Here is a 56,211-nt window from a genome sequence, read left to right as displayed (position 1 = left end):
CTCCGCACGCTCTCGCTCCTGCGCCGCAACGAGGCGGCCATGGAGCGGACGGTCGAGTACCGGGGCGACGTCGCCGGGTTCACCACCGACATGCGCTTCACCATCTGCAACATGACCGCCGAGCTCGGCGGCCTGAACGGCATCTTCGAGCCGGACGGCCGGGTGGCGGCCTGGCTCGCCGGGCGCGAGGCGCCGCCGCGCGCCCCGCGCTACCTGCGCGCCGACGAGGGGGCGCGCTACCGCTCGCGCCACGAGGTCCGGCTCGACGCCCTCTCGCCGCAGGTGGCCCGGCCGTTCAGCCCGGACAACGTCTTCGGCGTCGAGGAGGTGCGGGGCGAGCGGCTCGACGGCGTCTTCATCGGCGCCTGCACCACCACCGAGGAGGAGCTGGCGCTGGCGGGGCTGGTGCTCGAGGCGGCGCTCCAGGCCGGGCGGGAGCCCGCGGCGGCGGCGCCGGGCCGGCGGGTGGTGGTGCCGGGGGACCTCGCCATCCAGGAGAACCTGCGCGAGGCCGGGCTCTGGGTCGCCTACGAGCGGGCCGGCTTCGCGGTGGACCCGCCCGGCTGCTCCATGTGCCTCGGCGTGGCGAGCCGGAAGGCGGGGCCGGGCGAGGTCTGGCTCTCGTCGCAGAACCGGAACTTTCGCAACCGCATGGGCGAGGGGTCGCTCGCGTGGCTCGCCTCGGCCGCCACGGTGGCGGCGAGCGCGCTCGCGCTGCGGCTCGAGGACCCGCGCCCGCTGCTCGCCCGCCTGGATCCGGCGCGGCTGGAGCGGATCCTGGGCCGGGAGCGGCGGACGCCGTGGCCGGAGGTGCGGATCGACGCGCCCCGGCTCGCGGTGGCGCAGGCGGCCCGCGGCGAGGCCGGCGCGGCCGCGCCCGCGGGCGGCGTGGTGCGCGGCCGCGTGCAGCGCTTCGGGGACGCGGTGGACACCGACGCCATCATCCCCGGCGAGTTCTGCCACCTCTCCACCCCCGCCGAGCTCGGGGCGCACTGCTTCGCCCACGTCCGCCCCGAGTTCGTGGACCGGGCGCGCGGCGGGGCGACGGTGGTGGTGGCCGGCGAGGGCTGGGGCTCCGGCAGCTCGCGCGAGCAGGCGGTCTGGGCGCTGCGGGGCGCCGGGGTGCGGGCGGTGCTGGCGCGCAGCTACGCCTTCATCCACAAGCGCAACCTGGTGAACGAGGCGCTCCCCTTCCTCGTGCTCCGCGACGACGACTTCGACGCCCTCGCGGCCGAGGGGCGGGAGCTCGAGGTGGACCTCGCGCTGGGGCTCGTGCGCGACGTGGCGACCGGGCGGGAGTTCCGGGCCGAGCGGCCGACGCCCATCGTGCGGGCGCTGCAGGCCGAGGGCGGCCTCGTGGCCGCGGTGCGGCGGCACGGGGCGCGAGTGTTCGATCGGATCACGGCCGCGGGGGCGTGAGCGCCTCCCGCGACCGAGGCGCGGCTACGCCGCGGCCGGCTTCTTCTTCCCGAGGATGCGCGCCAGGATGATGCCGACCTCGTAGAACACGATCATCGGCACCGCCATGAGGGCGAGGTTGAACGGGTCGCCGGTGGGGGTGATGATCGCGGCGAGGAGCACGTTCACCACGATGGCGTGGCGGCGGTACTTGGCGAGGAAGTCGGCGGAGACGAGCCCGATCATCGACAGGAAGGCGATGATGACCGGCACCTCGAAGACCACGCCGAACCCGAGCAGCATCGCGAGCACCAGCGACAGGGCCTCCTCCATCTTGATGATGGGGGTCATGTCCGGGCCGGCGATGTCGCGCAGCGCCGGGAAGGCGTACGGCATCACGAGGAAGTAGCAGAAGGCCGCGCCCGAGTAGAACAGCAGGGTGCCGAAGGCGAGGAAGGGGATGACCACCTTCTTCTCGCGCTTGTAGAGCCCCGGCGCGATGAACTGCCAGATCTGGAAGAGCACCCAGGGCGCCGCCACGAAGAGGCCGCCGTAGAGCGCGACCTTCAGGTACACCATGAACGGCTCGATGAAGTTGGTGTACTTGAGCGACGCGTCGCCCTTCGGCAGCGCGGCCAGCACCGGCCGCATCACGTAGCGGTAGATGTCCTCGGACCAGTAGCCGACGAGGCACATCCCCACCAGCACGCCCAGGAGCGACTGGATGAGCCGCTTGCGAAGCTCGGTGAGGTGCTCGAAGAAGGACGCCTTGACCTCGCCCTCGGGCTCGGGAGGAGTCTCGGGGGCGGGGAGCTTCGGAGCGGTCTCGGTCATGCGGACTTGGCGGTGTCGGCGGCGGGGGCGGCCGGCTGCGCCGCGGCCTCGGGGGCGGGGGCGGCGGCCGGCGCGGCCGCGGGAGCCGGGGCAGCGGGCGCGTCGGCCAGGGCGACGTCGAGACCGGGCACGTTCTCGGCGCTCGCGACCGGCACCGGGCCGGCGGGCACCGGCGGACGCATCGCCGGCGGCTGGTTGTCCACGAGCGTGGGCGTGGGCCGCGGCGCCGGGTGATCCTCGGCGTACATCTCCTTCTCGAACTGCTGCTTCAGGTCGTCGGTGGCCTTCTTGAACTCGCGCATGCCCTTGCCGAGCTGCTTGGCCGCCTCGGGGAGCTTCTGCGGTCCGAGGAGGACGAGGGCCAGCACGAGGACGATCAGGATTTCGCCGAAGCCGAGACCGAACATGATTGCCGTCTATAACACGGCCTGGGCCGGGAATCTTTCGCCAGCGTTGCCCGGACCGGGCCCGGCCCTTAGACCTGCCGCATGGCCCAATGGCTGCTCAAGACCGAGCCCGGCGCGTACAGCTTCGAGGATCTGACGGCCGAGCGGCGCACCGCCTGGACGGGCGTGGCCAACCCGCAGGCCCAGGCCAACCTCCGGCACATGAAGGCCGGCGACCAGGCGGTCGTCTACCACTCGGGCGAGAAGCGGGCCGTCGGGCTCGCGAAGGTGGTCCGCGAGGCCTACCCGGACCCGACGGCCGAGGGCGCCGGCCTGGTCTGCGTGGACGTGGAGGCCGGCGCGGCGCTGCCGGCGCCCGTCCCCCTGGAGGCGCTCAAGCAGGAGCCCGCCTTCGAGGGGTCCGCCCTGATCCGGCAGGGCCGGCTCTCGGTGGTGCCGCTCTCGCCGGCCGAGTGGCGCGCCCTCACGGAGCTCGCCGACGTGATCGCCAAGACCGGCGGGCTGCGCCGGAAGAACCGCTTCTAGGCCGGCGCTCCGCGCGACCCGCCCCCGGGGCGGCCGGTCCCGCTCGTCACGGTCCGGTCCGGCAGCGCCGCGCCAGGAGCCCCGTCGCCGCCTCGAGGTCCAGCTCCAGGACGAGGAGCCCGTCCTGGCCGTAGGGCTGCCAGGCCAGCACGTTCCCGTCCGGGCCAGCCACCGCCGACGTGGTCGGAGCACCGTCGCTGGCGCAGTTCACGGAGGCGAAGTAGCAGCCGTTCTCCGCCGCGCGGCAGCGCACCGCCTGCTCGTGGAAGCTGTTCCCGGGGTCTCCGAAGCGCGTCGGGCGGAAGCCGCCCGGCTCGGCCCAGCCGTAGTGCGGGTGGAACACGACCTGCGCGCCCCGCCGCGCCGCCCACCGCACCGTCTCCGGATACCGCCAGCCCTCGTGGCAGATCGCGATCCCGAACGTCAGCGGCCCGGTCGTGAACAGGCGCCGCTCCGCGCCGGGCGCGTACGCCGCGTCCTCGGACGGATCGAGCTGCACCTTGTCCTGCCACCCGAGGACCGCGCCGTCCCGGTCCACGACCAGCGCCGAGAGCCGCAGCTCCGCGCCCACGCGGCGCTCGGTCCCGAGGATCACCGCGACGCCCGCGCTCGCCGCGGCGGCGCGCACGGCCGCCCAGGCTGCCTCCATGAAGCCGGCGTCGTACGGCGGCACCGCCTTGCCGGGCGCGCGGTAGCCGGGGACGTACGCCTCCGGGAAGCAGACGAGCCCGGCCCCCTCCCGCCCGGCCTGCGCGATCGCGCGCTCCGCCCGCGCGACGGCCTCGGCCGGCGTGTCGGGGTAGGTGAGGTTCGCGAGCGCGACGCGGAACGCGGCCATGGCTTCGGTCCTCGCACGGTGCGTGGGCCAGCGATGGTATCGCCCGCGCCGCGGCGGCGCCACGCGCGCGGGGGCCGGGCCCCCTCGGATCAGTTCAGCCGGAAGCGCTGCACCTCGCCGCTCAGCACCTCGGCCTGGGAGGCGAGGTCCTGGATGGCCTGCTCGAGCTCCTGCACGCTCGCCGTCTGCGCCTCGGCGACGTGCTTGATCTCCTCGACCGCCACCATCACCTGCTCCGAGCCCTGCGTCTGCTCCTTCTGGGCGCGGTTGAGGTGGTTCACCATCTCGCTGATCGACTCGATCGACTTCGTGATCTGCTTCGACCCGCGCGCCTGCTCCTGGCTCGAGCGCTCGACGTGCTTGGTGATGATCTTCATCTTCTCGGCGCTCTTCATGATCTGCTCGGAGCCCCGGGCCTGCTCGGCGGTGGCGGTCGCGATCTGCTGCACCGTCTCGGCGATCCGGTTGATCGCCATGGTGACCTGCTTCGAGCCGCGGGCCTGCTCGATGGTGGCGCGGGCGATCGCCTTCACCATCTGCGTCGCCTTGCCGGTCGAGTCGCGGATCTTGTTGAGCGCGGTCTGCGTCTCCTGGCCGAGCTTCACGCCCTCCTCGACGTTCTTCACGCCGCGGTCCATGGCGCGCACCGCGTTCTTCGACTGGTCCTGCACCGAGCGGATGAGCTCGCTGATCTCCTTGGTGGAGGCGCCGGTGCGCTCGGCGAGGTCCTTGATCTCGTCGGCGACCACCGCGAAGCCCTTGCCGTGCTCGCCCGACTGGGCGGCCAGGATGGCGGCGTTGAGGGCGAGCAGGTTGGTCTGCTCGGCCACGTCGTCGATGACGTTGAGGATGTTGCCGACGGTGGCGATCTTCTGGCCCAGGGCCTCGATGACCGTGGCCGCCTCCTTCGACGACTCCTTGATCTTGTCGATGCCGCCGAGGGTGCGCGACAGCGCCTCGGCGCCCATCTCGGCGTCCTTCTGCGCCTGCTCCGAGAGGCGCGCCGTCTCGTTGGCGTTCGACTCGACCTGGCTGATGGAGACGTCCATCTCGTTCATCGAGGAGCTCGTCTCCTCGGCGGTGGCGGAGAGGTCCTCGACGTTCTTCGCCACCTCCTTGATCGAGTAGGTCATCTCCTCGATGGCGGCGGTGGTCTCCTCCACGCTGGCGGCGAGCGACTGGATGTTCTCGGCCACCTCGTCGTTGGTGGCGGCCATCTCGAGGATCGAGGAGGACGACTCCTCGGCGCTCTGCGCCAGCACCTCGACGTTGTCCGCGATCCCCTTGAGGCTCGCGATCATCTGGCTCATCGAGCTGCCGGTCTCGGCCACCCGCACCGTCACCGTCTCCGAGCCGTCGGCCACGGTGGCGCCGGTCTTGGCGATCTTCTCGATGACCGCGCCCACGCCGTCGGTGACGCCCTTCACCCGCGACAGGGTCACGGTGAGGTTCTCGCCGATGCGGTTGAGCGACTCGGCGAGCGTCCCGATCTCGTCGTCGGCGCCCTTGCCGGCGCGGCTCGTGAGGTCGCAGTCGGAGACGCGGCGGGCGACGGCGCTCATCTCCTCGATCCGGCGCAGCACCACCCGGTTCGTGAGCAGGTACATGAGCAGGCCCATGAGCAGGCCGCCCAGGCCGAGGAAGCCGAGCACCACCCAGCGCGTGTGGCTCACGCGCTGCTCGGTGTCGACCGGGTTGATGCCGAGGTAGACGTAGCCGAGGAGCCGCGCGCCGGGGGTGGTGGGGGTGGCGAGCCGCAGGTCGCCGCTCGCGTCGGTCACGGTCCGGATCGGCAGGGCGAAGGCGAAGCGATCCCCGACCCGCTGGAACGAGACGTCCTCGCGCCGCGCGGTGTCGGCGAGGAGCGCCGAGAGCTCCTCCGGCTGCGTCCCGTTCATCCGCTTCGCCAGCACCGACCGGTCGGGCCGCTGCACCACCGCGAAGGAGAGGTCGTCCTCCTGGAAGAGCTCGAGCGCCTTCTGCACCCGGTCGTCCTTCCCCTGGGCGAGAGGGGCGGCGATGGCCTCGGCGAGCTGGCGCGCGTCGCCGGCGACCCGCTGCGCGGCGGCGCGGTCGAACGACTCCCGCACCGACCGGTCGATGGCGACCGCCGTCAGGGACACCACCGCCACGTGCGCGATGGTGAAGGTGATGTAGAGCGTGCGCTTGAGGCCGAAGCTTTCGAGCGATGTCAGCATGGAGGGGGCCGGGCCCGGGACAGGAAAACCGCCTCTTGCCGCAGGCTTGGCCCGACCATGCTAAGCGGCGCCCCCTTGGGGGTCAAGGAAGCGGCCGGCCCACCCTTCCCCACCCGGGCGGCTCACTGGCTGAACAGGTCCTGCACCTCGACGCGCGGCGAGCCCCCCTGGTCGTCCTTCGGCTCGGTCCCCTCCTTGAACGGCTCGACCACGCCCCCGGGCGACGCCTTGCCGGTGAGGGGATCGATCGGGACCTCCACGATCCCCTCCGGCACCGGGAACTCGGGCTGGGGGCGGTCGGCGAGCGCCGCCTGCATGTAGGCGAGCCAGGTGGGGAGCGCGGCCCGGCCACCGGTCTCGTAACGGCCGAGCGGCTGCTCGTTCTGGTCGTAGCCGAACCAGACCGCGCCGACCACGTCGCGGGTGAACCCCATGAACCAGGTGTCGAAGGAGTCGTTGGTGGTGCCGGTCTTCCCGGCCGCCGGCTTGCCGAGGCGCGCCGCCTGCGCCCCGGTGCCCACCGTGGCCACCTCCTGCATGAGGTGGACGACGATGTAGGCGGTCCGCTCGTCCATCACCCGCTCCCTCGGGCGCTCCACCTCCGCCACCGCCGCCGCGAGCCGCTCGCCGAGCGGCACCCAGGGATCGCGCCAGTCGGCGTGGTCCTCGAGCACCCGCCCGTCGCGGTCGAGCACCCGCTTCACGAGCGTGCTCCGCCCCTTCTCGCCGTAGCGGTCGAGGAGCGCGTAGACGTTGGCGAGCTCGAAGGGCGTGACGCAGGAGCTGCCGAGGGCGCTCCCGAGCTCCGGCTTCACCGGGCTCTGCAGGCCGAGCGTCTTCGCCCAGGCGGCGAGCTGCTCCCCGCCGAGCGCGGCGGCGGTCTTCACCGCCGGGATGTTCATCGAGTGGACGAGCGCGTCGCGCAGCGTGACGTCGCCCTTGAAGGCCGAGCCGTAGTTCTCGGGCTTCCAGGCCTGGCCGGTGGTCTCGTCGCGCAGCACCATGGGCGCGTCGGTGAGGAGCGTGGCCGGGGTGTAGTCGAGCTTCTCCACCGCCGCGGTGTAGACCACCGGCTTGAAGGCCGACCCCGGCTGGCGGCAGGCCTGCATGGCGCGGTTGAACTCGGAGGCGTCGAAGTCGTAGCCGCCCACCATCGCGAGGACGTAGCCGCTCCAGGGGTCCACCGAGACGAGCGCGCCCTGGAGCTTCGGCTCCTGCTCGAGGGAGAGGAGGAGCGTCGCCTCCGGCACGGCGGCCCGCGCCTTGCCGGTCTCCTCGGCCTGCAGCTCCTTGCGGGTGCGGCGCCGGACCGCCACCACGTCGCCGGCGGCGAGCGCCTTCGACGGCTTCGTGAGGAGCGCGCCCGGGTAGCTCACGGTGGGGTTGGGCGAGCGGGCCCAGCGCATCCCGGCGATGGGCAGGATCCCCTCCCGGCCGCCCACGTCCACGCGGACCAGCCCCTCCGCGTCGTCCACCCGGTCCACGATGCCGACGAGGTAGTCGCCCGGCGCCGGGTCGGGGAAGGCCTGCGCGATCCGCTTCGAGAGCGCGGCGCGCTCCGCCCCGGACACCCGCGCCACCGGCCCGTACCAGCCCTGCCGGTGGTCCACCTCCATGAGCCCGTGCAGGAGGGCCGCGCGGGCGGCGCGCTGGTCCTCGAGGTCCATCGCCGCCTCGACGCGGAGCCCGTCCTTGAGGACCCGGTCGTCGCCCCAGCGCTGGGCCGCGAGCTGGCGGAGCTGCTCCGAGTAGAACGGCGCCTCCTCGCGGAAGAGGTCGCGCAGCGGGAACACCTTCACCGCCTCGGCCTCCGCCTCGGCCCGCTCGGCCTCGGTCGCGTACCCGTCCTCGACCATGCGCCGGAGCACGTAGCGGCGCCGGGCGGCCGCCGCCTCGGGGTGGGCGAACGGCGAGTAGCGGGTGGGCGCCTGCGGCAGGCCGGCGAGGAGCGAGGCCTCGGCGAGCGTGAGCTCCGACACGTCCTTGTGGAAGTAGTTCCGCGCCGCCGCCTGCACACCGTAGCTGTGGTGGCCGAGGAAGACGCCGTTCAGGTAGAGCCAGAGGATCTCGTCCTTGGTGAAGGCCGCCTCGAGCCGCTGCGCCAGGATGAACTCGCGCAGCTTGCGCCCCAGGGTCCGGCGCGAGCCCTCGGCGAACCCCTCCTGCGAGATGAGCAGCGCCTTCGCCGTCTGCTGGGTGAGGGTGGAGCCGCCCTGCACGCCGCGGCGGAGGACGTAGGTGTTGAGCGCGGCGCGGAGCGTGCCCTGCCAGTCCACGCCGTGGTGCTCGAAGAAGTGCTGGTCCTCGGAGGCGATGAAGGCCTGCACCAGCCGGCGCGGGATCCGGTCGAACGGGACCACCTCGCGGTTCTCGACGAAGAGCTCCCCCGCGAGCTGGCCGTCGGCGCTCACGAGCTCGGTCACCACCGGCGGGCGCCAGCCGGCGAGGCTCGGGAGCCCGGGCAGGCCGCGCGAGTAGCGGGCGTGGAGGGAGGCCCAGGCGAAGGCCGCGGCGCCGGCCCCGAGCGCCAGGAGGAGGAGCAGCGCCAGGCCGATCCGCCACACCCAGCGGAGCCGCCGCGGGCGGGGGCTCCTGCCGGTCGGGGCGGCGCGCTCGCTCATCGCACCGGAAGTTAGGCCGGGCGGGACCCCGGATCAACGTCCCGGCGCGGCGGGCGGCGCCTTCGCGCGCGACCCGCCCGGCGGGGGCGCCGCCAGGTTCATCCGGGAGAGGACCTCGGCGAGCTCGCCCGGGAGCGGCGCCTCGAGCCGGACCCGCCCCCCGGTGACCGGGTGCGGCAGCTCCAGCTTCCATGCGTGCAGGAACATCCGGTCGAGCCCCCACCGCTGCTTCGCGATCCGGTTGAAGGGGAAGTCGCCGTAGCGCCGGTCGCCCGCCACCGGGTGGCCCACCGACTCGAGGTGGCGCCGGATCTGGTGGGTGCGCCCGGTCTCGATCCGGACCGCGAGCAGGGTCGCCTCCTTCATCGACGAGACCACGCGCCAGTGGGTCACCGCCTCCTGCATGTTCACGCCGCGCATCGCCTTGCTCTTGCCGGTCTGCTCGTGCTCGGAGAGCGGGAGGTCGATGGTGCCCTCGGGGCGGGTGAGCTTGCCCTTCGCGAGGGCGAGGTAGGTCTTCTTCACGCCCTCCCCGCTCGTGAAGATGTGGGTGAGGCCGACCATCGCCTTGCGGGTCTTCGCCACCACCACGATGCCGGAGGTCTCCCGGTCGAGCCGGTGCGCCGGCGAGGGGACGAAGGCGCCGGCGGGCGGCTCGGCCGGGACCTCCAGGTAGGCGCGGGCCTGCTCCACCAGCGTGGCGCCGGTGATGCCGGTGCCGGGGTGGGCGGCGAGGCCGGAGGGCTTGTCCACCGCGAGCAGGTGCTCGTCCTCGAAGAGCACGCCGAAGGTGACCTTCACCTCGGCCGGCCGCGGGGGGCGCTTCTCGCCGGGGGCGCGGAGCTGCTCCTCGTCGCCGCGGATCGACACCTTGTCGCCGGCCGCGAGGAGCTGCTCGGGCCGGCCGCGGGCGCCGTTCACCCGCACCTTGCGGGTGCGGAGCATCTTGAAGACGTGCGACAGCGGCACGTCCTTGAGGGCCTTGCGCAGGAGCTTGTCGAGCCGCTGCCCGGCGGCCTCCTCGGTCACGACGATCTCGATCACGGGCGAGTCTTACCGCAGATGGCGCGGGTTCGCCGGTTTCGGGCGCGGGCGCTCCCGGGCGCGGCCGCGGGGGCGCCCCGCTACAGCAGCTCGAGCTGCCGACGCTCCACCAGCGGCTCCGCCCGGATCCCCTCGGCCCTGAGCGCCGCCGCGAGCTCGTGGGCGAAGCCGTGGACGGTGAGGCAGCGCGAGGCGCCGGTCGCCTTGGCGTAGCGGACCAGGCTCGGGAAGTCGGCGTGGTCGGAGAGCGGGAAGGCCGCGTCCACGCCGCGCCGGCCGAAGCGGGCGCCCTGGTCGAGCGCCCAGCCGGTGAGGATGGCGGTGCGGCGGCGGCGCACGTGGCGCATGGCGGCCGAGCCGGCGAGGTGCGGCGGCACCACCACCACCTCGCCCGGCGACGGCCCCTCCTCGTCGAGCGCCGACACGTTCTCGAGCGCCACCCCGTGCTCGGCGTAGACCCGGTTCACCGCGTGCACCGCCGGGTGGGCGCGGCAGCGGTAGCCGAGCGCGCCGAGGTGGGCCAGGATCTCCTGCGCCTTCCCGAGCGCGTAGGCGAGCAGCACCGGCGTGCAGCCGTCGGAGAGGGCGTCGTCCACGAAGCGGCGGATCGCGGCCAGCACCTCGTCCTTGGGCGGGAAGACGTAGCGCGGCAGCCCGAAGGTGCTCTCGAGCACCAGCACGTCGCAGGGCATCACCTCGCAGGGCTCGGCGGTGCGGGTGGGCTCGGTGCAGAAGTCGCCGGTGTAGCCGAGGGCGACGCCGTTGCGCTCCACCCGGATCTGCGCCGAGCCGAGGACGTGGCCGGCCGCGAAGAGCTCGATGGAGAGGTCGGCGAGCCCGAAGCGCTCGCGGTAGCGCACCGGCAGCGCCTCGGCCCGCTTCTTCTTCGGCTCGCCGAGCCGGTGCTTCATGAGCGCCACCGTGGGCGCGGTGGCGATGGTCCGCTCGTGGCGGCCGATGTGGTCGCCGTGGGCGTGGGAGACGAAGGCGCACTCCTTCTTCCGCGGCGCGTCGAGGTACAGGACGCTGCCGGGGACGTGGAGGGCGCCGTCGAGGAGCTCGATGGGAAGCCGCGGCATCGGAGCGCCCCTTCTACCTCACGAGGCCGACAGCTCGGAGCCGGGCGCGCGCGCGGCGAGGACCGCGCCGCCCACCTCCCCGGCCACCACGCCGAGGACGATGAGCCCGCCGCCGGCCCAGTCGAGCGGCCCGAGCGGCTCGCCGCCCCAGTAGTGGCTGAAGAGCGCCGCCGCCACCGGCTCGAGCGCGAAGATGAGGGCGGCGCGGACCGCGGTGGTGTGGCGCTGCGCCCAGTTCATGACGAAGAAGGCGAGGGCCGTCATGGCGAGGCCGGTGAAGGCGATCACCGGCCAGCCGCCCGGCGCCACCCGCGCCGGCCCCGGCTCGAGGAGCGCCAGCGCGCCGGTCCCGGCGAAGGTCACGCCCACCTGGATGAGCGTGAGCAGCACCACCGAGTGCCGCCGCGTCCACTCGCTCGTGTAGACGATCTGGAGCGCGAAGGCGATCGAGCAGAGGACGGTGAGGGCGTCGCCGAGCCGGACGTCGCCCGCCGGCGCGCCCTCCCAGGGCCGGGTGAGGAGGAGGAGCCCGGCGACGGCGAAGGCGACGCCGATCCAGGAGGCGAGCTGCACCTTGCGTCCGAGCAGCAGGCGGCCCAGGAACGGGACCGCCAGCACCGCGAGGCCGGTGAGGAACCCGGAGCGGGCCGGGGTGGTGTAGCGCAGGCCGAAGGTCTGGAAGACGAAGCCGGCGAGGAGGAAGGCGCCGAGGAGGAGCCCGTGCCTCACGAGCCCGGGCGTGGGCCGGTCGCGGCGCCAGAGGGCGGCGGCGCCGAGGGCCAGCGCGGCGAGGCCGAAGCGCAGGAAGAGGAAGAGGCCGGCCGGCGTGTGCGCGACCGTGTCGTGCACCAGCAGGAAGGTGGTGCCCCAGAAGAGCGTGAGGACGAGGAGGGCGAGATCGGCCACGGGGCCGACGTTCTACCCCGAGAGCCGGAAGCGGTACACCCCACCCTCCTCGGCGCGCGCCACCGCGCCCCGGGCCTCGAGCACCTCGAGGTTCGCCACCGCCTCCGAGACGGTGAGGAACAGGTCGCCCTCGCGGGCCCGGGGGAAGAGGTCGCGGGTGATCTCGTAGCCGGTGCGGGGGCCCCCGGCGAGGAGCGCGAGGATGCGGGCCTGGCGCTTGCCGTAGAACGCGACCAGGCCGTCGATGACCGCGCGGTGGTCGCCGAAGGGCGGGCCGTGGCCGGGCAGGACCCGCTCGACCGGGAGCGCCCGCAGCCGCGCGAGCGACTCGACGTAGCGGAGCAGCGGGTGGAAGGCGCCCTCCTCGCCGTTCGGCCCGAGCTCGATGATCGGGTTCGGGGAGACCTTCTCGAGCAGGTGGTCGGCGGAGAAGAAGAGGCCGTGCGCGGCGTCCCAGAGGCAGAGGAGGCCGGGGGTGTGGCCCGGCATGTGGACCAGCTCGGCCTCGAAGCGGGCGAAGGAGAGCCGCTCGCCGGGGAGCGCGGCGCGGACCTCGGGCAGCCGGCGGGCCAGGGTGAAGCCCGCGCCGACCTCGCGGGCGAGGGCGGCGAGCACGTCCGGCGGCACGCCGAGCCTCGCGAGGTGCGCGGCGTAGTGCGGCGCCTGCTCGCGCCAGCCGGGGGCCGAGGCGGCCACCTTGGCGTGGTCGGCCGGGTGGACGTGCACCGGTACCGGCGCGCCGCGGCGCTCCATCAGCGCCAGCGCCGCGCCGTAGTGATCGACGTGGCCGTGCGAGAGGTAGATGCGGCGGACGTCGGCGGGCGACCGGCCCAGTGCGGCGAGGCCGTCGAGCACGGCCGCGATCCCCTCCGGCGAGCCGAGGCCGGAGTCCCAGAGGCAGAGCCCGCCGCCTTCGTCCTCGAGGGCGTAGACGTTGACCGGCCCGCCGGCCTGCGGGAAGGGGACCGGGACCGGGATGCGGTGGATGCCGAGGGCGGCGAGGCCGGCGTCGGTCATGCGAGCGGGCCCGCGCGGTGAGACGGCCCCCTCCCCGACCCTCCCCCGCTTCGCGGGAGAGGGAGAGAGGGGATCCCCGGCCCCGTCACTTCCCGGCCTTGATCTTCGCCCGCAGCTCCGGCAGGGCCTTGAAGAGGTCGGCCACGAGCCCGTAGTCGGCGAGCGCGAAGATGGGCGCCTCGGGGTCCTTGTTGACGGCCACGATCACCTTCGAGCCCTTCATGCCGGCGAGGTGCTGGATGGCGCCGGAGATGCCGGCGGCCACGTAGAGCTCCGGCGCGACCACCTTGCCGGTCTGCCCCACCTGCCAGTCGTTCGGGACCCAGCCGGCGTCCACCGCGGCGCGGCTCGCGCCCACCGCGGCGCCGAGCTCGTCGGCGAGCGCCTCGACCTCCTTGAAGTCGCCCTTGGTGCCGCGGCCGCCGGAGACCACGATGCGCGCGTCGGTCAGCTCCGGCCGCTCGCTCTTCACCTCCTTGAAGGAGACGAAGCGGGTCCGGAGCGCGGCCGGGTCCACGCTCGCCGCGACCGGGACGACGCTCCCCTGCCCTTCCCGCGGCGCCGGCTGGAACTCGGTGGTGCGCACCGTGAACACCTTCACCGGCGTGGCGAGCTCCACCTCCGCGAGCACGTTGCCGGCCCACATCGGCCGGCGGAAGGTGACCGCGCCGCCGTCGCCGGCGAAGCCGAGCACCTCGGTGGCCATGGCCGCCTCGAGGCGGGCCGCCACGCGGGGCAGGAGATCCTTGCCGAACGCGGTCGCGCCGGCGCCGACGTAGGTGGCCCCGACGTCCTTCGCGAGCTGCGCCACCACCGGCGCGTAGGACTCGGCGAGGTAGTGCTCGAGGCCGGGGGCGTCGGCCACCCGCACCTCCACCCCGTGGGCGGCGAGCTCCTCCGCGGCCCCTCCCACCCCGGCGCCGAGGACCGCGGCGACGAGCTTCCCGCCCGTCCGGCGCGCCACCTCGCGACCGGCGCCGAGCGCGTGGAAGGTGGCCTTCTTGAGGGCGCCCTGGGCCTGCTCCGCGACGATGAGGACGTTCGACATGGCGACCTCCTAGAGGACCTTCGCCTCGGCGTGGAGCTTCTCGTAGAGCTCGGCCACGTCGGCCACCTTCACGCCGCCCTGGCGCTTCGGCGGCTCGGCGAGCTTCTTCACCACCACCTTCGGGGCGAGGTCCACGCCGAGCGACGCCGCGGCGAGCTCCTTCACCTCCTTCTTCTTGGCCTTCATGATCCCGGGCAGCGAGGCGAAGCGCGGCTTGTTGAGCCGCAGGTCGGTGGTGACCACCGCGGGGAGCCGGAGCGCGAGCGTCTCCACGCCCCCGTCCACCTCGCGCACCACCTCGAGCGTCTTGCCGTCCGCGGCGAGCGCGAGCCCCGGCTGCTTCTTCTGCTCCGCCTCGCTCTCCAGGCTCTCGGTCTTGGACGCGAAGGTGGCCTGCGGCAGGCCGAGCCGCTCGGCGAGGTACTGGCCGACCTGGTTCTGGTCGTCGTCGATCGACTGCTTGCCGAGCAGGACGAGGTCGGGCGTCTCCTGCTCGAAGAGCTTCTGGAAGATGGCCGAGACCACCACCGGGTCGAGCGGGCCGTCGTGCTTCACGAGGATGGCGCGGTCGGCCCCCATGGCGAGCGCGGCCCGGATCTCGGTGACCGACTTGTCGCCGCCGATCGAGGCCACGACGACCTCGCCGCCGTGCTTCTCCTTGAGCCGGAGCCCCTCCTCGACCGCGATCTCGTCGAAGGGGTTGAGCTTGTAGTTCACGCCGTCGGTGACGATGCCGCTCCCGTCCGGCTTCACCTTGATCTTCGACTCCGGGTCCTCGACGCGCTTGGCGGCGACCAGGATCTTGAGGGGCATGCCTGCTCCTTGATTCGAGAATCGATCGGTCCGGCGGGGCTATATTGCGCACCGCGCCACAGGGCCGCAACGACTTCGGCCGCCGACCCTCTCAAGGGGGCGGCGCCGGGGGAACCCACCCGCCCGCAGTTCGCCGCCTCCGTCGCCGCCGGGCGGACCTATCATGGTGAGCCGTGCTGCTCCGCCTGCTCACGCACTTCAGCTACGCCGCGATCTTCGGCGTGCTGGTGTCGGCCGGGGTCGGGATCCCCTTCCCCGAGGAGCTCACGCAGCTCACCGCGGGCTACCTGGCGCACGAGGGCGTGATCTCCTTCTTGCCGGCGCTCGCCGCGACCTACCTCGGCATCCTCACCGGCGACTACCTGCTCTTCCGGCTGGGGCGGAAGCACGGGAGGCAGGTGCTCGAGAACCCGCGCATCGCCCGCGTCTTCACGCCCAAGCGGCGGGCCTGGATCGAGTGCCACTTCGAGAAGCACGACTTCCTCACCATCATGGCGGCGCGGCACGCCTCCGGGTTCCGGCTGCCCACCTTCGCGCTCGCCGGCGCGAGCGGCGTGTCGAGCCGGACCTTCCTGCTCGCCGACGGGCTCTCGGCGCTGCTCTCGGTGCCGCTGGTGGTCGGGCTCGGCTACTTCTTCGCCACGCAGATCGAGGTGGTGAAGCGGCGGGTCCACGAGGTGGAGCTCGGGGTGGCGGTGGCCTTCGTGCTCGCGATCGCCGGCTGGGCCTTCCTGCACTGGCGGCGGGGCCGCGCCGACTCGCCCCGCTTCCTCCGCCCGGGCCCGGGCCGGCCGGTCAGCAGCGCGGATAGCGCAGCGCCTGCTCCGCGCCGCTCAGGGCCCTGAGCGCGCCGTCCGCCAGCGCCCGGAGCTCCTCCTCGCCCGGGTAGACGAACACCGGCGCGATCCACTCCACCCGGCGCGACAGGCCGCTCACCACCGGGCCGGCGCTCGTGAGCCCGCCGGTGAGGAGGATCCCGTCCACCTCGCCCTCGAGCACCGTCGCGAGCTCGCCCACCACCTTCGCGAGCTGGTAGCTCACCGCCTCGAGGAGCAGGAAGGCGGTCCGCTCTCCCCGCTCGGCGCGGGCGAGGGCGGTGAGCACCTGCGCGCCCGAGAGCGTGGGCTGGAGCGCGCGCGCGCCGAAGAGCCCCGCCGCCACCGAGCGGGCGTCGGCGCCCGGCTGGGCGCACGCCGCGGCGAGCGCCGTCTCGATGCTGTCGCCGCGGGCCTCGCCCACCGGCGCGAGCGAGGTCACCGCGTCGAGGAGGACGCCGCCGCGCAGGGCCGCGAGCGAGAACCCGTCGCCGAGGTGGGCCACCACGTGCTTCATCTCCTGCGTCGGCCGGTTCACGCCCGAGGCGTGGCGGCGGGCGACGAGCCGCATGTTGAGCGCGTGGGTGAGGGCCGTCCTCACCGGGCCGCGCGCGCCGCCGAGGCGGGCGAGCGCGTCGAGGGCCGCCTCGTCCACCGGGTCCACCACGTAGGCCGGGCAGCCGTGCTCGCTGGCGAGCGCGTGGACGATGGGGGCGCCGAGGTTCGCCTCGTGCTCGATGGGCGCGGCCTGGGCCTGCTCGCGCAGGAGCGCGTCGTCCACGAGGTAGGTGCCGGGGAGCGCGCGCGGGAGCAGCCCGCCCTGCCCCACCGCCGCGGCGAGCCGGCCCGGCTGCACCCCGGCCGCGGTCAGGAAGCCCCGGACGCCGTCGAGCCGGAAGTCCTGCTGCTCGAGCAGGCGGCGGCAGGCGCGGAGGCTCCGCTCCGAGTGCTGGACGGCGGCGGAGCGGACCAGCCGCTCCCCCTCGAACAGGCCCAGCCGGGTGACGCCCGGGGCGGGGTTCACTGCCAGCACGAGGGGCGCGCCGCGCGGGACGCCCTCGACCGGCGGCGGATGCGCTACGCCGAGAGGGTCGATGTTCCCTCCCAGGTGCGTCCCGACGGCGGCGTTCGGCTGGCCCACGGCGTTCCGAAGTGGTCCCGAGCCAGCCGCGCTCCGCTGCGGAGCGCGGCCGCCCCCTCCAGGCTCGGGACCGCGCCTTCTCTTTGCGAGCGGGATGCCAACCTCCCCGAGCCGAGCAAGGTCCGGCCAGAAGGGCGTCGCGGGCGCCCGGCCAGGTCACTCGGGACAGGGTGCCACCCCGGTCGGGTCGGCGGCCATGGGAGGTCCGAGGAGGCCGGTGCCGGAGGCGGCCGAGCGAGAGCCCCACACGGGTTCCCTCCCACGAGCCACCAACCTCTCCGGGGGTGCGGCCCTCCCTTTGACCCGCCCACCTCCGGCACCGTTCACCTACAGACCCGCGTGGGCGATAAGTGGCCGGGAACCCGGATGGTTTCCGGGTGCGGACCCCGCGCCGACCCAGGCGCCTCAGCCACCTCCGGCACCGGGGTCGGCACCGACGTCGAGCCCGGAGCCGCGGCGCGCGGCCGCCACCGGCACCGCCGGATCGGGCCTCGGCCGGCGCGGACCGTGCCGGGGCCAGGCGAGGCGGGATCGCCACCGGGGGCGCGGACCGGGCTCAGGTCGATGGAGAGGCCGACCGATTCCGCGCGGCGCCCGCCTCCGCCAGATTCCCCTGAACGTCTCCGGCTGCGGACGGGGCCGGCCCCCGGGGCGACGTCGTCATATGACGCAGCGATCGGTGAATTCACTCAGTCGGCCTGGGGCACGCGCCCGGCCGGCTCCTCCTCAGCCCGCGTCGAGCACCGCACGCACGCGGGAGAGGAGCCCCGGTCCGGTGAACGGCTTCTCGAGGAAGTCGATCCCCGGCTCGAGGACTCCCCGCTCGGCGATGATCTCCTGCGGGTAGCCCGAGACGAAGAGCACCTTCAGGCCGGAGTGCCGGCGGCGGAGCTCCTGCGCGAGCGCGCGGCCGTCCATCCCGGGCATCACCACGTCGGTGACGAGCAGGCGCAGCCGGCCGGGCTCCTCCCACTCGAGCGCCAGCGCCTCTCGTGGATCCGCGGCGGCCACGACCTCGTAGCCGGCTGCGCGGAGCACGCGGACCGTGACCGCTCGCACCTGCGGCTCGTCCTCGACCACCAGGACCGTCTCCTTTCCGCCGGTCGCCTGCGGGGCCACCGGCCGGGCGTAGGGCGGGGCGGCGGCGATGACGCGCGGGAAGCAGAGCTCGAAGCAGGTGCCACGGCCCAGCTCCGTCTGCACGTGCGCGTGGCCCCCGGCCTGCTGGACGATGCCGTAGACCGTGGCGAGCCCGAGCCCGGTCCCCTTCCCCGGGTCCTTCGTCGTGAAGAACGGCTCGAAGAGGTGCGCCCGCACCTCGGGGGACATCCCCTCGCCCGAGTCGCGGACCGCGAGCCGCACCCACTCCCCCGGCATGCGCTCGGGGTCCTGCGCCGGCTCCTCCGTGGCGTTGCGGGTCTCGAGCTCGAGCACCCCTCCGCGCGGCATCGCGTCCCGGGCGTTGACCACCAGGTTCAGGATCACCTGCTCCACCTGCCCGGGGTCGGCGTGCAGGGTCCACAGGCCGGGCTGCAGCTTCACCCGCAGCTCGACGTCCTCTCCGAGCAGCCGGTCGAGGAGCTTCTGCATCCCGCGCACGACCGCGTTGAGATCGAGCGCCACCGGCGCGATGACCTGCTTGCGGGCGAAGGCGAGGAGCTGGCGCGTGAGGTCGCGGGCGCGCTCGCCGGCGGCCAGGATCTCCTCCACGTCCTCCGGCTGCGCCGCCGCCCCGCGGGCCAGGTCCTCCTTCAGGGACGCGCTGCAGGCCAGGATCGCCGTGAGGAGGTTGTTGAAGTCGTGCGCCACGCCGCCCGCGAGCCGCCCGATGCTCTCGAGCTTCTGGGACTGCAGGAGCTGCTCCTCGGCCTTCTTGCGCTCCGTGATGTCGCGCGAGACGCCGACCACGCCGACGATCTCGCGCGCGGCGTCCCGGAACGGCGAGCGGGTGGTGAGGTGCAAGCGCCGGCCGCGCGGCGTCTCCAGCCACTCCTCCAGCGCCTCCGGCTGGCCGGTGGCGACGATCCGCCGATCGTGGGCCATGACCGCCTCGCCCACGGCCGCGTCCCCGTGGATCTGGCGATCGCTCCTCCCCAGCACCTCCTCGGGCCGCCTGCCCAGGGTGGAGAGCGTGGCCGGGTTGGCGAAGACGAAGTTGCCCGCGCGGTCCTTCACGAAGACCGGGTCGGCGAGCGCGTCGGTGATGGCGCGCAGGAGCGCCTCGCGCAGGACCACCTGCTGCTGGGCGCGCCGCTGCCGCTCGAGCGCCCAGCGCATTCCGGCGTGGAGGAGCAGGGCCGTCACGACCGTGAAGCCGAGCCCCTTCCAGGTGGACCACTGCGCGTACTCCTCGGAGGTGCGCGCCGCCGCCGCGACCAGGTGGTCCGAGAAGGAGATCCAGGCGCCGGAGAGCGCCAGGTACAGGAGCGGGATCCAGACCTCCGGGCGCAGTCCGCTCGCGCCGGAAGGGCCCGCATCGTCGGCCGGCCCCGTCAGCCTCGCGGCCAGCGCCTCGTCGAGGCCGGGGTAGGAACTGGATGGAAGGCGCGGGCTGGGTGCCATCCGGGGCCCTCTCGGCCCGAGGTGGGCGGGGCGGGAGTCTCCTGTCTGGTTAGTCCAACACGGGGGCGGTCACAAGGGTTGCCACGGAAAGGGGGCGCGCATGTCCCCTGGTCGAGGGGGGCGGAGCACACCATCGAAGCGGCGCCGGCCGCGCCACCCGGGCTCCTGCTTGCCGCGGGCCCCGAGGGGCCCGGCGAGGAGAGGAGCACCCCGGTCGCAACCGGCAGGCGTCACCGGACGCAAGCGCCGCGCTGGCAGGTGCCCGAGAGATTGGCGCACGGCGTGCCGTCGGGGATCATCACCGGGGTGACGCTGTTCTGAACCTTGATGCAGTTGCAGTAGTGATACGTGGTGGGGCCCACCAGCGTCTGGCTGCCAAGAGTGCACGTGTAGCCAGCCGGGCAATTATAGTCGGTGCAGTAGTTGCTCCACTCCGTGTTGGTGCACTGGAGCTCCCCACAGTCGTCGGGGTCGCTCCCCCCACAGCTCGCGAGCGAACCGTAGTAGACCCAGTGCCCCGTGTAGCCGCTCCACGCGGCCGCACACAGGCGGTCGCGTACCTCGCGCGACGCCGTTCCAAGCTCGTCCTTCGGCGCACTCCCACCGCAAGCCAGGAGCGCCGCCAGCAACAGGCATGTCAGGCGATGGCAGGCGCGCATCCGGTCCCCCTGAGTGTCGCCGCGCACGCGAGGCGTACGCTTCGGGTTGGCCGATGCCGGTTCAACGCCGCGGGGCCGTCCCGAGACGTTGTACAGTGACCGAAGGGGCGAGCGCGGAGAAACCTTTCGCGAGCACCCGCACACCTCGCTCGGTTCGCCCCGACGGGATCGCCGTGCGTGCGCCAACAGCGACGAGCGGCAGCCGGTCGTGCATGCCCTCTCCCCGGAGCCGATGTTGGTTGGTTCGCGAGTCCGACGCCCATTGACGCCTGCGCAGAGGTGTGCCGTTGATCGCGCTTCGCCAGCTTCGCAGGGGGAATGACATGCGACTCGCTCTTGGTCTCGTGCTGTTCCTCGCTCTCCTGCCGCCGACAGCCGCCCACGCAAAGCGCGCGGTCCCGAAGAAAGTGCCACCCGTGATCCAAGCAGGGGTCAGGTACGTCTTCCCGCACTTCACCGACGACGATGGCACCTGGATCAAGAGCGGGCTGGTCCAGGCCCGGGACGAGAAGACGAACGCGCTCCTCTGGTCCATCCAACTCTACGAAGTATGGTTGAACCCTCGCATGGAGGGCGACGTTCAAGACGTCGCCATCAACTCAGCCCGAATCGAGGGCGACAGGCTGATCGTGACCAACGAGCGGAATCACACCTACGCAGTCGACCTCGTTCGTCGGACCGCGGTCGAGGTGTTGACCTGGCCGCATCCCCCGTCATGCGTGCAGCGATGACGGCGCGACGCGGCCGGGCCGCCCTCCATCAGCCCAGGTGCTCGCCCCCCTTGCGGACCCGCCCTCCCGCCTCTGGTCCACGACCGCCCGAAAAACCGAAAGCCCACCAGACCTTGGGTCTGATGGGCCACTGTACGAGCTCAGATAAAGTGGTGCCCGGGGGCGGAATCGAACCACCGACACGGGGATTTTCAGTCCCCTGCTCTACCGACTGAGCTACCCGGGCTCCGGCCGTCCGCGGGCCCCGAGGGGCCCGCCGAGGTCCGGTCTTTTACGATCGATGAGGGGCGGAACGCAAATGGAAAGGGGCGCGCCGCGCGGGCCGCCCCGGAGGCGGCGCCTCAGCGCGCGCTCGGCTCGAACTTCGCGGTCGCGAGCCTGCGGCGCGGCTCGACGGCGCGCCGCCGGCCCTCGCCGCGCGCCATCGCCTCGGCGTGGCTCGCGAGGTTGGCGCAGGTCACCGAGGTCACGCCCTCGTGGCGCGCCTGCAGCTCGCGCCAGAAGCGCACGCGCGCCCCGTCGGCGAGGAGCCGCTCCTGCAGCGCGGCCACCTGCGCCCCGAGCCGCCTCCCGTCCTCGGCGTCGCGCGCGAGCGCGCCGGCCGCCTCGGCGGGAGGCACGGTCAGCCTCGACAGCTCCGCCGCCGCCGCGCCCCGCGTCGCCACCCACCCGGCGACCAGGCAGACGGCCGCCAACCAGGCCAAGCGCCCTCCCACGGACACCTCCCTCGCGCCCGCGCTCTCCCGGGCCGCTCGCGAGCAAAGGCTGGGCACCGGACGACCGCGCGGCAGCGCCCCGGGGGGTGGCCGGGATCGAGCCGGGTCGAGCCGCGCGGGCCGAGGCCGGTCTCTGCCGCCGCCGAAGCGCACCCCCGCGCCGCGCCGGTGTGCCGGGGCCGCTCGGGCGTCGCCCCGCGCCCCGCGTGCGCCGGCGTGACGGTATCTCAGCCCTTCGGCACGGCCTTCAGCACGGCCCGCCCGTCCTGGATCACGACCTTGAAGTCGATGTCCTTCGCCTTGAGCCGCTCGCGCAGCTGCGGCGTCTGCTGGGCGACGGTGCGCGCCACGGCGTCGTAGGTGATGCGCGACACGTCCTCGTTGCAGCGCCGCTTCGCGTCCACGTAGGCGTCGTAGAGCGCGCGCACCCGCGGATCCTCTCCGGCGCCTGGCGGCGGCCGTGCGAGCGCGGGGGGCGCCATGCCGGGCGGGCGGATCGGAGGGGCAGGGGGAGCGGGGCGGGGCGACCCGGTCGCGGCGGCCGTGAGCGCGGCCGGCGGGCCCGGCTCGGCCGCTCCCGCGGGAGCGACGGCGCTCTCCGGCGCCGCGTCGCTGCCGGGCGCGGCGGGGGCAGGGGCGCCGGCGCGGGCCGGCCTCGACCCGCCCGCAGGATCGCGCCCGGCGCGGCGCCGCGCCTTGTAGAGGTCGCGCCGGTACGTGCCCTCCTCGCGCTCGCGGGAGTTCCGCATCCAGAGCCGCTCGTAGGAGATGAAGCGCGCGTGCAGCGCCTGGACCCGGAAGCGCAGGCCGGCGTTGCGCGTGAAGGCCGTGAGCAGCCGGTTCACCTGCTGCTTCAGCACGGCGCGATCGCGCACCGGCTCGACCCGCTCCACGCCGAGGAAGTAGAGCTCGTAGCGCGCCCGGAGCTCGTCCATGTCGCGCTCGACCTGGTCGCACTCGTCGGAGAGCGCCTCGCCCGCGCTCTGGTCGCGGGCGCGGTCGCCGGGAGCGCCGGGACCGCCCGGCGGGCCGTTGGGAGGACGGGTCACGCGCCTGCGAGTCTAGCGGCGCCGGGACCCGGCGATCAAATCGCCGCCGGCCGGGCCGCCGCGCCGGCCTGCCGCCGGCCCCAGGCGAAGAGGGCGGCCCCCGCCGCGAAGATGAGGAGCGACGTCCACTGCCCCACGCCGAAGCCGGCCACGAGCCCGCGCTCCACGTCGCCCCGGAAGACCTCCACCAGGGACCGCAGCACCGCGTAGGCGAGCAGCCAGCTCGCGAGCACCTGCCCGGTGAAGCGGCGCCGCGGCCGCACCACGAAGACGAGCAGGAGGAACAGGCCGAGCTCGCCGAAGGCCTCGTAGAGCTGGGTGGGGTGGACGGGGAGGGTGCTCAGCCGATCGGGCGAGAGCAGCTCGGCCGCGTTGGGCCGGGCCGCGAAGGTCTGGTAGGCGAGCGACTCGGGCGGGAAGCGGGTCAGCCACGGGACGTGCCCGTGCGAGACGCCGCCCCAGCAGCAGCCGGCGGCGAAGCAGCCGAGCCGGCCGAAGAAGTGGCCGAGCGCCACCGAGGGGATGAGCGCGTCGGCGTAGGCGAGGAACGGCATCCGGTGGCGCCGCAGGTACACGATGCTGGCCGCCACCGCGCCGAGGAAGCCGCCGTAGAAGACGAGCCCGCCCTCCCAGATGGCGAGGAGGCGCGGCAGGCGCCCGAGCGGGGTCGCCACCCCGGCGCCCGGCCCGACGTACTCGTCCCAGTTCACGGCGATGAAGTAGAGCCGGCTGCCGACCAGCGCGGCCACGATGAGCCAGAAGGCGAGGTCGCTCACGCGATCCGGGTCGAGCCCGTCGGCCCGGGCGAGCCGCTGCGCGACGTGGATGGCCACCAGGAAGGCGGTCGCCATGGCGAGGCCGTAGGTGTGGAGCGGCAGCCGCACCGGACCGTCGAAGAGGCCGGCGCGCCAGGCCGCGCCGAGGCCGGCGAGGAGGAGCCCGAGGGTGAGCTTGTCGTCCCAGAGCGCCGCGCCGAAGGAGACGGCGACGCGCCCCTTCGCCGACTCGCGCCGGTAGCTCACGGCCCGCGCGACGGCGAGCGCCACCACGGCGGCGAGGGCCAGCGCCAGCGCGGCCGGGCCCGGGAGGGTCAGGGTGAAGAGGATGGGGAGCATGGTCCTAGACGGGGTCGGGCCGATCGGCCGGGCGCGAGGGCTGCAGCATCAGGAGCGCCACCCCCACCACGATGAGCGAGTCGGCCACGTTGAAGGTGGGCCAGCGGATGTCCGGCCGGTTCCACCAGTACCACTCGACGAAGTCGATGACGTACCGGCGCGCGATGCGGTCGATGAAGTTCCCGACCGCGCCCGCGAGCACGAGGGACATGGCGAGCTGCAGGTAGCGCTGCTCCTCCCGCAGCCGCCGGTAGTAGTGGAGGATGAACGCCACCGCGCCGAGCGAGACCACGGTGAAGAAGGCGTTCCGCACGCCGTCGGAGAGCCCGCGGAAGAGCCCCCAGGCCGCGCCCGGGTTCTCCACGTAGTTCATCCGCCAGACCGGAGACCAGACGTAGAAGGGCGCCGTCGCGTACGGCTCGAGGTGCTCGAGGGCGTAGAACGCCGCCACCTTCTCGCCGAGGCCGTGCGCGCCGGCGCGGTCGAAGGCGGTGGTGAGCCGGTCCACCGCGAGGAACTTCGTCACCTGATCGGCCGTGACCAGCGCGAGGAACAGCGCCAGGAGCAGCCGCCACTTGGGGGCGAGCCTCATGCCAGCGCCGCGGCGCACTTGCCGCAGACCTCGGGGTGGGCCGGGCTCGCGCCCACGTCCTCGGCGTAGACCCAGCAGCGGGCGCACTTCCGTCCGGGGGCCGGCGCGACCGCCACCGCGAACGGCCCCTCGGCGAGCGCCACCTTGGACACGATGAAGAGGGTGGGGAGCTCGGCCGCCGCCTCGCGCAGGAGCGCGAGTTGCTCCCCCTCGGCGGTCACGGTGACCATGGCCTCCAGGCCGGAGCCGATCTTCTTCTGCTTCCGCTCCTCCTCGAGCGCCTTCTGCACGGCGGCGCGCACCTCGGCGAGCTTCGCGTAGCGCGCCTCGAGCGCCTCGGCGCCCTGGGGGCGGGCCCGCTTCGGGAGCCCGGCGAGGAAGACCGTCTCGGCCTTCTCGCCCGGGAGGTGGCCCCAGGCCTCGCTCGCGGTGAAGGAGAGGATGGGGGCGAGCAGCCGCACGAGGTCGCTCGCGACCGCGTGGAGCGCGGTCTGGGCGCTCCGCCGCGCCGGGCCGTCGGCCTTGGCGGTGTAGAGCCGGTCCTTGATCACGTCGAAGTAGAAGGCCGACAGCTCCACGGCGCAGAACTGGATGGTGGCGTGGTAGGCGAGGTGGAACTCGTAGTCCTCGTACGCCTGCGTCACCTTCTCCACCCAGGCGGCGAGCCGCGAGAGCGCCCAGCGGTCGATGGGCAGGAGCTCCGCCTCGGGCAGCGCGTGGCGCGCCGGGTCGAAGCCCTCGAGGTTGCCGAGCGCCCAGCGGAGGGTGTTGCGGATCTTGCGGTAGCCCTCGGCGAGGCCGTTCAGGATCTCGTCGGAGAGCCGCACGTCGTCGCGGTAGTCGGAGGCCGCCACCCAGAGCCGCAGCACCTCGGCGCCGTGCTTCTTGATGATGTCCTCGGGCGGGATGCCGTTGCCGAGGCTCTTCGACATCGCCTTGCCCTGGCCGTCCACCACGAAGCCGTGGGTGAGCACCGCCTTGTACGGCGCGTTGCCGCGGATGGCCATGGAGGTGAGGAGCGAGCTGTGGAACCAGCCGCGGTGCTGGTCGGAGCCCTCGAGGTAGAGGTCGGTCGGGACGCCCATGCTCGGCGTCTTCGCCGCCACCGCCGCCCAGGAGACGCCCGAGTCCCACCAGACGTCGAGGATGTCCTGCTCGCGGCGGAAGTGGGTCCCGCCGCACTTGGCGCACTTCGCGTCGCCGGTGAAGTCGGCCGGCGCGTGGCGGTACCAGGCCTCGATGCCCTCGGTCTCGAAGGCCTCGGCGACCCGGCCCATCACCGCCGGCGAGACGAGCGGCTCGTCGCAGCCGTCGCAGTAGAAGACAGGGATGGGCACGCCCCAGGTGCGCTGGCGCGAGAGGCACCAGTCCGGGCGGTTCTGGATCATCGAGTAGATGCGCTCGCGCCCCCAGCTCGGGATCCAGCGCACGCGGTCGATCTCCTCGAGCGTGCGGCGGCGGAGCTCGTCGTGCTCGAGCGAGAGGAACCACTGGTCGGTCGCGCGGAAGACCACCGGGTGGTGGCAGCGCCAGCAGTGCGGGTAGCTGTGGCGGAGCGAGGCCTTGGGGTTCGAGAGCAGGTGGCCCGACGCGGCGAGGTCGGCCACGATGACCGGGTTCGCCTCGAAGATCTTCTGGCCCGCGTACTTGCCGGCCTCGGCGGTGAAGCGCCCGGCGCCGTCCACCGGGTTGAGCACCGCGAGCCCGTACTTCAGGCCGACCTGGTAGTCCTCCTGGCCGTGGCCGGGGGCGGTGTGGACGAGGCCGGTGCCGGCCTCGAGGGTGACGTGCTCGCCCAGGATCACCGGGCAGCGCCGGTCGATGAAGGGGTGCTGGTACTCGAGCCCCTCGAGCGCCTTGCCGTCGAAGTGGGCGAGGATCCGCTCCGGGTGGGCCAGGGCCGCGGCGGCCACGGCGCCGCCGCCGCCGGTCGCCGCCTCGTGCGCCGCCGGGGTGTGGGGCGTGGGGGCGTCGGCGAGCTTCAGCTCCTCGGGCGCGCAGGCCGCGAGGAAGGCGGGGAGGAGGTCCTTCGCGACCACCACCACCTGCGCGCCGAGCTGGTAGGCGACGTAGGTGAAGTCGGGGTGGGCCGAGACCGCGAGGTTGGCGGGCAGGGTCCAGGGGGTGGTGGTCCAGATGACGAGGCGCGCCGGCTTGCCAGCGAGCTTCGGGTCGGGGAGGGGCGAGAGGAGGTCGAAGGCGACGTGGATCGAGGGCGAGGTGTGCTCCTCGTACTCCACCTCGGCCTCGGCCAGCGCGGTCCGGTCGGTGATGCACCAGTAGACCGGCTTCTTGCCGCGGAACAGGTAGCCCTTCTCGGCGGCCCGCGCGAAGGTGCGGACGATCTCCGCCTCGTAGGGCGGGTTCATGGTGGCGTACCCCTCCCAGCGCCCCATGAGCCCGAGCCGGCGGAACTGCTCGTTCTGCTTCTTGATCCACTTCTTCGCGTAGGCGCGGCAGGCGGCGATGATCGCCGGCTTGTCCATGTCGCGCTTCTTGGGGCCGAGCTCCTTGTCCACCTTGAGCTCGATGGGCAGGCCGTGGCAGTCGGAGCCGTGCAGGTAGTCGCACGCCTCGCCCTTCATGTTGCGGTACTTGGCGATGACGTCCTTGAGGACCTTGTTGAGCGCGTGGCCCATGTGGATGTCGCCGTTGGCGTACGGCGGGCCGTCGTGGAAGACGAACCGCGGCGCGCCCCGGGCGACGTTCTGCTCGACGAGCTTCTCGAAGACCCGCCGCTCCTCCCAGTCGCGCAGGATCTCCGGCTCCCGCTGCGGCAGGTTGGCCTTCATGGGGAAGTCGGTGCGCGGGAGGTTGACGGTGCTCTTGTAGTCGGCAGCCACGGTGACCCTCGGGTAAGACTCGGTTTTCTAGCAGCCGGGCGGGAAGCGATCAATTAAGGTGAAGCGCCCATGAAGAGGAAGAAGCGCCCCGTCGCGCGCGCGCCGCGCGCCGCGCGCCCCAGGCCACCGGCGGCGGAGCGGCTCACCGTCGGCATCCTCTCCCGCAACAAGAAGCTCTACTCGACGCGGCGGCTCGTGCAGGCGACCGGCGAGCTCGGCCACCGGGCCCGCGTGCTCGACACGCTCCGCTGCAACCTCGTGCTGGCGCGCGGCTCCTCGCGCCTCACCTACCGCGGCAAGGACGTGAGCGGGCTCGACGTGGTCATCCCGCGCATCGGCGCCTCGATCACCGGCTACGGGCTCGCGGTGGTGAACCAGCTCGACATGATGGGCGTGCCGGTGATCGCGAACTCGATCCCCATCGCCCGGGCCCGCGACAAGCTCCGGGCGCTGCAGCTCCTCTCCCGCTTCGGCATCGACATCCCGCGCACGGTGATGTGCCGCTACCGCGAGGAGGTGGCGGCGGCGGTGGAGGACGTGGGCGGCCTGCCCTGCATCATCAAGCTCATCCAGGGAACGCAGGGCGTCGGGGTGATGATCGCGAACTCCATGGTCGAGGTGGAGGGGATGCTCGACACCCTCTGGTCGATGGGGCAGGAGATCCTGCTGCAGGAGATGATCGCCGAGTCGCGGGGGCGGGACGTGCGGGCGCTCGTCATCGGCGACCGGGTGGTGGCGGCGATGCGGCGGCAGGCCCGGACCGGCGAGTTCCGCTCCAACATCCACCGGGGCGGCTCGGGCCAGCGGATCGAGCTGCCGCCCGAGTTCGCCGAGGTGGCGGTGCGGGCGGTCCACGTCATCGGGCTCGAGGTGGCCGGCGTGGACATGCTCGAGTCGCGGACCGGGCCGAAGATCATGGAGGTCAACAGCTCGCCCGGCTTCGAGGAGCTGGAGGCGGTGACAGGGGTGGACATCGCCCGGCAGTACGTGGAGCACGCGCTCGAGTTCGCCCGGGCCCATGACGCGGGGTGGGCGAAGCGGCGGCTCATCTAGGCGGGCCTGGCGCGAAGATTCTCTGCCGGTCGGCCTGCCGTGCGCCTCCACCTCCGGCACCGGCGGGTCGGCGCGCGTTCCCCCCGGATTGCGCGGGGTTGCCCCCTCGGAGGTGGGGAGGGATCCCCGCGAGCCCCTCGTGACCGGGATCACTTTGTCCCGTCTTTTCGGTACATTAGGGAGTAACAGCTCGCTCGGCCGTCCCTTTCTGGGGGGCGGGGTGGCCGCTAAGATGCCGTCACCGTGAACCCGAACCCGCGCGAATCATTCCCGGTGGACCTGACGCTGTACGGCGACGTCGTGAGCCCTTGGTGCTGGCTCGCCGAGAAGCGGGTGCTGCAGGCGGTGAAGCTGCTCGACGGCTACTTCGCCCCGCTCCGCCACGCGCCGTTCCCGCTGCGCCCCGAGCCGGCCGCCCCCAGCCCGGCCGAGCGGCGGGGCATGGCGCGCGAGGTCCGCAAGGCGGCGCGGCAACCGGACGGCGCGTTCCTCTCCCCCGACCTCTGGACGACCGGGGACGCGCCGAGCTGCTCCGTGCCCGCGCTGGTGGCGCTCGCCGCCGCCCGGATGCAGGGGGCGCACTGGGAGGAGGTGCTGCGGGAGCGGCTGCGGGAGGCGGCGCTGGTGGCCGGCCTCAACGTGTCCCGCCACGACGTGCTCATCGAGGTGGCGGCCCGGAGCGGGCTGCAGATGGACCGGTTCGTCGCCGCCCTCCACGCCCCCGGCACCGAGCGCGCCGTGCTCGACGACTACCAGGAGGCGGTGGAGAACGGGGTCGAGGCCGTGCCCGCCCTGGTCATCGGCGAGGAGTGGCTGGTCTGCGGGGCGCGCGAGGCGGGCGAGTACCTCGAGATCCTGCGGAGGTACATCGAGTCGCGCTCGGGGCTGGGCGGGAGCCAGGTGGTGCACTGAGGGCGAGGCGGCGGTGCCTGTCCCGGCGGTGCCCGGCGGTGCCGTTCCGACGGTCCCGGCGACGGTGCCGGGCGACGGTGCCGGAGACTCACGTACCCTGGGTCCGTTCCGTGCGCCAACCCGGCGGCTTCCCGGCAGAAAGCGGCTGCTGCGCCCGCGCCGGCGAGCGGTGCCGGAGATTCTCCTACGCTGAGTACGCGCGGCGCTTCAACCTCGCATGAGCCCGAAAGAAAAACGGCGGCGGCTCCGGAGAGCCACCGCCGTTCGCGTCTCGCCCTTCGCGCCGGCTAGCGGAAGAGGTTCGCCGCGGTGCGGCCGTCGTCCTGGGCCAGCTTCGGCCCGACCGGCACGTGCCAGCTCACGCCGATGCTGTAGACGTTGGCGCTGTCCTTGTAGACGCCCGGGAAGCTCACCGAGTTGGTGGCGTCCACGGTGTCGTACATGGCCCGGAAGAACGCCGCGTCCACCGACCAGCCCGGCAGGAAGGCGTAGCCGGCGCCGACCGAGACCGCCCAGAGCGAGGCGTCCGGCAGGGTCGGCGAGTAGTGGTTCGCGTCCGAGGCCCCGGAGTCGTGCAGGAACCCGGCGCGCGCGGTCAGCCCCTGCACCGGCGTGGTCCACTCGGCGCCGAAGCGGAAGAGGTGGCCGTTGCCCCAGCTGCGCGGCACCTCGATGGTGACGCCCTGGTTCCCCTGGAACGTGTCGGTCCGGTACACGACGTAGCGCTCGAAGGAGTACTGGCCGGTGAGGAGGAGCTGCGGCACCACCCGGTAGGCGAGCCCGACGTTGAGGTAGTTCGGGACCGTCAGCTCATGGGTGACGGCCTGGTCCGCCGCCTGCCCCGCCAGCGCCGGCGGGACGTTCAGGAAGGTGGCGTTGCCGGTGAGCTTCTGATCGCCCTTGTGCTTGTAATCGAGGCCGATCGTGAACGGCACGTCGCGCAGCGGCGTCCACTCGAAGGAGAGGTCGTAGCTCCAGGCGTCGCCCGAGGTCCCGAGCTTCCCGTAGCCCTGGGTGGAGATGAAGTCCACCGAGCGGTCGAGGAGCTCGGTGGTGCGGTAGTAGACGACGCCGGCGCCGAGCTTGAGCCCCGGGACGAGCTGGAAGCCGCCGGAGAGGTAGCCGGCGTACACCTTCCGGTTCACGCTGATGATGTCGGTGCTGCCCGGCCAGTCGTTCCGCCAGTAGACGTTGCCGCCCGCCGGGATGTTGAAGCCGGCGCCCACGCCGAAGCGGTGGCCGGCGATGGCGCCGCCGTAGGAGGCGTAGATGCCCGGCGGGAAGACGGCCTTCGGGTACATGCTGGCGGCGGTCGGGCTCACGCCGGCCGCCTGCTGCGCCGCGGTCGCCGTCCAGTCGCTCCGCAGGTCGATGAGGCTGCCGCCGAGCACGAGGTCCACGCCCTCGAGGCCGGCGAGCGCGGCCGGGTTCCGGTAGACGGCCGCCGCGCCGTCCTGGGCGGCCACCGCCGAGTCGGCGAGCGCGAGGTCGCGCGGGTTGTAGTTGGGGACGCTGTACCCGCTCGCGAGGGCGAGGACGGGCAGCGCGAGGAGGGCAAGTGCGGTGATGGGCTTGCGCATGGTCGGTCCTCTAGTGCGTGGCGGGAGGGGTGGTGAGCAGGCCGGCCAGCCACCCGGCCGCGTCCGACTGGCCGTTCGCGGTGGCGGTGGGGTCGACGCCGTTCAGCAGGAAGCCGTGCGCGGGGTTGTTCGTTGCCGGATCAGAGCTCGGCGGCGTACACGCGCCCGGAGTGCCCGCGCCGGCCACGGTGTAGACGGTGAGCGGGTTGGCCCCGCCCGGCGTCACCCCCGCCTGCTCGAACAGGAACGCTTCGAAGGGGTTCGTGATCACCTGGTCGCAGATCGCGTACTGCCCGTAGATGGCCTTGCCGGACTGCGCCGCGCCGGTCGCGGAGAGCGGGTTCGCCAGCGTCGGGTGGGTCGCGTCGCCGGTGAGGTGGCCGGCAAAGTTGATGGGATCGGCCCCGTCGAGGATCCACTTCGCGAGCTGCAGCGCCTGCAGGTACTGCGGCGTGCCCACCGTGACGCCGATGGAGGCGAAGATGGGCGCGAGCTGCGGCTGGAAGGTGGGCGAGTTGGTGAAGACGTCCACCAGCGTGCCGCCCGGCACGTTCAGGACCGCCTTCGAGATGCGCGGGTCCACGGCGGTGTTGAGCGTGCCGAGGATGCCGCCGAGCGACTGGCCGACCCAGTAGACCTTGGTCGGGTCGATGGCGACGCCCTTCGTGGCGAGCTCAGTCGAGACCGGGTTGGCGGCCGCCGCCGAGAGCGGGGCGAGCGCGGCGATGAGGGCGGAGTGGTCGAGGATGTCCTCGCGGAGCGCGTCGCGGGTGGCGAAGAAGTTCGCCGTCACGAAGTACTTGCCGGAGGTGGCCACCTGGCCGGTGCCGCAGGTGCCTGTGGGGTAGAGCTTGTTCAGCCCGCTCGCCGGGAGGGTGCACTTCGGCGTGCCGCAGCTCGTGACGCCCGGCGCGCAGGCGCAGTCGGCGTCGGCGGCGCAGAAGGCGCGCTCACCGTGCAGCGGTGCGTCGATGGCGACGGTCACGAAGCCGGCCGTCGAGAGGGCGCTGGCGATGGCGAAGACGTTGGTCTTGTTCTGCCCGAGCCCGTGCTGGAACACGACGAGCGGCAGCTTGGCGCAGGCGCCGGGGCTGGCGGTGCACGAGGTTGCGCCCAGGATGGCGGGCACGACCACGAGGGCGTTCAGCGAGCCCGGCGTCCACTTGGTGTTGTCGGGGTTGAGCGCGCCGGTGGTGGCGTCGATGGGGTTGAGGGTCGGCATCTTCGCCGAGAAGACCTCGGCCACGTTGGCGCTCGGGACGCCGGGGGGCAGCGCCGCCGCAGTGAGGGCCCCCGGCACCATCAGCGGCGCCACCGTCGAGGAGTACGGCACCGCCGCGAGCTGCAGCGCCGGGTGGGTGATGCCCTGCGTGCGGAAGGTGTAGGCCATCACCACCGTGGTGGGGTCGATGCCGGCCGCGGCGACGCCAGCCTGCGTGGCGAGCCGGATCTGCTCGATGCCGGCCGCCTGCGCGTCGGAGACGCCGGGGAGCTGCGACTTGCCGCTCACCGAGACCGGGTTCTTGAACTGCAGGATCTTGCCGAGCGTGCTCGGGACGAGCGGGGTGCCGTTCGCGTCCTTCACCTTGTTGGTGACGACGACGAGGTACTCCGTCCCCTCCTTGAGCGGCGGGACCGAGTGGATGAGCAGCGGCGGCTGCGCCGGGATGGCGGGCTGGAGGCCGATGGCGGTGGAGACGCAGGCGTCGTCGTAGCCGCTCGGGCCCGGGGCGCAGGCCGAGGTGGTGGTCCCCTCCTGCGTGATGGGCGGCGGCTCGGAGACGTACTGCGCCTTGTGCGCGCCGCCGGTCGTGAGCTCGTCCACGAGGTCGTAGAGCCGCGCCGGGGCGCTCGGGGTGGAGAAGTCGAAGAGCTGCACGCTCGCGCTGTTGACGGTGTTGGCGCGGATCGGGCCCGAGGTCTGGGCCAGGATCATGGCCGTGGTGCTGAAGCCGTCGAGGGTGGCGAGGCCGGCCGCAGTGGGGCAGCTGCCGCTGGCGTCGACATTGCCCCCGCAGAAGGCCGGGTTGTTCACGATCCGGTTGGTGGCCGGGTCGATGAGGAAGTCGGAGGGGAGCGGCATCTGGCCCGCGGTCGGGTCGGCGAGCACCACGGCGCCGGCAGCCGGGGCGATGGTGAAGCCGGTGATCACCGCGAGCTCGCGGTGGGGGATCCCGACCTGGTCCATGAGCTGGAACGCCGGCACGAGCGGCTCGCGGACCGCCTCGAGCTGCTGGCCGAAGGCGGCGGCGGTCTTGGGGTCCGGGTACTTGAGGGCGAGCAGCGCCTGGTTGGCCGGGTCGGCGAGGTTCTTGTCCTGGAGGAGGAGGTACATCGCCGCCTCGGGCTGGATGTCCTTCCCGTCCTTGGTCTTCACGCCGCTGGCGCCGCCGCGGATGGCGACGACGAACTTCCCCCCGGCCGGCCAGCGGCGAGCGCCGGTGGTGGTGTTCTTCTTCGGATAGATGGAGAGCGTGCCGTGATCGGCGAGCTTGACGTAATTGCCTGCGGACAGGGTCTCGATTGCAACGGGCAGCGCAATCTGATTGCCATTCTGGTCGAGGATGGGCTGGCAGGTCTTTCCCTGGGCGGCCTCCGCCCCGAACGGACATCCCTGCGCGACCTGGAACACCGCCAGGGTCGCGCCGGCGCCGGGCGCCGCCTTGAAGGTGGTGAGGTCGAGGTCGGGCGCGGTGCGGGCGCGCGGCGCCACGGTCACCGCCTCGGTGAAGAAGTCCACCGTGACCGCCACCTCCTGGTCGTTCGGGAAGCCGCCCGCCTGGTTGAAGGCGGTGAGCAGCTCCTTCTGCGCGCCGCTCGTCGCGGCCACGTTGGCGCGGGCGAGGTCGTTCGGCAGCGGGATGGCCGGCGGGCTGGCGGAGGGATCGAAGGCCGCGTAGGTGACGTTCGCCGGGTTGGCGTGCTGGTTCACGTCGGGCGTGCAGGCTGCGAGGAGCCCGAGAACGGCGAGGGTCGGGGTGTAGCGGCGGAGCGACAACATCGGCTGCCTCCACGGAAGGTTGAAAGAAGGCTGGACGTGCAGCCGAACAAACGAACAAAAGCATGCTCGTTTGGCAAGCAAATCGTCCGTTTAAAACCCGTTTGGCATCGAATTGCCGCAACGCGCCATGACGCCGGGTGCTGACCCGTACCGAACGTGACGCGGCGCGGCGCGAACCCTGAAAGGATTCTTGTGCCCCCGGGAGGGCCCCCGTACCGTCCCGCCTGCATGAGCCCGATCGCCACCACCGCCCTGATCCTCATCGCCGGCTCGTTCTTCGCGTTCACCGTGACGCGCCGCTTCCTGCCGCTCCTCGCCCTCCGCCGGGAGGACCGGCTCGACCGCGGCGGCGAGCGGCTCGACTCGCTGCTCCGGTTTGGCTTCGGCCAGAAACGGATGGTCGATCCCGGCGAGAAGCGGCCGGGCTACCTGCACGTCGTCGTCTTCGCCGCGTTCCTCGTCCTGGCGCTCCGGACCATCACGCTCTTCGGGGTGGGGTTCACGGAGGGGTTCCACCTGCCCCTCCTCGCGCCCGAGGCGCCCTTCGGCCGGGCCTACGGGTTCGTGAAGGACGTGATGGTGCTCGGCGCTCTCGTGGCCGCCTCCGCCTTCCTCTACCGGCGCACGGTCACCCGGCCGGACCGGATCACCCTCTCCTGGGAGGGCAACCTCATCCTCGGCTTCATCATCGGGCTCATGCTCACCGACATGGCCTTCGACGGCGCCGAGCTCGCGGCGGCGGGGAGACCGTTCACCTGGTGGGCGCCGGCCGGATCGATCGCCGCGGCCTTCTTCTCGTTCCTGAACCTCTCGCCGGAGACGCTCCGCCTCGTGGGGCTGGGCGGCTTCTGGCTCCACCTCGCCATCATCCTCACCTTCGGGAACTTCCTCCCCTACGGGAAGCACTTCCACATCCTCACCGCCCTGCCGAACGTCTACCTGCGCGCGCTGCCGCCCGCGTCGGCGGCGCTCCGGAAGCTCGACCTCGAGAGCGAGACCGCGAGCTTCGGCACGCAGACCGTGAAGGACCTCTCCTGGAAGGAGGCGCTCGACGTCTACAGCTGCACCGAGTGCGGCCGGTGCCAGACCCACTGCCCCACCTACGTGACCGGCAAGCCCCTCTCGCACAAGGAGGTGAACCGCGCGGTGAAGCACCACCTCATCGAGAAGGCGCCGGAGCTGGCCCGGCTCGCGGTCTCGAAGGACGCGGCCGAGAAGGAGGCGCTCGCGGGCGCGCTCCCGCCGCTCGTCGGCAACGTGCTCCCGGCCGAGACGGTCTGGGCCTGCACCACCTGCGGCTGGTGCGAGACCGCCTGCCCGGTCCTCATCGAGAACATCCCCCGGCTCGTGGACCTGCGGCGCCACCAGGTGCTCGTCGAGTCGTCCTTCCCCGACGAGGCGGCGCGCATGTTCAAGGGGGTGGAGACGCAGGGCAACCCGTGGGGCATCGGCTCCAACCGGCGCACCGAGTGGTGCGAGGACCTCGAGGTGCCGCGAGCCGCGGACGGCGGCGACTTCGAGTACCTCTTCTTCGTGGGCTGCGCCGGCGCGTTCGACGACCGGCAGAAGAAGGTGTCGCGGGCCATCGTGCGCATCCTGCGGGCCGCCGGCGTGAAGTTCGCCATCCTCGGCGAGGAGGAGACCTGCAACGGCGAGGCGGCCCGGCGGCTCGGGAACGAGTACCTCTACCAGCAGCAGGCGCAGGCCAACGTGGACAAGTTCCACGAGCGCGGGGTGAAGAAGGTGCTGGTGCAGTGCCCGCACTGCCTCAACACCATCAAGAACGAGTTCCCGCAGTTCGGCGGCCGCTTCGAGGTGGTGCACCACACCGAGCTCATCGCCGGGCTGCTCGCGGCGCGCCGGATCACGCCGGCGCAGGCCGACGGGCTCGGCGGGGCGCGGGTCACCTTCCACGACCCCTGCTACCTCGCGCGCCACAACGGTGTGGTGGACGCGCCGCGCGACGCGCTGCGCACCGTGCCGGGGATCGACCTCGTCGAGATGGCGCGCAGCGGGCGGCAGGGCTTCTGCTGCGGCGCGGGCGGCGGGCGGATGTGGCTCGAGGAGAAGCTCGGGACGCGGGTGAATCAGAACCGGGTGGCCGAGGCGGCGGCCACGCTCGGGGAGGCGGGCGGGGTGGTCGCGACCGGCTGCCCGTTCTGCCTCACCATGGTGAAGGACGGCATCAACGAGACCGGGCGCGAGGACCGGCTCAAGGTGATGGACGTCGCCGAGATCGTGGCGGCCGGGCTGCGGTAGCCGCGGCGCCGCCCCCGCGGGCCGGCGGGGGCCGGCTCAGCCCCGGGGCATCGCCCGCGCGCAGGCGTCGAGGCGCCGGCGGACCTCGGCCTCGAGGGCCTCGAGGTCATTGCCGGAGCGCGGGTCGGCCCCCATGCAGGTGAGGAGCGCGTCGTAGGCCGAGGCGCGGTCGCGCCCCAGGGCGGCGTAGTCGATCTGTCGCGGGACGGGGTCCCCGTCCGGGCCGGGCCGGAAGGCGCCGTAGAGCCCGTCGGACCCGGGGAGCAGCTCCTCCTTGAGCGCGAACAGCCGCCGCATCGCCCTACGGAAATCAGCATTTCCGCGGTGCCGGAGATCCTCGCGGAGATCCTCGCGGGCGGCCGGCTCGAGGTGCCGGAGGCCGGGCATCACGCCGGTCAGCGCGGCCACGCCGCCGAGGGCGGCGCGGACGAAGGGGACGTCGGTGGCGGTGAGCCCGTAGAGGTACCAGTCCTCCCCGCAGACCGCCTCGACCAGCTCGGCCTCGGCCTCCGAGAACCAGGAGTGGCTCGGGCAGAGGAAGCCCTCGCAGGTCGGGACGTCGTAGGCCCCGCAGGTCCGGAGGTCGGCGCCGCCGGTGACGAGCGGGTGGGCGAGGCAGCCGATCCGGGAGCGCGCCGGGTCGAGGTAGCCGAGCAGGGGACAGAGCCGCACCGAGGGGAAGAGCGGCGCCTCCTCCTTGGCCGAGAGCCGCGCCGCGGCGGTCCGGAAGGCGGGCTCCGTCCGAGGTGTCCCGGCGAGCACCTCGGTGTGGCGCGCCAGGATCGCCTCGACCGCGGGGCGCGAGTGGTCCACGCGGTTGTAGAGCCCGCAGCAGGCGCCGCACGAGGCGGCGCGGCGCTGGCAGAGCGGCGTCACCCCTCCAGCCCGGCGGCCGCCCGGCAGGGTCGGCAGAGCGCCGGCTGCTTCCGGTCCGCGTCCGAGGGCCGCTGCGAGGGGTACATGGCGCAGCGCGAGTCCTGGCAGTGCAGCAGCCCGAGGAGGTGGCCGAGCTGGTGGACCGCCTCGGCCGCGACGCGGTGCCGGAGCTGCTCCGGCGGGACCGGCTGCTCGCCCCGGAGCCGCGCCAGGCTCACCACCGCGCTCTGGTCGCTCCGATCCGCGTCGCCGAGCACGTAGGGGCTCTCCGGCTCGAACAGGTCGGCGTCGGTGATGCCGAGCACCGGCAGCCCGTCGCGCCGGCCGCGCAGCGCCGCCAGCCGGCGCAGCACCGCGGCGGCGTTGTACTGACCCCGATCCTTGTTGAAGGCGTAGCTCGGCCGGTCCTGCGCCGGCGCCCGCTCCGGCCGGCACGCCGCGGCGACGCGCACCGCCTCGCCCACCTGCGCGAGCAAGGCCGCCTCTACCGGCCCGAGCGCGGCGAGGAGCACGCGCTCCGGCCGGGCGGCCGAGCGCAGCTCCGCCCGCTGGTTCTCGGCCCGCCCGCACGGCTTGGTTGAGGCGGAAGGATTCGAACCTTCATGAGCAGATCCAAAGTCTGCGGTCCTGCCATTAGACGACGCCTCAGTGACCTGTCGAGCCATGGTTCCTCACCAGGCCCGGGGCCGCCCTCTCCCGGCGCGCGCTGGGCGCGCCGTCCCTTACGACACTCGGGCAGTCCGTCTCACCAGCGTACCAGCGCGCTGGCCCAAGTAAAGCCCGCCCCGAACGCCGCCAGGGCGACGAGGTCGCCGCGCGCCACGCCGCGCGCCGCCACGCCCTCGGCGAGGCAGAGGGGGATGCTGGCGGCGGTGGTGTTCCCGTACTTCTGGATGTTGTTGAAGACCCGCTCGTCCGGCAGGCCGAGCGACCGCTGCACCATCTCGCTGATGCGCAGGTTCGCCTGGTGCGGCACGAGGAGCTTCACGTCGGCGGCGGTGAGGCCGGTCGCGTCGAGCGCCTCCCGCACCACCTCCGGCATCTTCACCACCGCGTGCTTGAAGACCTTCTGGCCCTCCATGTGCGGGTAGATGGCGCCGGAGTCGATCTGCGCCTGGTTGGCGCGCGGGCTGTAGACCGAGCCGGGCGCGTCGGTCCAGAGGTCCCTCGCGAAGCGGCCGTCGGCGTGCAGGCGCGTCGCGAGCACGCCGCGCCCCGGATCGTCGGTCGCCTCGAGCAGCGCCGCCCCGGCGCCGTCGCCGAAGATGACGGCGGTGTCGCGCCCGCGCGTGGAGACGTCGAGGCCGGTGGAGTGGACCTCGCTGCCGACGAGGAGCACGCGCCGGTACTGGCCCGTGCGGATCCAGGCGTCGGCGATGGAGAGGCCGTAGAGGAACCCGGTGCACTGGTTCCGGATGTCCACCGCGGGCACGCCCGGGATGCCGAGCTTGGCGTTGAGGAAGCAGCCGTCGCCCGGGAACATGTGGTCGGACGAGAGGGTGGCGTAGACGATGGCCTCGATGTCGCTCGCCTGCCAGCCGGCCTGGTCGAGCGCGCGCTTCGTCGCCTCGCACGCGAGGTCGGAGGCGCCGACGCCCGGCTCCACCCAGTGCCGCTCCTCGATCCCGGTGCGCTGGCGGATCCAGTCGTCGCTCGTGTCCATGAGCGTCGCGAGCTCGTGGTTGGTGACCACGCGCGGCGGGACGTAGGTGCCGATGGCGGCGAAGGCGGTGCGCGGCATGGGGTCGTCCTTCCGGTCTCCGGCCGGTGGGCGCTGCGGGCCGGGCTAGATGTCGAGGTTCTGCACGTCGAGGGCGTGCTTCTCGATGAACTCGCGCCGCGGCTCCACCGCGTCGCCCATCAGCACCGAGAACACCTCGTCGGCGTCGATGGTGTCGTCCACGCGGACCTGGAGCAGCGTCCGCTTGGCCGGGTCCATGGTGGTCTCCCAGAGCTGCTCGGGGTTCATCTCGCCGAGCCCCTTGTAGCGCTGGATGGTCTGGCCGGAGGTGGCGGCGCGCTTGAGCGCCTCGACCGCGGCGAAGACGTCGTCCACCTCCTCCTCGCCGGCGTCGGTCTTGAGGAGGTGCGGCCCCGCCCCGAGCTCGGCCACGTTGGCGTGGAGCGCGGAGAGCTCCGTCCACTCCGGGCCGGAGAGGTAGTCGAAGTCGAGCCGGGTCTCGCGCGGCGCGCCCTGCACGGTGGTGTCGAAGAGCAGCAGGTCGCAGTCGTGCTCGGCGTCGCGCTCGATGCGAGCCGCCTTGACCTCGAGCTCCGGGTGGAGCTTCTGCGCCTTCTCGTAGATCTTGTCGGCCTGCTGCTTGAGCGCGGCGTGGTCCTTGAGCAGCGCCAGGTCGAGGTCGCCCACCTGGATGGCGGCGTCCACGATGCGCCCGTCGCGGCGCCGGTCGGCGCGGTCGAGGAGGGCGCGGTAGGCGATGGCGTCCTGCGCCAGCTTCTTGAGGTCGGACCCCTCGACCGTCACCTCGCCGGCGACGAGCGACGACTTGGCGGTGGCGAAGGAGAGGAGGAACTCGTCCATCGCCTCCTGGTCCTTGAGGTAGTTCTCCTTCTTCCCCTTCTGCACGCGGTAGAGCGGCGGCTGGGCCACGTACAGGTAGCCCTTCTCCACCAGCTCCGGCATCTGCCGGAAGAAGAAGGTGAGGAGCAGCGTGCGGATGTGGGCGCCGTCCACGTCGGCGTCGGTCATGATCACGATCTTGTGGTAGCGCGCCTTGTCGGGATCGAACTCCTCGGGCCCGATGCCGGTGCCGAGCGCGGTGATCATGGTCGCGATCTCGGCCGAGCCGAGCATCTTGTCGAAGCGCGCCTTCTCCACGTTCAGGATCTTGCCGCGGAGCGGCAGGATGGCCTGGGTGCGCCGGTCGCGCCCCTGCTTGGCGGACCCGCCTGCGGAGTCGCCCTCCACGATGAAGATCTCGCACTCGGCCGGGTCGCGGGACTGGCAGTCGGCGAGCTTGCCGGGGAGCGAGGCGCCGTCGAGGGCCCCCTTGCGGCGCACCGTCTCGCGGGCCTTGCGGGCGGCGATGCGGGCGCGCGCCGCCTCGGAGACCTTGGCGCAGATGCGCTTGGCGATGGGCGGGTTCTCCTCGAGGAAGGCGTTGAGCCGGTCGTTGAGCATCTGCTCGACGATGCTCTTCGCCTCGGTGTTGGAGAGCTTGGTCTTGGTCTGCCCCTCGAAGCTCGCGCCCGGCAGGCGCATCGAGATGACGGCCGCCAGCCCCTCGCGCATGTCGTCGCCGGACGGGACGTCGTCCTTCAGGTCCTTGAAGAGGTTGTTCTTGGTCCCGTAGGCGTTGATGGTGCGGGTGAGCGCCGCCTTGAAGCCGACGAGGTGCGTGCCGCCCTCGTGGTTGTGGATGTTGTTGGCGAAGGCGAAGACCTTCTCGTCGTAGCCGTCGTTCCACTGCAGCGCGATCTCGACCGAGGCGGCGCCGCGCTCGGTCTCGATCTCCTGGCGCAGCGCGATGGGCGGGTCGAAGAGCGCCTCGCGGCTCTTGTTGAGGTAGCGGACGAACTCGCGGATGCCGTCCTTGAAGTGGAACTCGTGCCGCTTGCCGGTGCGCTCGTCCTCGACGGTGATCTTGAGGCCGGCGTTGAGGAAGGCGAGCTCGCGGAGGCGCCCGGAGAGCGTCTCGAAGCTGAACTCCTTCACCTCGAAGATGGTCGGATCGGGCTTGAAGGAGACCTTGGTGCCGTGGCGCTGCGTCTCGCCGATGGGCGAGACCTTGGCGGCCGGGTTGCCGCGCTCGTAGCGCTGCGCCCAGACCTTGCCGTCGCGGTAGACCTCGACCTTGAGCCACTCGGAGAGGGCGTTCACGCAGGTGACGCCGACGCCGTGGAGACCGCCCGACACCTTGTAGGCGTTCGACTCGAACTTGCCGCCGGCGTGGAGCTTGGTCATGACCACGTCGAGCGTGTCCATGCCCTGCACGGTCGGGTGCGGGCCGACCGGGATGCCGGAGCCGTTGTCCACCACCGTGATGGAGTTGCCGGTGTGGATGGTGACGTTGATCTCGTCGCAGCGGCCGGCCATCGCCTCGTCGACCGAGTTGTCCACGACCTCGTAGACGAGGTGGTGGAGCCCGCGCTCGCCGATGTCGCCGATGTACATGTGCGGCCGCTTGCGGACCGCCTCGAGCCCCTCGAGCACCTTGATGGTGTCGGTGCCGTAGTCGCCGTTCCCGTTGGTGGCGCCGTCCGCGCCGGCGCCCGACCGCTCGGGCGTGGGGAGCTCCTCCGGACGGGGGGCGGTGCTACCGGTCGTTTGCTCAGGATTATTCATGGCTTAGCCGAACGACAGGGTATACCAGAGCCACGGGGTTGCCGCAACTGGCGCGAGCGGTCGCAAGGGGCTGATCCGGCTAGGGAAAAAGCGGACCGAAGCGCCCCGCCTCCACCTTGTAGAAGGTGGCCTCCGGCCCCGCCGCCGGCTCGAGCAGGCGCCGGTCGGTCGCGGTGAGGAACGCCTGCGCCGGCAGCGTCGCGAGGTACTCGAGCAGGTAGCGGTTCTTCTGCGGATCGAGCTCGGAGGAGACGTCGTCGAGCAGGAGGAGCGGCGGGCGGCCGAGCGCGTGCCGGAGGTTCTCGATCTCGGCCACCTTGAGGGCGAGGACGATGGCCCGCTGCTGCCCCTGGCTGGCGTAGAGCCGCGCGCCCCGGTCGTTCAGCCCGAGGACGAGATCGTCCATGTGCGGCCCGGCGCTGGTGTAGCCGCGCTCGAGGTCCCTCGCGAGCCGGCGCTCCAGGATTTCGCCAAGCCGGGCGCCGAGTTCGGCCTCGTCGCCGGCACTTAGCTCCAGTCCTCCGGCACCGCGATAGGCGAGGCTCACCGCCGGCGCGCCGGGGCCGGAGATCTCGGCGAAGGCGGCGGCGACGCGCGGGGTGAGCTCCCGCAGCAGCTCCCTCCTCCGCAGGAGGAGCCTCGCCCCGGCCCGGACCAGCGGCTCCCGGAAGCTCGCCTCCACCTCCGGCACCGCGCCCCGGAGCGCCGCGTTCCGGGAGCGGAGGGCCCGCAGGTACTCGCGGGCCTCCCCGAGCACCGCCGGCCAGCGGTTGAACGCGGCGCGGTCGAGGAAGCGCCGCCGCCCCTCCGGGCCCTGCTTCACGAGCGAGAGGTCGTCGGGCGAGAAGCAGACCGCGGCGAGCCCCTCGAAGTAGCTGTCGAGCCGGTCCTGGGCCTTGCCGTCCACCGTGGCCCGGCGGCCGGTCGAGTCCACCTCGACGGCGATGGTGCGCGATCCTCCGGCACCGGCGAAGTCGCCCGACACCACCGCCTTCGCCTCGCCGAAGCGGACGAGCTCGGCGAGCCTCCCGGCCCGGAGCGGCTTCAGGGTGGCGAGGAGGTAGACCGCCTCGAGGAGGTTGGTCTTCCCCTGGCCGTTCTCGCCGATGAGGATGGTGGCCCGCGGGCTCGGCGCGAGGTCGGCCGAGGCGATGTTGCGGAAGTCCCGGATCGCGAGGGAGAGGAGTCTCACAGCGGCGACCCGTTCATCTGAGCCTCCAAAGTCACCGCGGCCGCCGTGAGTCGAGCTCCGGCGCCTGACGGCGCCTCTATCGGGGGGAGAATTCTCCCCCCCCACCCCCCCAACGCAACGCTATCGATCAGATGCGCATCGGCATGATGACCGCGGTGTAGCCCTCCTCGGCCACCGGGCGGACGACGCCCGGGGAGAGGTCGTCGGCGAGCTCCACCTGGACGTTCTCGACGTCGAGCGCCTCGAGCACGTCGGTGAGGTAGCGGGCGTTGAAGCCGATCTTGAGCGGCGCGCCCTCGTAGCCGACGGCCAGGTCCTCCTTGGCCTCGCCGAGGTCGGGGTTCTGGCTCATCACCTTGAGCGCCCCGGGCGCGAGCTCGAGCTTCACCGCGTGGGCCTTGTCGGAGGAGAGGATGGAGACGCGCTTCAGCGTGGAGAGGAGGTCCACCCGCTTCAGGTTGAAGATCTTCTCCTGCTGCGCCGGGATGACCTGGCGGTAGTCGGGGAAGACGCCCTCGATGAGCCGCATCATCAGGGTCACGCCCGGCCGGCGGTAGACGGCGTTGTTCTCGACGAAGCCGAGCTCGCCCTCCACCGGCGTTCCGTCGCCCTCCTCTCCCTCGGCGAGCAGCTTGCGGAGCTCGGTGAGCCCCTTGCGCGGGAGGATGACGCCCTTCTTCAGGCCGAAGTCGGCGTCGGTCTTCCGCTCGGCCAGGGAGAGGCGGTGGCCGTCGGTGGCCACCATGCGGAGGAGCCCTTCGGACGGGTCGAAGAAGACGCCGTTCAGGTTGTAGCGGGTCTCGTCGGTCGAGGCGGCGAACTGGGTCCGCTCGATCATCTCGATGAAGAGGTCGGTCTTGAGCGGCGCGAACTTCACCTTGTCGAAGCGCGGCAGCGCCGGGAAGTCCTCGGCGGGCAGGCCGACCAGCTTGAACTCGGAGGCGCCGCTCTTGAGCTCGAGGTAGTTGTTCGAGGCGCGCTTGAGCGTCACCTGGTCGCCGGGCAGGGAGCGGACGATGTCGTGGAGGTGGCGCGCCGACACGGCCAGGGCGCCGTCCTTCAGGACCTCGCAGCGGTGCTCGCCGATGACGGTGACGTCGAGGTCGGTCGCCGAGACCTTGAGCCCGCCGTCCTTCTTCGCCTCGAGCAGCACGTGCGAGAGGCTCGGCATGGTGGACTTCTTCTCGACGATGCCGAGGGACCGGGCGAGGGCGCGCGCGAGCTCGGCGGAGGCGATCTTCAGTTCCATTTGAGAAACCTCTCTTCTCTTTTCATTCCGAAGAAGACGTAGGGAGCGTCCCGTTGTGGAGAAGACCCCGGAGCATCGAGAACGACTCGCGAATCTTAGCGGGAAACTCGTGGGGAAAACAGCCGAGCCGCGCGGTGGAGAAAGTGGCGAGGGGAGGCGCCCGATCCATCCCCAGACGATCCTCGCCCCGTTCGCACGCCGACCCCGGCGCCGTCCACGAGGCTGTCCACATGCCGGCGATCAAGAACCGCCGAGCACGGTGCGCAGCTCGTCGATGGAGGCGCGCACGGCCGAGTCGGTGTCGTAGAGCTCGGAGACCTTCTGCACCGCGGCGATGACGGTGGTGTGGTCCTTCTTGTTGAACTTCTCGGCGATGGTCTGGTACGTGTCCTTCGCCAGCTCGCGGCAGAGGAACATCGCGATCTGCCTGGGAAGCGCGATCTTCTGCTCGCGCGAGGGGCTCGTGAGCTTCGCCACGGTGAGCCCGTTCTTGAGCGCCACGGCCTCCTGGATCTTCTCGATCGACGGCTTGTAGCCGGGCGGCGGGATGTGATCGGAGAGCACGTCGCGGGCGAGCGCCTCGGTGATCTTCTCCGCCTTCAAGGAGGCGAACGCGGCGAGGCGCATGAGCGCGCCCTCGAGCTCGCGGACGTTGGAGCGGATGTGGGTCGCGAGGAGCTCGGCCACCAGGTCCGGCAGCTCGATGGCCTCCACCTCGGCCTTCTTCTTGAGGATGGCGGCGCGGGTCTCGAACTCCGGCGTGTCGATCTGGACGCGCATGCCCCAGCCGAAGCGGGAGCAGAGCCGGTCCTCGAGCCCCTTCAGCTCCTTGGGGCTGCGGTCGCTCGAGAGGACGATCTGGATGTTCTGCTCGTAGAGCGCGTTGAAGGTGTGGAAGAACTCCTCCGCCGTCTTCTCGCGCCCGGCGAAGAACTGCACGTCGTCCACGAGCAGCGCGCCGCACTCCCGGTACTTCTTGCGGAAGTCGGCCATGGTGCCCTTGGACAGGGCGTCCACGAAGTCGTTGGTGTAGCGCTCGGACGAGACGATGGCGACGCGGGCGCCCGGGGTGGCGAGCGGGATGGCGTGGGCGATCGCGTGGAGGAGGTGCGTCTTCCCGAGGCCCGACGAGCCGTGGAGGAAGAGCGGGTTCCAGTTCTTGCCCGGCTTGGCGGCGACCGCCTGGGCGGCGGCGACCGCGAAGCGGTTCGACTCGCCGACCACGAAGGTCTCGAAGGTGTAGCGGGGGTTCGGGCGGGCGTCGCGCGAGAAGGCGTCGGCCTCGGCGGCCGGAGTGACGACGGGAGGCGGGGCGATCGAGGGCTGGGCGCTCGCCGCCGGCGAGGGCAGCCGGGGCGCGTCGTCCACCACGAACTGGATGCGCAGGCGCTCGCCGAGCACGCCCGGGATCACCTCTTCGTCGAACCAGTGGCGGTAGTTGTCGTCGACGAAGTCGCGGTGGAACTTGTCCGGGGCCGCGACGGCGAGCCGCTCACCGTCGAGGGCGACCGGGCGCAGCGAGCGGAACCAGCGGCCGTAGAGGTCCTCCCGGAGCCTCGCGCGGAGGTGATCGTCGAGCCGGGCCCACTTTTCCTCTGCTTCGGAAGGAGCCATGCGTGCTCGTGATTCCATGCGAGTCGTTCCCCCGGGACATAGATCGCCGGTGCCGCTGAGCGATCAGCAGCCTTCGGCGGTAGCTCGAGTGAAGGGCGGGTTCCCGGCCCGGTGACGTGGTGGTGAATCGGTCGGGCGCAAGTTAGCCCCGGCCTGCAAAGCAGATCAAGGGTGACGTACAGCACGCGGGAAAGAGGATGGTTTTGTCCAGGTGCCGCACCGGTGGGGATGCGTGGGTCCCGGAGCGGGGGCCAAAGGCCGCGCGATCCTTGACAGAGCGCGGCCGATCAGGGAGGTTGCCGCGCCATGAAGCGGACTTATCAACCCAAGAAGGTGAAGCGGAACCGGACTCACGGGTTCCTGAAGCGTTCCTCCACGGCCGCCGGCAAGAACGTGCTGAAGCGGCGCCGCGCCAAGGGCCGCAAGCGGCTCACGGTCTCGGCTCCGAAGAAGTAGCGGTCGTTCGCGTGAAGTTCGGGAAGGCGGCGCACCTGCGGCGCCGGCGGGAGTACCTGGCCGTTCAGGATCGCGGCCGGCGGCTCTTCGCTCGCGAGCTGGTGGTACTGGCCCTCCCGAACCGCTGTGGCAGGGCGCGGCTCGGCATCACCGTCTCCTCCAAGGTGGCGAACGCCGTCGTGCGAAACCGGATCAAGCGCTGGGTGAGGGAGGCCTTCCGGGCGAGGGCGGGCGATTGGCCTGCCGTCGATCTGGTGGTGATCGCCCGGTCCGGCGCCGATTCGGTCGGCCTGGACGGCGCCCGCGAGGCGCTCGCGTCGGCGCGGCGCAAGCTCGCCGCGGACGGGGGAGGTGCGCCGTGATCCGGTGGCTGCTCCTCGCCCTGATCCAGCTGTACCGCTGGCTCGTGTCGCCGCTCCTGCCGGCGGCCTGCCGTTTCCATCCGAGCTGCTCGTCCTACGCCGCGACCGCCGTGCGGGAGCACGGGGCCGTGCGCGGCGGCTGGCTCGCCGTGCGGCGGCTCGCCCGCTGCCATCCGTTCTGCGAGGGGGGCATCGATCCGGTGCCGGAACCCCGTAAGAGGTGAAGCTTGGAACCTGACAACCGCCGCATCCTCATCGCCGCCGCCATCTCCGCGGGGATCCTCGTGCTCTGGCAGGTGGCGTTCCCGCCGCCCAAGCAGGCGCGCCACGCCGTCAACGTGACGGCCGACGCCGGTCAGCCGTCGGTGCCGGAGAAGGCGCCGGCGCCGGTCGCGCCCGGTTCTCCGGCGCCGACCCCCGGCGCCGCCGCGGCGGTCCCGGTGAACGCGCCAGAGGAGCTGGCCGTCCTGGAGACGCCGCAGTTCAAGGCGACCTTCTCGAGCCACGGCGGCGCGCTCAAGAGCTACCTGCTCAAGGGCGAGAAGTTCCAGAAGGACCTGCACGGAGCCGCGGTGCCGGTGGACCTGGTCCGCCAGGGGCCGGGGGAGCCGCTGCCGCTGTCCCTCTCGGTGGCCGGGCCGGAGGGGCTCGCGACCGACCCCGCCGCGCGCGCGCCGATGAAGCTCGTCTCGCACGACGACCGCTCCGTGGTGTTCGAGGGAGCGGTGGGGCCGTACTCGGTCCGGAAGCGGTTCGAGCTGGGGGCGCGGGAGTATGAGATCCGGCTGGCCCTGCAGGTTTCCGGCGGTGCCGGAGGTCCGGGGGCGGTGACGGTGCTCTACCCGGGATGGGTCGATCCCAACCAGCCGAAGCCGGGCTTCTTCTCCGGCGGCGCCGCGCCCGACACCGTGCAGCCGGTCTGCCGCGCCGGAGACAAGACGGTCCGCTTCGGCGGCAAGGAGCCGATCGAGCGGGTGCCGGGGGTGCCGGGCTGGGCGGGGCTGGACCAGCACTACTTCGTGTCGGTGCTCCTGCCGACCAACGCGACCGGTGACTGCGTCTTCGCCAAGGGGCTCGGTGCCGGAGGTGCCATGGCCGCCCTGCGGGTCCCGGTGCCGGGGGCGGGGCTCGACGCCGGCTTCGACCTCTTCGCCGGGCCGAAGCAGCTGGATCTCCTGCGGTCCTACGGGCGCGGGCTCGACAGCGCCATCGACTACGGCACGGTCACCAACCTCTTCGCCTTCTTCGCGCGCATCCTCCTATGGGTGATGCGGGCCTTCGAGCACGTCGTCCACAACTGGGGCGTCGCGATCATGCTCCTCACGCTGGTCGTGAAGGCGCTGCTCTACCCGCTGACCCATCGGTCGATGCAGTCCATGGCTGAGGTCCGCCGGCTCCAGCCCGAGGTGGACAAGCTCAAGGCCAAGCACGGCGACGACAAGGAGAAGCTCAACCTCGCCGTGATGCAGCTCTACCAGCAGCACAAGGTGAACCCGCTCGGTGGCTGCCTGCCGCTGCTGCTCCAGATGCCGGTCTGGCTGGCGCTGTACGCCACCCTCCAGACCTCTGTGGAGCTCTACCGGGAGCCCTTCCTCTGGATCCACGACCTCACGCTCAAGGACCCCTACTACATCCTGCCGATCGCGATGGGCCTCTCGAGCTTCGTGATGCAGAAGATCTCGCCGCAGCCGGCCGACGCGGCGCAGGCCAAGATGATGCTGTACTTCATGCCCATCTTCCTCACGTTCATCATGATGAACCTGGCGGCCGGCCTGACGCTCTACATCCTCGTGAACAACGTCCTGTCGATCGCCCAGCAGCAGGTGATCATGCGGCGCCAGGCGGCGGTCGAGCCGGCGAAGGCCTGAGGGTCCTCATGCGCGAGGAACGCGACCTCGGAGTACCGCCCCCGGAGCACGCGCCGGAGAAGGTCGCGCGCGCCAAGGAGTTCTGCGGCGAACTGCTGCGCCGGATGGGCGGGAAGGTCTCGGTCGAGGTGAAGGAGACGGCCGAGGCCATCGGGGTATCGCTGCGGGCGGAGCCGGGGAACGAGCTCGAGCTCGGGTCGGCGCTGATCGAGGCCGTGCAGTATCTCGTGAACCGGGTCGTGAACCCGCGCGCCGAGGGGCGCAAGTGGGTGAACCTCGACGTCGGCGGTTTCGCCGACGAGACCGACCCGGTGGTGGCCGCCATGGCCGAGCGGCTCGCGGCCACGGTGCGGAAGATGAACAAGGTGATCGCCATCGCCCCCATCACCGCCCGGGAGCGGCGGCAGATCCACCTGGCGCTCCTCGGGGCCGAGGGCGTCTCCACGCACAGCGAGGGAGAGGGGCTCTTTCGGCAGCTGCTGGTGGTGCCGGAGACGGCGGTTCGCCGCGGCGGAGAAGGCGCCGGAGCCGGTGCCGGAGATCGCGGCCCCGGTGCCGGAGGTCGGGGCGGTCCGGCTGCGAGCGGCGGCGACGAGACCGCCTGACCCGGGAGATGGCGCGCGCGAAGTCCAGGGCGGAGAAGCTCTTCTCGGCGGCGGTGCTCCGGCGCACGTTCGAGCTGCGCGGCGACGAGCACCGGCAGGGTTTCCAGTTCGTCTACGCGGGCGTGCTCCGGGACCTGGAGCTCGAGGCTCAGGAGGTCGAGGAGTACCTCGCGAGCCACCGCGAGCAGGTGGACGACGCGATCGGGCGTGGAAAGCCCTGATAGGCTGGCCGCATGGATGCGGTTTTCGAAGACGCGCTGCGACGGGCCATAGGCGGGCTGCGGCTGCCCGTGGGGCCGGAGGCGGTCGGACGCCTGACGCTCTTCGCCGATCGCCTGTTGAAGTGGAACCGGCGAGTGAACCTGACGGCGGTCACGGAGCCGGTCGAGCTCGCAGAGAAGCACTTCGCGGACTCGCTGGCGCTCCTGCCGCACATCGGGGCGAGCCGGACGATCCTCGACATCGGCAGCGGTGCGGGTCTACCCGGGCTGGCGCTGGCCTGCGTGCGGCCGGAGCTGCAGGTGACGTGCTGCGACTCGGTCGGGAAGAAGGTGGCCTTCGTGAAGGCGGTCGCGGCTGAGCTGCGGCTGTCGGTGCGTGGCGTGGCGGTGCGGGCCACCGGGGTGCCGGAGGCGGATTCGCTGCCACGCAGCGACGTCGTGGTGAGTCGCGCGATGGCCGATCCGGATAGATGGGTGCCGCTGGGAGCGAAGTACCTGGCTGAGTGCGGACGGCTATACGCCATGCTCGGCCGGGGAGCCGAACGAGAGGCCCTCGAGGCAGTCGGTGAGCAGAGTGGGCTCGAGTTGGAGCTGCTCGAGCAGTTCGCGCTGCCCATCAGCGGTGCACAGCGCGCGATCGCCCGTTGGCGGCCGCGCGGAGAGCGCCGGCGCGCGCCCCGGGCCTAGTTGGCGAGCGAGGGCTGCGGGAAGCTCCTGGCAGTCACTGCAAGTGAATGACGCTAGGCCGCAGCTGGCGGAGAGAGACCCGTCGCAGCGAGTCGCGGCGCGACCCAGTCCGGGTCGCCAATGAAGAGCGCGCAGGTCATCTCGCGGCGGCGGCCGAGCAGGTCGGCGATCCACCTCGCCGCGAACAGGTTTCGGTAGGCGGCGCGGCGAAGGGCCGGCGTCGAGCCGAGCGCCTCGTACTCCGAGGCATCCGTGATGAGCGGGTCGCGTTCACCGTGAGCGTAGTGTCGGTAGCTCGATGCGGACCAGTCCTTCGCGGAGCGACAGAGTCCGGCGCGCACCGGGTTGAGGTCGCCGTAACGCATGACCGTGAGCAGGTGCTCGCCGCTTTGTATCTGCGGTGAGCGGAGGCGCTCCATGATGACCTGCCCGCAGGAGCGGTTCCTCGTGTTGTACCAGCGAGCGAACCGCTGGTTGACCACCCGGAAGAAGGCGCTGAACGCGGCCTGATCCTGCGTGCACGTGACGACGATGTGCGGGTGGGTGCCCATCAGGCAGTAGGAGTGGATGAGGATGCCGTAGCGGTCCTTGTAACGGAGGAGCAGCGAGCGGAACATCCGGCGGGCTTCCTCGGAGGCGAGCACCAACTCGTGGTTGCGGCTGCGCCACATGCAGTGGTTGACGGTGCGTGGACCGACCAAGTGCGATCGCGGGGTGCGCGGCATGGGGAGCTGTCCTAGCAACGGGCGGGCCAGCCGCGGTGACGCCATCCAGCGGGCGGCGGTGTGGAGCGGCAGGGTAGCTGTCCCGCCTCCGACAGTTACCGTTGCCGGTCCGCCTCGATGACTGTGGCTCCCGGTGCCGGAGGAGCGGATGCTCGAGCCGTAATGCTGGGGCCGCAGCCGGCGAGGGCGGGGCACTAGGACTCGCGGGTAATTCCTGCAGCGAAAGCGAACGCGCGCGGGGTCCAGCGCCGTTCGGCGGCAGCCGGCTGGCGACCAGGCGGGAGAGGTGTAGCGGGTCCTACCACCGGCACCGTCCCGGCAAGGTCCCCGTGATCGGCGGTACTGCGGACGGTAGCGCGCAGCAGGGGGAGTGGTCCGTCGCGCGGCATCACGTCCGTGCCGCGAACGCTCCCGTCATAGTCGAGGTGCTTCGGGTACGAGCCGTTCTCGAAGTGCCATCGTGGCCGTTCCGCCACGCGGGACGACGCCGGGAGAGAGTCGATGCCTGTGCCGGGCGTGACCGAGGGTCGCTGTTGGCGCTTCGGTGCCGGAGGCGATCCACTGAATGTAGTGCGCGCATTTGGGCTTGTAGGCAGCTGGTGCCGGAGGATCGCTTTCGCATGGAGCGGCGCAAGGAGTGCCTGAGGCAGGACGAGGAGCGGAAGAGCAGGGCGACGTCGACAAATTCGAGGCGCGCGCTGGACGTGCGGCAGCAGGTGCTCGTACTCGCCCCGGGTCGGTGACCACCACCACCCCCGCGCTGTCGGACGCCCAGCTCCCCAGTCCAAGGTGGTGAAGGACCAGGAAGCAGTTCGGGCGGTCTTGGGGCGGAGGGACCCGACGTCGCGAGTGCTGTCGGGCGGTCGGCGAGGAGCAGGCAGCTATCCCGGTCGCCAGCACGGTGAATCCTCGAACGGCGGCCGCGCTGGTCAGGAGGTCCCCTCGCGCGATTGCCGACCGTCTGCCTGCGCGGGCAGGCTGGCCCAAGGCGAGGGATGGGCGGGCTGGTGTGAGCTAGCAGAGGGCGATGAGGGGTCCGGCCACAGGGAGTTGCTGCGGCGAGTCCACGAAGGCCGTTGGAGATGCCCGTCGGGTTCGTCGGCGATCGATGCCGCGGGCGCAGGCTGCCCGAAGCGAAGGGCGCTGTTGTCGTGGCCTCTGCCCTCCGGCCTCTGCATCGACGCCTGCTCGCTCGAGGAAGCGCGCGTCTGCCTCGGCTCAGGTCCGCGCGCTCTGGTCGGTGGGCGCCCAGGGCGACTCCACCTTCTATATGGCGAGCAGGGGTTCGCTCGGAGGAAGCACCGCTGATGGTGCCCCGGCTGGGAGGAGGAGGTCCGGCCGGTCCCCGCCAGAACGGGCCGACCAGGGTGGCGCGAGGCGGCCGCCCGTGACAACGCTACCTGGCCTCGTCGGGGCTCAGGGGGAGATGCTGCCTTGGAGCAGGCGGCCAGCCTTTAACCCAGGCCGTCTGGCTTCTATCGCTCGGGTGCCGGCACACCGGGCGGGGTCGCCTCCAAAAGTGTCCCCGTCCCGTGTAGGCGACCCCGATGTTCCACGTGGAACCCCGGGCTCATTCGATCTGACGCCGTCAGCCGCTGCCTAGGCGCCCGGGCGTCGCCGCAGCCGGACTCCCCACCCGCATGTTCCACGTGGAACCCGCGACCCCCGCGCGGCCTGATGTTCCACGTGGAACCTCGTCAGACCCGGAAGGCACACTCCCAGGCGGCGAACCGGTACCCGGGGGGCGGCCCGCTTGCGCCCCTGCCGAGAAGCGGGTATCCCGCCCGGAGCGCAGCAGGGGAGCCCATGTCCAGGATCATCACCATCGCCAACCAGAAGGGCGGGGTCGGAAAGACGACCACCGCCGTGAACCTCGCCGCCTCACTGGCGGCGGCGGAGCGTTCGACGCTCCTCATCGACGTGGACCCTCAAGGGAACGCCGGCTCTGCGGTCGGGGTGGGGCGCGACGACGTGGAGTCGAGCGTCTACGACGTGCTGCTCGACGCCCGGCCCATCGACGAGGTGGTGCAGAAGACCGAGCTCAAGTTCCTGGGGCTCGTCCCTTCGAGCCGGCACCTCGTCGGCGCCGAGCTGGAGCTCGCCGGAGCGGAGCGGCGGGAGTACCGGCTGCGCGAGGCGCTGTCCGACGTGGCCGGGAAGTACGAGTACGTCATCATCGACTGCCCGCCGTCCCTCGGCCTCCTCACCCTGAACGCGCTCGTGGCGAGTCAGGGCGTCATCGTCCCGCTCCAGTGCGAGTACTACGCCCTCGAGGGTCTCGCCGACATCCTGCGGACCATCGACCTGGTGCGCGACGGCTCCAACGCGGAGCTCGCCCTCGACGGAATCCTCCTCACCATGTACGCGGCCAACAACCTCGCCGCGCAGGTCGAGAAGGAGATCCGGACTCACTTCCCGGACCGGGTCTACAAGACGGTCATCCCGCGCAACGTGCGGCTCTCCGAGAGCCCCTCGCACGGCAAGCCCATCCTCCTCTACGACGTCGCCAGCAAGGGCTGCCAGAGCTACCTGGAGTTCGCGCGCGAGGTGGAGAAGCGGCAGCGGAGGGTGGCGTGAGCGCGGACAAGAAGCGGATGGCCCTCGGCCGCGGCATGGCGGCGCTGCTCTCCAACGCCCCGGCCCCCACCGGCGCCGGGGCGGGCGGCTCTCACGGCCGGAGCCTCCTGCAGCTCCCCATCGAGGCCATCGAACGGAACCCGGAGCAACCCCGAAAGCGCTTCGACGAGAAGAAGCTCGAGGAGCTCACGCTCTCGATCCGCGAGCACGGGATCGTCGAGCCGATCCTGGTGCGCAAGCAGGGGGGGCGGTACCGGATCCTCGCCGGCGAGCGGCGCTGGCGGGCGGCGCAGCGCGCCGGGCTGAAGGAGGTGCCGGCGCTCGTCCGCGAGGCGAACGATACCGAAGCCTTCGAGATCGCCCTCATCGAGAACATCCAGCGCGCCGACCTCAACGCCATCGAGGAGGCGGAGGCCTACGAACTCCTTATCGACGAGCACGGCCTCACGCAGGAGGAGGTGGCGAAGAGGGTAGGGAAGGAGCGCTCCACGGTCACCAACGCGCTCCGGCTCCTACGGCTCCCGAGCGAGGTGCGCGACTCGGTGCGCGAGGGGCAGCTCGAGATGGGACACGCGCGGGCGCTCCTCTCGCTCGAGGGCGCCGACAAGATCAGGCAGGCGGCCACGCGGGTGATGCGCGATAAGCTGAGCGTGCGCGCGACCGAGGCGCTGGTCCGCCAGTTGCTCGGGGGCGGGAAGAAGCCGGCCAAGAAGGACGGCGCCGCCGACTCGCCGGCCATCCGCGACCTCGTCAACCGCCTGCAGCGCCGGCTGGGGGCCCGCTGTCGGGTCGTCCCCAAGTCTTCCGGGGCCGGCACCATCGAGGTGGACTACACGTCACTCGACGAACTCGACGGAATACTCGGCAAGATTGGAGCGTAGGTTAGGGGCGCGCCGGCCCGGTTCAGGGCGGTGCGCAGGAGCAGTACAGAGAGACAACGAATGCCGTTCTGGAACAAGGAGCGGGAGGAAGCGCTGTCGCCGACCGGTGCAGCCGCCCCCACCGAGCCATCCACCTCACCGGCGCCGACAGTGCGCGAGGAGTCCTCACCCATGGCCATGCTGAAGCGCGAAGACGCCCCCACCCCCATCCCCGGCAACAACGAGCTCAACGCCCTGCTCGGCAAGGGCTCCGAGTTCGAGGGCAAGCTCACCTTCGAGGGCACCGTCCGCATCGACGGGAAGTTCACCGGCTCGGTGAACACCAACGACGTCCTGGTGGTCGGCGAGGGCGCGAAGCTCAACGCCGAGGTGACTTGCGGCACCATCATCGTGCACGGCGAGGTGAACGGGAACATCCGGGCCAAGAGCGCCATCGAGCTCCACCACCCGGCCAAGGTGCGCGGCAACGTCGAGACGCCGTCGCTCATGATCGAGAAGGGCGTGATCTTCGAGGGCCAGGCCAAGATGGAGAACCTGGAGAAGGGGGCGACGAAGCCGGTCGCCGCCGCGGCCGTCGCCGCCGTGAAGCCCTAGCCCACGGCATTCACCAAAAGCAAAGGCCGGGCCCGTTCGATCGGGCCCGGCCTTTTGTTTACTGCTCGTCAACACCGCGGGGCCGCGTCCCGGGTCAGCTCACCTTCACCGTGATGGCCTTCGGCTTGGCCTCGGGCTTCTTCGGCAGGTGGACGGCCAGCATCCCGTTCTTGCTCTCCGCCTTGATCTTCTCCGGGTCGATGGTGCCAGGGACCGTGAACGAACGAGTGAAGGTGCCGTAGGACATCTCGACGCGGTGATAGTTGTCCCGCTTCTCTTCCTTCTCCAGCTTCCGCTCCCCCTTGAGGGTGAGCACGCCGTTCTCGAAGCGGATCTCCACGTCCTTCGGGTCGACCCCAGCGAGGTCGAAGCGGAGGGCGATCGACTCCTCGTCCTCGAAGATGTCGCACTTCGGCGTCCAGCCCACCGACTCACCAGGGCTGAGCGTGAGCCGGTCGTCGAACATCCGGGTCACCTCGTCCTGCAGCCGGGCGAGATCCCGCCACGGGTCGAATCGGGTCAGCAGTGCCATTTCATTCCTCCTTCTGTGACTTGGCTCGTCGAGCCAAACGGAACGTAAGGCGGTGCCGGAGGCTGTCAAACGCGCACCGCGGGTGCGGGAGCGGCCCCGGTGATGCTCCTCCCAGGCGCGCCCTGCCGGTGCTTGAGATGGGTGCTTGGGGGTCGGTGCCGGAGATCGGTGCCGAGGCCGAAATCGGCGGTGCCGGAATCGGCGGTGCCGGAGATTTGCAGTCGGGTGCCGGGTGGCCGGCCGGCTGGCCGAGCGGGAATCTCACCCGCCTCCGGCACCACCTGGTGCCGCCTCGGAGTTGCCCCCGGCACCGCCGCCCTGCTCTGGCACCAACACGCCGCCCCTCGCCGCCGCTCCGCCTCCGGCACCGAGACCGGCACTGCCCCGCGCCGAGACCCGCCTCCGGCACCGCCCCCGGCACCGCTCCGGCACCGACCCCCGGCACCGTCGTTCGGCACCGCCGTTCCGCCCGGCTGCTCACTTCGTCAGCGCCCCGGTGCCGGAGATCCCTCAGGAGATCCCTCTCGCCCCTCCCGCTTCCAACACGCCGTCCGCGCCTGCCCCCGGTGCGGAAAGGTGAGCCCCTCCCGGAAAACCTGAATCTAGTGCCCGATATGGTTGACGAATCCGCTCTATCCGTGATAGTCGGGCTGCCCCTATGATCCTGGGTTCGATCGCTCGTCGTTACGCGCAGGCCCTCTTCGACCTCGCCGTCGAGCAGGGCCGCGTCGAGCAGTGGTCCGACGCCCTGGCCGCCTTCAAGCAGGCGGTCGAGTCCTCGGCCGAGCTGCGCGACGTCCTCGTGAACCCGGTCTACGTGAAGGAGCAGCGGCGCGCCATCGCCGCCCAGCTCGCCGCGGCGCTCAAGCTCGACGCCGAGCCGGCGAACCTGCTCTCGCTCCTCGCCGACCGGAACCGCTTCGCCTACCTCACGGGGATCGTGGACCACTTTCGGTCGCTGGCCGACAAGAAGCTCGGCCGCCTCCGCGCCCGGGTGGTGAGCGCCACTCCGCTCGACCCGGCCGTGGCGCAGCAGATCGCCGACCGGCTCGCCGGCGCCGCCCGCGCCAACGTGATCGTCGAGCACCACGTCGATCCCTCCCTCCTCGGCGGCGTCGTCGCCCAGGTGGGGAACCTCGTCTACGACGGCTCGGTCCGCACGCAGCTCGAGGACCTCCGCCAGACCCTCAAGCAGTAGCCCTCTTCGCAGGCCCGCACCGGAGACCTAGAACCGATGGAAATCCGCGCCGACGAGATCAGCCGCATCATCCGGGACCAGATCAAGGACTACGGCAAGAAGGTCGATGTCGCCGAGACCGGCACCGTCCTGTCCCAGGGCGACGGCATCGCCCGCATCTACGGCCTCTCCGGCGCCGCCGCCGGCGAGCTGCTCGAGTTCCCGCACGGCATCCGCGGCCTCGTGCTCAACCTCGAGGAGGACAACGTCGGCGCCGCCATCATGGGCCACGCCGATCGCATCCGCGAGGGCGACCCCGTCAAGCGGACCGGCCGCATCGCCGAGGTGCCGGTGGGCAAGGAGCTCCTCGGTCGCGTGGTGGACGGCCTCGGCCTCCCCATCGACGGCCGCGGCCCGATCAACGCGACCCAGAGCCGCAAGATCGAGATCAAGGCCCCCGGCATCGTGAAGCGCAAGTCGGTGCACGAGCCGCTGCAGACCGGCCTCAAGGCCATCGACGCCCTGGTGCCGAT

Annotated in this window: 49 protein-coding genes and 2 tRNA genes (2 of these 51 running past the window's edge); 19 read left to right on the top strand and 32 right to left on the bottom strand. The window is 72.1% G+C overall.

The window, feature by feature from the left end; genetic code table 11:
- Positions 1-1,419: the 3' portion of a LeuD/DmdB family oxidoreductase small subunit gene (locus AMPC_RS14670; protein ID WP_248342056.1), read on the top strand. The gene continues 564 nt to the left of window position 1, outside the view; 1,419 of the gene's 1,983 nt are visible here — the last part of the coding sequence; its start codon lies beyond the left edge, outside the window; it ends in the stop codon at positions 1,417-1,419.
- A 24-nt stretch (positions 1,420-1,443) separates the two neighbouring features.
- Here the strand turns inward: AMPC_RS14670 and tatC are convergent, their stop codons facing one another.
- Both tatC and tatB read right to left on the bottom strand, forming a co-directional pair.
- Positions 1,444-2,232, bottom strand: coding sequence for a twin-arginine translocase subunit TatC (gene tatC / locus AMPC_RS14665; RefSeq protein ID WP_248342054.1), 789 nt, complete (start codon positions 2,230-2,232; stop codon positions 1,444-1,446).
- Positions 2,229-2,639, bottom strand: a complete 411-nt coding sequence (tatB, locus tag AMPC_RS14660; RefSeq protein WP_248342052.1) for a Sec-independent protein translocase protein TatB — start codon at positions 2,637-2,639, stop codon at positions 2,229-2,231. Before tatB ends, tatC begins: the two co-directional genes overlap by 4 nt.
- 81 nt (positions 2,640-2,720) lie before the next feature.
- Between tatB and AMPC_RS14655 the strand changes: the two genes are divergently transcribed.
- Entirely contained in the window at positions 2,721-3,164 is a 444-nt protein-coding gene (locus tag AMPC_RS14655; RefSeq protein ID WP_248342051.1) for an EVE domain-containing protein, read from the top strand.
- Between the two features lie 46 nt (positions 3,165-3,210).
- Here the strand turns inward: AMPC_RS14655 and AMPC_RS14650 are convergent, their stop codons facing one another.
- The 9 genes from AMPC_RS14650 to AMPC_RS14610 all read right to left on the bottom strand — a co-directional run bounded on the left by AMPC_RS14650 (position 3,211) and on the right by AMPC_RS14610 (position 14,728).
- Entirely contained in the window at positions 3,211-4,002 is a 792-nt protein-coding gene (locus AMPC_RS14650; protein ID WP_248342050.1) for a carbon-nitrogen hydrolase family protein, read from the bottom strand.
- An 89-nt stretch (positions 4,003-4,091) separates the two neighbouring features.
- Complete coding sequence (locus tag AMPC_RS14645; RefSeq protein WP_248342049.1) at positions 4,092-6,200, bottom strand: methyl-accepting chemotaxis protein; 2,109 nt, start codon at positions 6,198-6,200, stop codon at positions 4,092-4,094.
- A gap of 122 nt (positions 6,201-6,322) precedes the next feature.
- Positions 6,323-8,821, bottom strand: a complete 2,499-nt coding sequence (locus AMPC_RS14640) for a penicillin-binding protein 1A (RefSeq protein WP_248342048.1) — start codon at positions 8,819-8,821, stop codon at positions 6,323-6,325.
- Positions 8,822-8,854: 33 nt separating this feature from the next.
- Positions 8,855-9,865 carry an RluA family pseudouridine synthase gene (locus AMPC_RS14635; protein ID WP_248342047.1) on the bottom strand — a complete coding sequence of 337 codons (1,011 nt, stop codon included), beginning with the start codon at positions 9,863-9,865 and terminating at the stop codon, positions 8,855-8,857.
- An 80-nt stretch (positions 9,866-9,945) separates the two neighbouring features.
- The gene (locus AMPC_RS14630; RefSeq protein WP_248342046.1) at positions 9,946-10,944 is read right to left on the bottom strand and encodes an MBL fold metallo-hydrolase; all 999 of its coding nucleotides are present in this window, start codon (positions 10,942-10,944) and stop codon (positions 9,946-9,948) included.
- 18 nt (positions 10,945-10,962) lie between these two features.
- Positions 10,963-11,850, bottom strand: a complete 888-nt coding sequence (locus AMPC_RS14625; protein ID WP_248342045.1) for a DMT family transporter — start codon at positions 11,848-11,850, stop codon at positions 10,963-10,965.
- A gap of 12 nt (positions 11,851-11,862) precedes the next feature.
- Positions 11,863-12,867 carry an MBL fold metallo-hydrolase gene (locus AMPC_RS14620; protein WP_248342043.1) on the bottom strand — a complete coding sequence of 335 codons (1,005 nt, stop codon included), beginning with the start codon at positions 12,865-12,867 and terminating at the stop codon, positions 11,863-11,865.
- Between the two features lie 85 nt (positions 12,868-12,952).
- Entirely contained in the window at positions 12,953-13,915 is a 963-nt protein-coding gene (locus AMPC_RS14615) for an electron transfer flavoprotein subunit alpha/FixB family protein (RefSeq protein WP_248342038.1), read from the bottom strand.
- Between the two features lie 9 nt (positions 13,916-13,924).
- The gene (locus AMPC_RS14610) at positions 13,925-14,728 is read right to left on the bottom strand and encodes an electron transfer flavoprotein subunit beta/FixA family protein (protein WP_248342031.1); all 804 of its coding nucleotides are present in this window, start codon (positions 14,726-14,728) and stop codon (positions 13,925-13,927) included.
- A gap of 173 nt (positions 14,729-14,901) precedes the next feature.
- Between AMPC_RS14610 and AMPC_RS14605 the strand changes: the two genes are divergently transcribed.
- On the top strand, positions 14,902-15,573 hold the full coding sequence (locus AMPC_RS14605) for a DedA family protein (protein WP_248342029.1): 672 nt from the start codon (positions 14,902-14,904) through the stop codon (positions 15,571-15,573).
- Here AMPC_RS14605 and AMPC_RS14600 read toward each other — a convergent pair.
- The 3 genes from AMPC_RS14600 to AMPC_RS14590 form a co-directional block, all read right to left on the bottom strand.
- Positions 15,524-16,684 (bottom strand): butyrate kinase, encoded by a 1,161-nt coding sequence (locus tag AMPC_RS14600; protein WP_248342027.1) that lies wholly within the window; start codon positions 16,682-16,684, stop codon positions 15,524-15,526. The two genes, AMPC_RS14605 and AMPC_RS14600, sit on opposite strands and share 50 nt — an antisense overlap.
- Positions 16,685-17,410: 726 nt before the next feature.
- Complete coding sequence (locus AMPC_RS14595; RefSeq protein ID WP_248342025.1) at positions 17,411-19,246, bottom strand: ATP-binding protein; 1,836 nt, start codon at positions 19,244-19,246, stop codon at positions 17,411-17,413.
- A 230-nt stretch (positions 19,247-19,476) separates the two neighbouring features.
- The gene (locus AMPC_RS14590) at positions 19,477-19,932 is read right to left on the bottom strand and encodes a hypothetical protein (RefSeq protein WP_248342023.1); all 456 of its coding nucleotides are present in this window, start codon (positions 19,930-19,932) and stop codon (positions 19,477-19,479) included.
- Positions 19,933-20,192: 260 nt separating this feature from the next.
- Here AMPC_RS14590 and AMPC_RS14585 point away from each other — a divergent pair, with 260 nt between their 5' ends.
- On the top strand, positions 20,193-20,636 hold the full coding sequence (locus AMPC_RS14585; protein ID WP_248342022.1) for a hypothetical protein: 444 nt from the start codon (positions 20,193-20,195) through the stop codon (positions 20,634-20,636).
- Positions 20,637-20,786: 150 nt separating this feature from the next.
- On the opposite strand, the gene AMPC_RS14580 is transcribed toward AMPC_RS14585, so the two are convergent.
- The 6 genes from AMPC_RS14580 to AMPC_RS14555 form a co-directional block, all read right to left on the bottom strand.
- A tRNA-Phe gene (locus tag AMPC_RS14580) sits at positions 20,787-20,862 on the bottom strand.
- A 115-nt stretch (positions 20,863-20,977) separates the two neighbouring features.
- Positions 20,978-21,340, bottom strand: coding sequence for a hypothetical protein (locus tag AMPC_RS14575; protein ID WP_248342019.1), 363 nt, complete (start codon positions 21,338-21,340; stop codon positions 20,978-20,980).
- A 239-nt stretch (positions 21,341-21,579) separates the two neighbouring features.
- Positions 21,580-22,401: an MXAN_5187 C-terminal domain-containing protein gene (locus AMPC_RS14570; protein ID WP_248342017.1), complete on the bottom strand. Its 822-nt coding sequence runs from the start codon at positions 22,399-22,401 to the stop codon at positions 21,580-21,582.
- Positions 22,402-22,436: 35 nt separating this feature from the next.
- Positions 22,437-23,516: a prolipoprotein diacylglyceryl transferase gene (gene lgt / locus AMPC_RS14565; RefSeq protein WP_248342016.1), complete on the bottom strand. Its 1,080-nt coding sequence runs from the start codon at positions 23,514-23,516 to the stop codon at positions 22,437-22,439.
- A gap of 4 nt (positions 23,517-23,520) precedes the next feature.
- A complete protein-coding gene (gene lspA, locus AMPC_RS14560) occupies positions 23,521-24,108 on the bottom strand; it encodes a signal peptidase II (protein WP_248342015.1) in 588 nt (195 codons plus the stop codon).
- Entirely contained in the window at positions 24,105-26,900 is a 2,796-nt protein-coding gene (locus AMPC_RS14555) for an isoleucine--tRNA ligase (protein WP_318654328.1), read from the bottom strand. Before AMPC_RS14555 ends, lspA begins: the two co-directional genes overlap by 4 nt.
- A gap of 120 nt (positions 26,901-27,020) precedes the next feature.
- On the opposite strand from AMPC_RS14555, the gene AMPC_RS14550 reads away from it, so the two are divergent.
- Positions 27,021-28,004 (top strand): ATP-grasp domain-containing protein, encoded by a 984-nt coding sequence (locus tag AMPC_RS14550; RefSeq protein ID WP_248342012.1) that lies wholly within the window; start codon positions 27,021-27,023, stop codon positions 28,002-28,004.
- Between the two features lie 243 nt (positions 28,005-28,247).
- Positions 28,248-28,916, top strand: coding sequence for a DsbA family oxidoreductase (locus AMPC_RS14545; RefSeq protein WP_248342010.1), 669 nt, complete (start codon positions 28,248-28,250; stop codon positions 28,914-28,916).
- Between the two features lie 287 nt (positions 28,917-29,203).
- Here AMPC_RS14545 and AMPC_RS14540 read toward each other — a convergent pair whose 3' ends face one another.
- The gene (locus AMPC_RS14540) at positions 29,204-30,496 is read right to left on the bottom strand and encodes an OmpP1/FadL family transporter (RefSeq protein ID WP_248342009.1); all 1,293 of its coding nucleotides are present in this window, start codon (positions 30,494-30,496) and stop codon (positions 29,204-29,206) included.
- 10 nt (positions 30,497-30,506) lie between these two features.
- Positions 30,507-33,497 (bottom strand): hypothetical protein, encoded by a 2,991-nt coding sequence (locus AMPC_RS14535; RefSeq protein ID WP_248342008.1) that lies wholly within the window; start codon positions 33,495-33,497, stop codon positions 30,507-30,509.
- A gap of 228 nt (positions 33,498-33,725) precedes the next feature.
- Between AMPC_RS14535 and AMPC_RS14530 the strand changes: the two genes are divergently transcribed.
- Positions 33,726-35,756, top strand: a complete 2,031-nt coding sequence (locus tag AMPC_RS14530) for a (Fe-S)-binding protein (RefSeq protein ID WP_248342007.1) — start codon at positions 33,726-33,728, stop codon at positions 35,754-35,756.
- 36 nt (positions 35,757-35,792) lie between these two features.
- Here the strand turns inward: AMPC_RS14530 and AMPC_RS14525 are convergent, their stop codons facing one another.
- The 8 genes from AMPC_RS14525 to dnaA form a co-directional block, all read right to left on the bottom strand.
- Entirely contained in the window at positions 35,793-36,632 is an 840-nt protein-coding gene (locus AMPC_RS14525; RefSeq protein WP_248342004.1) for a hypothetical protein, read from the bottom strand.
- A complete protein-coding gene (locus AMPC_RS14520) occupies positions 36,629-37,108 on the bottom strand; it encodes a zinc metalloprotease (protein WP_248342001.1) in 480 nt (159 codons plus the stop codon). The genes AMPC_RS14525 and AMPC_RS14520 overlap by 4 nt, the downstream gene beginning before the upstream one ends.
- Before the next feature lie 98 nt (positions 37,109-37,206).
- Positions 37,207-37,280, bottom strand: a tRNA-Gln gene (locus tag AMPC_RS14515).
- A 97-nt stretch (positions 37,281-37,377) separates the two neighbouring features.
- Entirely contained in the window at positions 37,378-38,373 is a 996-nt protein-coding gene (locus AMPC_RS14510; protein WP_248341999.1) for a 3-oxoacyl-ACP synthase III family protein, read from the bottom strand.
- A gap of 45 nt (positions 38,374-38,418) precedes the next feature.
- On the bottom strand, positions 38,419-40,806 hold the full coding sequence (gene gyrB / locus AMPC_RS14505) for a DNA topoisomerase (ATP-hydrolyzing) subunit B (RefSeq protein ID WP_248346331.1): 2,388 nt from the start codon (positions 40,804-40,806) through the stop codon (positions 38,419-38,421).
- Between the two features lie 211 nt (positions 40,807-41,017).
- Positions 41,018-42,130: a DNA replication/repair protein RecF gene (recF, locus tag AMPC_RS14500; RefSeq protein WP_248341998.1), complete on the bottom strand. Its 1,113-nt coding sequence runs from the start codon at positions 42,128-42,130 to the stop codon at positions 41,018-41,020.
- 127 nt (positions 42,131-42,257) lie between these two features.
- Complete coding sequence (gene dnaN / locus AMPC_RS14495; RefSeq protein WP_248341996.1) at positions 42,258-43,379, bottom strand: DNA polymerase III subunit beta; 1,122 nt, start codon at positions 43,377-43,379, stop codon at positions 42,258-42,260.
- 240 nt (positions 43,380-43,619) lie between these two features.
- The gene (gene dnaA / locus AMPC_RS14490; RefSeq protein ID WP_248341995.1) at positions 43,620-44,993 is read right to left on the bottom strand and encodes a chromosomal replication initiator protein DnaA; all 1,374 of its coding nucleotides are present in this window, start codon (positions 44,991-44,993) and stop codon (positions 43,620-43,622) included.
- A 306-nt stretch (positions 44,994-45,299) separates the two neighbouring features.
- Here dnaA and rpmH point away from each other — a divergent pair, with 306 nt between their 5' ends.
- From rpmH to rsmG, 7 genes are read left to right on the top strand one after another with little or no spacing between them, the layout of a single operon-like run.
- Positions 45,300-45,449, top strand: a complete 150-nt coding sequence (rpmH, locus tag AMPC_RS14485) for a 50S ribosomal protein L34 (protein WP_248341994.1) — start codon at positions 45,300-45,302, stop codon at positions 45,447-45,449.
- An 11-nt stretch (positions 45,450-45,460) separates the two neighbouring features.
- Entirely contained in the window at positions 45,461-45,811 is a 351-nt protein-coding gene (gene rnpA / locus AMPC_RS14480; RefSeq protein ID WP_248341992.1) for a ribonuclease P protein component, read from the top strand.
- Entirely contained in the window at positions 45,808-46,035 is a 228-nt protein-coding gene (gene yidD / locus AMPC_RS14475; protein ID WP_248341991.1) for a membrane protein insertion efficiency factor YidD, read from the top strand. The genes rnpA and yidD overlap by 4 nt, the downstream gene beginning before the upstream one ends.
- A gap of 3 nt (positions 46,036-46,038) precedes the next feature.
- On the top strand, positions 46,039-47,679 hold the full coding sequence (gene yidC / locus AMPC_RS14470; protein WP_248341990.1) for a membrane protein insertase YidC: 1,641 nt from the start codon (positions 46,039-46,041) through the stop codon (positions 47,677-47,679).
- Positions 47,680-47,687: 8 nt separating this feature from the next.
- Positions 47,688-48,284, top strand: coding sequence for a Jag family protein (locus tag AMPC_RS14465; RefSeq protein WP_248341989.1), 597 nt, complete (start codon positions 47,688-47,690; stop codon positions 48,282-48,284).
- A gap of 8 nt (positions 48,285-48,292) precedes the next feature.
- Positions 48,293-48,505, top strand: coding sequence for a hypothetical protein (locus tag AMPC_RS14460; RefSeq protein ID WP_248341988.1), 213 nt, complete (start codon positions 48,293-48,295; stop codon positions 48,503-48,505).
- A gap of 12 nt (positions 48,506-48,517) precedes the next feature.
- Positions 48,518-49,192: a 16S rRNA (guanine(527)-N(7))-methyltransferase RsmG gene (gene rsmG, locus AMPC_RS14455; protein WP_248341987.1), complete on the top strand. Its 675-nt coding sequence runs from the start codon at positions 48,518-48,520 to the stop codon at positions 49,190-49,192.
- A 53-nt stretch (positions 49,193-49,245) separates the two neighbouring features.
- Here the strand turns inward: rsmG and AMPC_RS14450 are convergent, their stop codons facing one another.
- Positions 49,246-49,917, bottom strand: a complete 672-nt coding sequence (locus AMPC_RS14450) for a transposase (protein WP_248341986.1) — start codon at positions 49,915-49,917, stop codon at positions 49,246-49,248.
- A gap of 1,806 nt (positions 49,918-51,723) precedes the next feature.
- Between AMPC_RS14450 and AMPC_RS14445 the strand changes: the two genes are divergently transcribed.
- From AMPC_RS14445 to AMPC_RS14435, 3 genes are all read left to right on the top strand, one after another.
- Positions 51,724-52,494, top strand: coding sequence for a ParA family protein (locus tag AMPC_RS14445; RefSeq protein ID WP_248341985.1), 771 nt, complete (start codon positions 51,724-51,726; stop codon positions 52,492-52,494).
- A 17-nt stretch (positions 52,495-52,511) separates the two neighbouring features.
- Positions 52,512-53,375 carry a ParB/RepB/Spo0J family partition protein gene (locus tag AMPC_RS14440; protein WP_404800655.1) on the top strand — a complete coding sequence of 288 codons (864 nt, stop codon included), beginning with the start codon at positions 52,512-52,514 and terminating at the stop codon, positions 53,373-53,375.
- Positions 53,376-53,546: 171 nt separating this feature from the next.
- Entirely contained in the window at positions 53,547-53,969 is a 423-nt protein-coding gene (locus AMPC_RS14435) for a bactofilin family protein (protein ID WP_248341982.1), read from the top strand.
- A gap of 94 nt (positions 53,970-54,063) precedes the next feature.
- On the opposite strand, the gene AMPC_RS14430 is transcribed toward AMPC_RS14435, so the two are convergent.
- On the bottom strand, positions 54,064-54,501 hold the full coding sequence (locus AMPC_RS14430; RefSeq protein ID WP_248341981.1) for an Hsp20/alpha crystallin family protein: 438 nt from the start codon (positions 54,499-54,501) through the stop codon (positions 54,064-54,066).
- A 658-nt stretch (positions 54,502-55,159) separates the two neighbouring features.
- Here AMPC_RS14430 and AMPC_RS14425 point away from each other — a divergent pair.
- Positions 55,160-55,699 (top strand): F0F1 ATP synthase subunit delta, encoded by a 540-nt coding sequence (locus AMPC_RS14425; RefSeq protein ID WP_248341980.1) that lies wholly within the window; start codon positions 55,160-55,162, stop codon positions 55,697-55,699.
- Positions 55,700-55,735: 36 nt separating this feature from the next.
- A protein-coding gene (atpA, locus tag AMPC_RS14420) for a F0F1 ATP synthase subunit alpha (RefSeq protein ID WP_248341979.1) crosses the window boundary here: on the top strand, positions 55,736-56,211 show its 5' end (the start). Its footprint extends 1,054 nt past the window's final position; 476 of the gene's 1,530 nt are visible here — the first part of the coding sequence; its start codon is at positions 55,736-55,738; its stop codon lies off the right edge, out of view.

The sequence above is a fragment of the Anaeromyxobacter paludicola genome (genome assembly GCF_023169965.1).
Lineage (GTDB): Bacteria > Myxococcota > Myxococcia > Myxococcales > Anaeromyxobacteraceae > Anaeromyxobacter_B > Anaeromyxobacter_B paludicola.
Note: the sequence above shows the minus strand (reverse complement) of the source record. Positions and strands in the feature narration are given on the sequence as shown.

Bases quoted from the DNA above. Each gene is read 5' to 3' on its own strand.
- AMPC_RS14535 (WP_248342008.1), bottom strand. From the start codon at position 33,497: ATGTTGTCGCTCCGCCGCTACACCCCGACCCTCGCCGTTCTCGGGCTC.
- rpmH (WP_248341994.1), top strand. From the start codon at position 45,300: ATGAAGCGGACTTATCAACCCAAGAAGGTGAAGCGGAACCGGACTCAC.
- AMPC_RS14595 (WP_248342025.1), bottom strand. From the start codon at position 19,246: ATGGCACCCAGCCCGCGCCTTCCATCCAGTTCCTACCCCGGCCTCGAC.
- AMPC_RS14450 (WP_248341986.1), bottom strand. From the start codon at position 49,917: ATGCCGCGCACCCCGCGATCGCACTTGGTCGGTCCACGCACCGTCAAC.
- dnaA (WP_248341995.1), bottom strand. From the start codon at position 44,993: ATGGCTCCTTCCGAAGCAGAGGAAAAGTGGGCCCGGCTCGACGATCAC.
- lgt (WP_248342016.1), bottom strand. From the start codon at position 23,516: ATGCTCCCCATCCTCTTCACCCTGACCCTCCCGGGCCCGGCCGCGCTG.
- rsmG (WP_248341987.1), top strand. From the start codon at position 48,518: ATGGATGCGGTTTTCGAAGACGCGCTGCGACGGGCCATAGGCGGGCTG.
- AMPC_RS14430 (WP_248341981.1), bottom strand. From the start codon at position 54,501: ATGGCACTGCTGACCCGATTCGACCCGTGGCGGGATCTCGCCCGGCTG.
- AMPC_RS14440 (WP_404800655.1), top strand. From the start codon at position 52,512: ATGGCCCTCGGCCGCGGCATGGCGGCGCTGCTCTCCAACGCCCCGGCC.
- AMPC_RS14460 (WP_248341988.1), top strand. From the start codon at position 48,293: ATGGCGCGCGCGAAGTCCAGGGCGGAGAAGCTCTTCTCGGCGGCGGTG.
- AMPC_RS14645 (WP_248342049.1), bottom strand. From the start codon at position 6,200: ATGCTGACATCGCTCGAAAGCTTCGGCCTCAAGCGCACGCTCTACATC.
- AMPC_RS14435 (WP_248341982.1), top strand. From the start codon at position 53,547: ATGGCCATGCTGAAGCGCGAAGACGCCCCCACCCCCATCCCCGGCAAC.
- tatC (WP_248342054.1), bottom strand. From the start codon at position 2,232: ATGACCGAGACCGCTCCGAAGCTCCCCGCCCCCGAGACTCCTCCCGAG.
- AMPC_RS14650 (WP_248342050.1), bottom strand. From the start codon at position 4,002: ATGGCCGCGTTCCGCGTCGCGCTCGCGAACCTCACCTACCCCGACACG.
- AMPC_RS14615 (WP_248342038.1), bottom strand. From the start codon at position 13,915: ATGTCGAACGTCCTCATCGTCGCGGAGCAGGCCCAGGGCGCCCTCAAG.
- AMPC_RS14630 (WP_248342046.1), bottom strand. From the start codon at position 10,944: ATGCCGCGGCTTCCCATCGAGCTCCTCGACGGCGCCCTCCACGTCCCC.
- AMPC_RS14530 (WP_248342007.1), top strand. From the start codon at position 33,726: ATGAGCCCGATCGCCACCACCGCCCTGATCCTCATCGCCGGCTCGTTC.
- dnaN (WP_248341996.1), bottom strand. From the start codon at position 43,379: ATGGAACTGAAGATCGCCTCCGCCGAGCTCGCGCGCGCCCTCGCCCGG.
- AMPC_RS14510 (WP_248341999.1), bottom strand. From the start codon at position 38,373: ATGCCGCGCACCGCCTTCGCCGCCATCGGCACCTACGTCCCGCCGCGC.
- AMPC_RS14655 (WP_248342051.1), top strand. From the start codon at position 2,721: ATGGCCCAATGGCTGCTCAAGACCGAGCCCGGCGCGTACAGCTTCGAG.
- lspA (WP_248342015.1), bottom strand. From the start codon at position 24,108: ATGAGGCTCGCCCCCAAGTGGCGGCTGCTCCTGGCGCTGTTCCTCGCG.
- AMPC_RS14465 (WP_248341989.1), top strand. From the start codon at position 47,688: ATGCGCGAGGAACGCGACCTCGGAGTACCGCCCCCGGAGCACGCGCCG.
- AMPC_RS14550 (WP_248342012.1), top strand. From the start codon at position 27,021: ATGAAGAGGAAGAAGCGCCCCGTCGCGCGCGCGCCGCGCGCCGCGCGC.
- tatB (WP_248342052.1), bottom strand. From the start codon at position 2,639: ATGTTCGGTCTCGGCTTCGGCGAAATCCTGATCGTCCTCGTGCTGGCC.
- AMPC_RS14445 (WP_248341985.1), top strand. From the start codon at position 51,724: ATGTCCAGGATCATCACCATCGCCAACCAGAAGGGCGGGGTCGGAAAG.
- AMPC_RS14555 (WP_318654328.1), bottom strand. From the start codon at position 26,900: ATGAAGGCCAACCTGCCGCAGCGGGAGCCGGAGATCCTGCGCGACTGG.
- AMPC_RS14540 (WP_248342009.1), bottom strand. From the start codon at position 30,496: ATGCGCAAGCCCATCACCGCACTTGCCCTCCTCGCGCTGCCCGTCCTC.
- AMPC_RS14610 (WP_248342031.1), bottom strand. From the start codon at position 14,728: ATGCCCCTCAAGATCCTGGTCGCCGCCAAGCGCGTCGAGGACCCGGAG.
- AMPC_RS14620 (WP_248342043.1), bottom strand. From the start codon at position 12,867: ATGACCGACGCCGGCCTCGCCGCCCTCGGCATCCACCGCATCCCGGTC.
- AMPC_RS14640 (WP_248342048.1), bottom strand. From the start codon at position 8,821: ATGAGCGAGCGCGCCGCCCCGACCGGCAGGAGCCCCCGCCCGCGGCGG.
- AMPC_RS14425 (WP_248341980.1), top strand. From the start codon at position 55,160: ATGATCCTGGGTTCGATCGCTCGTCGTTACGCGCAGGCCCTCTTCGAC.